The sequence below is a fragment of the Mesorhizobium sp. M0152 genome, from assembly GCF_040322415.1.
GTDB lineage: Bacteria > Pseudomonadota > Alphaproteobacteria > Rhizobiales > Rhizobiaceae > Mesorhizobium.
In genome coordinates this window covers 111980-169253 of record NZ_JAMYTH010000009.1, presented here as the reverse complement: position 1 = coordinate 169253, position 57274 = coordinate 111980, and the positions used below count along the sequence as shown (strand labels likewise).

The 57274-nt window shown below is 62.9% G+C and carries 52 protein-coding genes and 1 pseudogene (2 of these 53 cut by a window edge); 36 read left to right on the top strand and 17 right to left on the bottom strand.

Annotated elements, in window-relative coordinates; all coding sequences use genetic code 11:
- Positions 1 to 850, bottom strand: the 5' portion of a protein-coding gene (locus tag NKJ26_RS12640; RefSeq protein WP_352695488.1) for an AraC family transcriptional regulator. 110 nt of this gene lie to the left of the window's left edge; the window shows 850 of its 960 coding nt (coding positions 1-850); the start codon lies at positions 848 to 850; the stop codon falls past the left edge of the window.
- Between the two features lie 180 nt (positions 851 to 1030).
- Here NKJ26_RS12640 and NKJ26_RS12635 point away from each other — a divergent pair, with 180 nt between their 5' ends.
- From NKJ26_RS12635 to NKJ26_RS12625, 3 genes are read left to right on the top strand one after another with little or no spacing between them, the layout of a single operon-like run.
- Positions 1031 to 3175, top strand: coding sequence for a xanthine dehydrogenase family protein molybdopterin-binding subunit (locus NKJ26_RS12635; protein WP_352695487.1), 2145 nt, complete (start codon positions 1031 to 1033; stop codon positions 3173 to 3175).
- A gap of 13 nt (positions 3176 to 3188) precedes the next feature.
- Positions 3189 to 3641: a (2Fe-2S)-binding protein gene (locus tag NKJ26_RS12630; RefSeq protein ID WP_352695486.1), complete on the top strand. Its 453-nt coding sequence runs from the start codon at positions 3189 to 3191 to the stop codon at positions 3639 to 3641.
- Positions 3638 to 4240 (top strand): hypothetical protein, encoded by a 603-nt coding sequence (locus tag NKJ26_RS12625; RefSeq protein WP_352695485.1) that lies wholly within the window; start codon positions 3638 to 3640, stop codon positions 4238 to 4240. The genes NKJ26_RS12630 and NKJ26_RS12625 overlap by 4 nt, the downstream gene beginning before the upstream one ends.
- Before the next feature lie 219 nt (positions 4241 to 4459).
- Here the strand turns inward: NKJ26_RS12625 and choV are convergent, their stop codons facing one another.
- The 3 genes from choV to NKJ26_RS12610 all read right to left on the bottom strand — a co-directional run bounded on the left by choV (position 4460) and on the right by NKJ26_RS12610 (position 7669).
- Complete coding sequence (gene choV / locus NKJ26_RS12620; RefSeq protein WP_352695484.1) at positions 4460 to 5641, bottom strand: choline ABC transporter ATP-binding protein; 1182 nt, start codon at positions 5639 to 5641, stop codon at positions 4460 to 4462.
- The gene (choW, locus tag NKJ26_RS12615; RefSeq protein ID WP_352695483.1) at positions 5638 to 6492 is read right to left on the bottom strand and encodes a choline ABC transporter permease subunit; all 855 of its coding nucleotides are present in this window, start codon (positions 6490 to 6492) and stop codon (positions 5638 to 5640) included. The genes choV and choW overlap by 4 nt, the downstream gene beginning before the upstream one ends.
- Before the next feature lie 241 nt (positions 6493 to 6733).
- Positions 6734 to 7669, bottom strand: coding sequence for a choline ABC transporter substrate-binding protein (locus NKJ26_RS12610; RefSeq protein ID WP_352600901.1), 936 nt, complete (start codon positions 7667 to 7669; stop codon positions 6734 to 6736).
- 261 nt (positions 7670 to 7930) lie between these two features.
- Between NKJ26_RS12610 and NKJ26_RS12605 the strand changes: the two genes are divergently transcribed.
- The 9 genes and pseudogenes from NKJ26_RS12605 to NKJ26_RS12565 all read left to right on the top strand — a co-directional run bounded on the left by NKJ26_RS12605 (position 7931) and on the right by NKJ26_RS12565 (position 18676).
- Complete coding sequence (locus NKJ26_RS12605; protein WP_352695482.1) at positions 7931 to 8542, top strand: thymidine kinase; 612 nt, start codon at positions 7931 to 7933, stop codon at positions 8540 to 8542.
- Positions 8543 to 8689: 147 nt separating this feature from the next.
- Positions 8690 to 9079 carry a c-type cytochrome gene (locus NKJ26_RS12600; RefSeq protein ID WP_352695481.1) on the top strand — a complete coding sequence of 130 codons (390 nt, stop codon included), beginning with the start codon at positions 8690 to 8692 and terminating at the stop codon, positions 9077 to 9079.
- A gap of 321 nt (positions 9080 to 9400) precedes the next feature.
- A complete protein-coding gene (locus NKJ26_RS12595; protein WP_352600906.1) occupies positions 9401 to 10489 on the top strand; it encodes a hypothetical protein in 1089 nt (362 codons plus the stop codon).
- 39 nt (positions 10490 to 10528) lie between these two features.
- Positions 10529 to 11674 (top strand): hypothetical protein, encoded by a 1146-nt coding sequence (locus NKJ26_RS12590; protein ID WP_352695480.1) that lies wholly within the window; start codon positions 10529 to 10531, stop codon positions 11672 to 11674.
- Positions 11675 to 11698: 24 nt separating this feature from the next.
- Positions 11699 to 13609, top strand: coding sequence for an AAA family ATPase (locus tag NKJ26_RS12585; RefSeq protein ID WP_352695479.1), 1911 nt, complete (start codon positions 11699 to 11701; stop codon positions 13607 to 13609).
- A gap of 69 nt (positions 13610 to 13678) precedes the next feature.
- Positions 13679 to 14088 (top strand): annotated as a pseudogene (locus NKJ26_RS12580) (endonuclease domain-containing protein).
- Between the two features lie 67 nt (positions 14089 to 14155).
- Positions 14156 to 15454, top strand: a complete 1299-nt coding sequence (locus NKJ26_RS12575; protein WP_352695478.1) for a DUF6638 family protein — start codon at positions 14156 to 14158, stop codon at positions 15452 to 15454.
- 104 nt (positions 15455 to 15558) lie between these two features.
- Positions 15559 to 16683 carry a DUF2333 family protein gene (locus NKJ26_RS12570; protein WP_352695477.1) on the top strand — a complete coding sequence of 375 codons (1125 nt, stop codon included), beginning with the start codon at positions 15559 to 15561 and terminating at the stop codon, positions 16681 to 16683.
- A gap of 313 nt (positions 16684 to 16996) precedes the next feature.
- Entirely contained in the window at positions 16997 to 18676 is a 1680-nt protein-coding gene (locus NKJ26_RS12565; protein WP_352600916.1) for a formate--tetrahydrofolate ligase, read from the top strand.
- Between the two features lie 66 nt (positions 18677 to 18742).
- Here the strand turns inward: NKJ26_RS12565 and NKJ26_RS12560 are convergent, their stop codons facing one another.
- Positions 18743 to 19387 carry a cysteine hydrolase family protein gene (locus tag NKJ26_RS12560; protein WP_352695476.1) on the bottom strand — a complete coding sequence of 215 codons (645 nt, stop codon included), beginning with the start codon at positions 19385 to 19387 and terminating at the stop codon, positions 18743 to 18745.
- Positions 19388 to 19514: 127 nt separating this feature from the next.
- Between NKJ26_RS12560 and NKJ26_RS12555 the strand changes: the two genes are divergently transcribed.
- A complete protein-coding gene (locus NKJ26_RS12555) occupies positions 19515 to 20510 on the top strand; it encodes a GlxA family transcriptional regulator (protein WP_352695475.1) in 996 nt (331 codons plus the stop codon).
- Between the two features lie 17 nt (positions 20511 to 20527).
- Here the strand turns inward: NKJ26_RS12555 and NKJ26_RS12550 are convergent, their stop codons facing one another.
- Positions 20528 to 21085: a sugar O-acetyltransferase gene (locus tag NKJ26_RS12550; protein ID WP_352695474.1), complete on the bottom strand. Its 558-nt coding sequence runs from the start codon at positions 21083 to 21085 to the stop codon at positions 20528 to 20530.
- Positions 21086 to 21267: 182 nt separating this feature from the next.
- Here NKJ26_RS12550 and NKJ26_RS12545 point away from each other — a divergent pair, with 182 nt between their 5' ends.
- The 6 genes from NKJ26_RS12545 (at position 21268) to NKJ26_RS12520 (ending at position 29017) form a co-directional block, all read left to right on the top strand.
- Positions 21268 to 21729, top strand: a complete 462-nt coding sequence (locus NKJ26_RS12545; protein WP_352695473.1) for a DUF4126 domain-containing protein — start codon at positions 21268 to 21270, stop codon at positions 21727 to 21729.
- Positions 21726 to 23102: an FAD-containing oxidoreductase gene (locus NKJ26_RS12540; RefSeq protein ID WP_352695472.1), complete on the top strand. Its 1377-nt coding sequence runs from the start codon at positions 21726 to 21728 to the stop codon at positions 23100 to 23102. The genes NKJ26_RS12545 and NKJ26_RS12540 overlap by 4 nt, the downstream gene beginning before the upstream one ends.
- A 224-nt stretch (positions 23103 to 23326) precedes the next feature.
- Positions 23327 to 24502: an MFS transporter gene (locus NKJ26_RS12535; RefSeq protein WP_352695471.1), complete on the top strand. Its 1176-nt coding sequence runs from the start codon at positions 23327 to 23329 to the stop codon at positions 24500 to 24502.
- Between the two features lie 86 nt (positions 24503 to 24588).
- On the top strand, positions 24589 to 25644 hold the full coding sequence (locus NKJ26_RS12530; protein WP_352695470.1) for a M14 family metallopeptidase: 1056 nt from the start codon (positions 24589 to 24591) through the stop codon (positions 25642 to 25644).
- 230 nt (positions 25645 to 25874) lie between these two features.
- A complete protein-coding gene (locus tag NKJ26_RS12525; protein WP_352695469.1) occupies positions 25875 to 28064 on the top strand; it encodes an anthranilate synthase in 2190 nt (729 codons plus the stop codon).
- Positions 28065 to 28069: 5 nt separating this feature from the next.
- Entirely contained in the window at positions 28070 to 29017 is a 948-nt protein-coding gene (locus NKJ26_RS12520) for a cation diffusion facilitator family transporter (RefSeq protein WP_352695468.1), read from the top strand.
- Positions 29018 to 29024: 7 nt separating this feature from the next.
- Here NKJ26_RS12520 and NKJ26_RS12515 read toward each other — a convergent pair whose 3' ends face one another.
- Positions 29025 to 30116, bottom strand: coding sequence for a hypothetical protein (locus tag NKJ26_RS12515; RefSeq protein ID WP_352695467.1), 1092 nt, complete (start codon positions 30114 to 30116; stop codon positions 29025 to 29027).
- Between the two features lie 102 nt (positions 30117 to 30218).
- On the opposite strand from NKJ26_RS12515, the gene NKJ26_RS12510 reads away from it, so the two are divergent.
- From NKJ26_RS12510 to NKJ26_RS12480, 7 genes are all read left to right on the top strand, one after another.
- A complete protein-coding gene (locus NKJ26_RS12510; protein ID WP_352695466.1) occupies positions 30219 to 30656 on the top strand; it encodes a DsrE family protein in 438 nt (145 codons plus the stop codon).
- A gap of 43 nt (positions 30657 to 30699) precedes the next feature.
- A complete protein-coding gene (locus NKJ26_RS12505; RefSeq protein WP_352695465.1) occupies positions 30700 to 31482 on the top strand; it encodes an SDR family NAD(P)-dependent oxidoreductase in 783 nt (260 codons plus the stop codon).
- Positions 31483 to 31539: 57 nt separating this feature from the next.
- Positions 31540 to 31848, top strand: coding sequence for a putative quinol monooxygenase (locus NKJ26_RS12500; protein ID WP_352695464.1), 309 nt, complete (start codon positions 31540 to 31542; stop codon positions 31846 to 31848).
- Positions 31849 to 32015: 167 nt separating this feature from the next.
- On the top strand, positions 32016 to 32258 hold the full coding sequence (locus NKJ26_RS12495) for a type II toxin-antitoxin system Phd/YefM family antitoxin (protein WP_027024409.1): 243 nt from the start codon (positions 32016 to 32018) through the stop codon (positions 32256 to 32258).
- On the top strand, positions 32255 to 32641 hold the full coding sequence (locus tag NKJ26_RS12490) for a type II toxin-antitoxin system VapC family toxin (protein ID WP_352695463.1): 387 nt from the start codon (positions 32255 to 32257) through the stop codon (positions 32639 to 32641). Before NKJ26_RS12495 ends, NKJ26_RS12490 begins: the two co-directional genes overlap by 4 nt.
- Before the next feature lie 99 nt (positions 32642 to 32740).
- Positions 32741 to 33844, top strand: a complete 1104-nt coding sequence (locus NKJ26_RS12485; protein ID WP_352695462.1) for an AbrB family transcriptional regulator — start codon at positions 32741 to 32743, stop codon at positions 33842 to 33844.
- Between the two features lie 171 nt (positions 33845 to 34015).
- The gene (locus tag NKJ26_RS12480) at positions 34016 to 36124 is read left to right on the top strand and encodes a TonB-dependent siderophore receptor (protein WP_352695461.1); all 2109 of its coding nucleotides are present in this window, start codon (positions 34016 to 34018) and stop codon (positions 36122 to 36124) included.
- Between the two features lie 53 nt (positions 36125 to 36177).
- Here NKJ26_RS12480 and NKJ26_RS12475 read toward each other — a convergent pair whose 3' ends face one another.
- The 5 genes from NKJ26_RS12475 to NKJ26_RS12455 all read right to left on the bottom strand — a co-directional run bounded on the left by NKJ26_RS12475 (position 36178) and on the right by NKJ26_RS12455 (position 41943).
- Positions 36178 to 37161, bottom strand: a complete 984-nt coding sequence (locus NKJ26_RS12475) for an ABC transporter ATP-binding protein (protein ID WP_352695460.1) — start codon at positions 37159 to 37161, stop codon at positions 36178 to 36180.
- Entirely contained in the window at positions 37158 to 38177 is a 1020-nt protein-coding gene (locus NKJ26_RS12470) for an ABC transporter ATP-binding protein (protein ID WP_352695459.1), read from the bottom strand. Before NKJ26_RS12470 ends, NKJ26_RS12475 begins: the two co-directional genes overlap by 4 nt.
- The gene (locus NKJ26_RS12465; RefSeq protein WP_352695458.1) at positions 38167 to 39141 is read right to left on the bottom strand and encodes an ABC transporter permease; all 975 of its coding nucleotides are present in this window, start codon (positions 39139 to 39141) and stop codon (positions 38167 to 38169) included. Before NKJ26_RS12465 ends, NKJ26_RS12470 begins: the two co-directional genes overlap by 11 nt.
- Positions 39141 to 40169, bottom strand: coding sequence for an ABC transporter permease (locus tag NKJ26_RS12460; protein WP_352695457.1), 1029 nt, complete (start codon positions 40167 to 40169; stop codon positions 39141 to 39143). Before NKJ26_RS12460 ends, NKJ26_RS12465 begins: the two co-directional genes overlap by 1 nt.
- A 100-nt stretch (positions 40170 to 40269) precedes the next feature.
- Positions 40270 to 41943, bottom strand: coding sequence for an ABC transporter substrate-binding protein (locus NKJ26_RS12455; protein WP_352695456.1), 1674 nt, complete (start codon positions 41941 to 41943; stop codon positions 40270 to 40272).
- 291 nt (positions 41944 to 42234) lie between these two features.
- On the opposite strand from NKJ26_RS12455, the gene NKJ26_RS12450 reads away from it, so the two are divergent.
- Entirely contained in the window at positions 42235 to 42996 is a 762-nt protein-coding gene (locus tag NKJ26_RS12450; protein WP_352600959.1) for a helix-turn-helix transcriptional regulator, read from the top strand.
- A 103-nt stretch (positions 42997 to 43099) separates the two neighbouring features.
- Positions 43100 to 43999, top strand: a complete 900-nt coding sequence (locus NKJ26_RS12445; RefSeq protein WP_352695455.1) for a proline iminopeptidase-family hydrolase — start codon at positions 43100 to 43102, stop codon at positions 43997 to 43999.
- Positions 44000 to 44043: 44 nt separating this feature from the next.
- Here the strand turns inward: NKJ26_RS12445 and NKJ26_RS12440 are convergent, their stop codons facing one another.
- From NKJ26_RS12440 to NKJ26_RS12430, 3 genes are all read right to left on the bottom strand, one after another.
- Entirely contained in the window at positions 44044 to 45126 is a 1083-nt protein-coding gene (locus tag NKJ26_RS12440) for an SIP domain-containing protein (RefSeq protein ID WP_352600963.1), read from the bottom strand.
- Between the two features lie 164 nt (positions 45127 to 45290).
- Entirely contained in the window at positions 45291 to 46067 is a 777-nt protein-coding gene (locus NKJ26_RS12435; protein ID WP_352695454.1) for an esterase family protein, read from the bottom strand.
- A gap of 4 nt (positions 46068 to 46071) precedes the next feature.
- Positions 46072 to 47238, bottom strand: a complete 1167-nt coding sequence (locus tag NKJ26_RS12430; protein WP_352695453.1) for an ATP-grasp domain-containing protein — start codon at positions 47236 to 47238, stop codon at positions 46072 to 46074.
- A gap of 503 nt (positions 47239 to 47741) precedes the next feature.
- Between NKJ26_RS12430 and leuA the strand changes: the two genes are divergently transcribed.
- The 4 genes from leuA (at position 47742) to NKJ26_RS12410 (ending at position 53090) form a co-directional block, all read left to right on the top strand.
- Entirely contained in the window at positions 47742 to 49418 is a 1677-nt protein-coding gene (gene leuA / locus NKJ26_RS12425; protein ID WP_352695505.1) for a 2-isopropylmalate synthase, read from the top strand.
- 263 nt (positions 49419 to 49681) lie between these two features.
- Entirely contained in the window at positions 49682 to 51451 is a 1770-nt protein-coding gene (locus NKJ26_RS12420) for a tetratricopeptide repeat protein (protein ID WP_352695452.1), read from the top strand.
- Positions 51452 to 51567: 116 nt separating this feature from the next.
- Positions 51568 to 52368, top strand: coding sequence for an alpha/beta fold hydrolase (locus tag NKJ26_RS12415; protein ID WP_352695451.1), 801 nt, complete (start codon positions 51568 to 51570; stop codon positions 52366 to 52368).
- Positions 52369 to 52475: 107 nt separating this feature from the next.
- Positions 52476 to 53090: a hypothetical protein gene (locus NKJ26_RS12410; protein ID WP_352600973.1), complete on the top strand. Its 615-nt coding sequence runs from the start codon at positions 52476 to 52478 to the stop codon at positions 53088 to 53090.
- Here the strand turns inward: NKJ26_RS12410 and NKJ26_RS12405 are convergent.
- Entirely contained in the window at positions 53074 to 54003 is a 930-nt protein-coding gene (locus NKJ26_RS12405) for a metallophosphoesterase family protein (RefSeq protein WP_352600975.1), read from the bottom strand. The genes NKJ26_RS12410 and NKJ26_RS12405 overlap by 17 nt on opposite strands.
- Positions 54004 to 54056: 53 nt before the next feature.
- Between NKJ26_RS12405 and NKJ26_RS12400 the strand changes: the two genes are divergently transcribed.
- Positions 54057 to 54554 carry an NUDIX domain-containing protein gene (locus NKJ26_RS12400; protein ID WP_352695450.1) on the top strand — a complete coding sequence of 166 codons (498 nt, stop codon included), beginning with the start codon at positions 54057 to 54059 and terminating at the stop codon, positions 54552 to 54554.
- 14 nt (positions 54555 to 54568) lie between these two features.
- Here the strand turns inward: NKJ26_RS12400 and NKJ26_RS12395 are convergent, their stop codons facing one another.
- Positions 54569 to 55549 (bottom strand): glutathione S-transferase family protein, encoded by a 981-nt coding sequence (locus NKJ26_RS12395; RefSeq protein WP_352695503.1) that lies wholly within the window; start codon positions 55547 to 55549, stop codon positions 54569 to 54571.
- 267 nt (positions 55550 to 55816) lie between these two features.
- Between NKJ26_RS12395 and NKJ26_RS12390 the strand changes: the two genes are divergently transcribed.
- The 3 genes from NKJ26_RS12390 to NKJ26_RS12380 form a co-directional block, all read left to right on the top strand.
- Positions 55817 to 56353 (top strand): GNAT family N-acetyltransferase, encoded by a 537-nt coding sequence (locus NKJ26_RS12390; RefSeq protein ID WP_352695449.1) that lies wholly within the window; start codon positions 55817 to 55819, stop codon positions 56351 to 56353.
- A gap of 61 nt (positions 56354 to 56414) precedes the next feature.
- Complete coding sequence (locus tag NKJ26_RS12385; protein ID WP_352695448.1) at positions 56415 to 57176, top strand: 3-hydroxyacyl-CoA dehydrogenase; 762 nt, start codon at positions 56415 to 56417, stop codon at positions 57174 to 57176.
- 68 nt (positions 57177 to 57244) lie between these two features.
- Positions 57245 to 57274 carry the 5' end (the start) of a HugZ family pyridoxamine 5'-phosphate oxidase gene (locus NKJ26_RS12380; protein ID WP_352695447.1) on the top strand. Its footprint extends 747 nt past the window's final position, so only the first 30 of its 777 coding nucleotides appear in the window; its start codon is at positions 57245 to 57247; its stop codon lies beyond the right edge, outside the window.

Here is a 57274-nt window from a genome sequence, read left to right as displayed (position 1 = left end):
CTACGGTCGCCGCGATTTCACCGATCCTGGCAATTCCGGCGCGCAGTTGGTCTGCGGCAAGATCGAGCCGCCACGCCGCCAGGTAGCGTAACGGCGTCTGGCCGACGACTTCCGAAAACCGGGCGGCGAAGGCCGAGCGCGATAACCCGGCAATGTCGGCCAACGCTTCCACTGTCCAGCGCCGGGCCGGCTCCTCGTGCATTGCCGACAGCGCCCGCCCGATCGCCGGGTCGGCCAGGCCGCTCAGCCAGCCGAGATTTTGCGGGTTCCTGGCACCCCATTCGCGCACGGCCTCGACGAACAGCAGATCCAGCAGTCTGGCGATGGCGATGGCGGAACCGAGTTTCGGATACCGGGTTTCCTCGACGAGGAAATGGCTGGTCAGTTTCATCCATTCCAGAGGCTTACCGGATTGCGCCTCGATATGGACAAGCGCTGGCAGGACCTTCAGGAGCTTGGGAGCCAGCACCCCAGCGAAGGAGAACTGGCCGCAGACCACGTGAGTCTGCTCGCCACCGCCGCCGAAGACGTACGCCGAACCACGCCGGGTGGTCGCATTCGTCAACGCTTGATCCGCCGGAACAGGATTCAATGCCGGATCGCTGCACAGCACATGGCCTGCGCCCAACGGCAGGATGACCAGATCACCGGCCTCGATCCGGATTGCGTTGCCAGCATCTGGCTTTAGCCATGCCGAGCCGCGCTCCACGATGTGGAAATGCGACACTGGACGGCGAAAGCTCAGACTCCATGGCGCCGAAAAATCGTTGGCACAGACGAATTCTGCGCGCATGCGCACGAGGGAAAGAACGTCGGACATTGCATCCGGGGCGCCGCCGATCTTCGGCATCTGTCACCTTTCCGTCATCTTGCGTGGACGCTGAGCAAAGAAATCGAGCGCCTGGGCCATAGATCACGCTTTCGTTTGAGAACTACATTGCCACGCAATCAAGAGCGACAGTGAGGCGAAACGCAAGTGGCAGCGGGCGAGATCGAAGACGTATCCGATAAGATGCGCAGGGTAGGCGTGATGTCGCGCCGTAGCTTTTTTGCGACGGCAGCGGGCGGCCTGCTGTTGTCGGCAGGCACGTTTGGGCAGGACCAGCGAGGCCATCCGGTATCGCTAAGCGCGTGGCTGCGGGTGGCGCCGGACGACACGATCCTCATCATGATTTCGCAGTCGGAGATGGGGCAAGGCATTTCCACGACGCTTCCTGTTGCCTTGGCGGACGAACTCGGCGCGGACTGGTCGAAGGTCAAGACCGAATGGTCCCAATTCGACCCCGCCTATCGCCACCCACAATATGGCTGGATGTTCACCGGCAATTCTGAATCGACTTCGACCTTCTATCCCATCATGCGCACCATGGGCGCTGCCGCCCGCGAGATGCTGGTTCAGGCGACCGCCGTGAAACTCAAGGTCGACGCGACCTCGCTGCAAGTGCGAGACAGCAGAATTATCGACCCGACCTCGGGCCGGTCAGTGGGCTTCGGTGAGATGGCAGAAAATGCTGCCAGGCTGCCGGTACCTGACAAACCTGCGTTGAAACCCGATTCGGACCTGACGATGATCGGCAAGCCGCAGCCGCGGCGCGATATTCCACCCAAAGTCAACGGCAGCGCCATCTTCGGCATCGACGTCAAAGTGCCAGGCATGGCGGTGGCCGCGATTCGGCGAGCCCCTGCGCAGGGCGGCAAACTCGAAAGCTACGACAGGGCAGGGATTCTGGCACGGCCAGGTGTGATCGCCGCCGTCGAGATCGCCTCCGGTCTCGCGGTTGTCGCCGACCGCTACTGGACGGCTAAGCGCGCGCTGGACGAAGGCGGACCTGTCTTCGCAGAGGGGCCGCTGGCAGGCTACGCGACCGGGAGCCAGAGGGCCGACCACATGGCGCGCCTGAAGACAGGGGACTTCACGGTGAAACGCAGCGACGGTGACGCCAGGGCCAGGCTGGCGGTTGCGCCCCGCGTATTCGAGGCGACCTACGAGATTCCCACCCAGGCGCATGCCACCATGGAGCCGATGAACTGCACCGCCCACGTTACGGCAGATAGCTGCGAGTTGTGGGCGCCAACTCAGGGCGTGGAAATCACTCAGGCAATCGTCAAGGAGATGACAGGCTTCAGCGACAGCCAGATCGTCATCAACCGCACCTTTCTCGGCGGCGGCTTCGGACGGCGGCTGCTGGCAGACTTCGTACGGATCGCCGTCCAGGTGGCCAAGGTCGTAAATCGGCCGGTGAAGGTGATCTGGAGTCGCGAAGAGGACTTCGCCTACGACGCCTATCGGCCACCGATGACCCATGCGGTAAGCGCCGCTCTTGGCGCGGATGGCTTGCCGTCGGCCATGGTACACCGCATCGTCTCGCCATCGCACATGCTCTATGTGTTCCCGCGGTCAATGATCAAGGCGCAGCAGCCGTGGGATCGCCCGATAGCCCCGCCATCCGAATACGATGCAATGGCCGTCGAGGGAGTGCTCGATCCGCCTTACGCAATCGCCGACTATCATGTCGAACAGAATTACGTCGAGACGCCGCTGCCGGTATCGGTGTGGCGCACCACAGGCCATGGGCCGAACAATTTCGTTCTGGAAACCTTTCTGGACGAACTAGCACACGCCGCAGGCAAGGATGCGCTGGACTATCGGCTGGCTCTCGCCCGCAACGATTCGCGCGCCGTCGCGGTGTTGAAGACCGTGGCCGCGATGTCGGCTTGGGGGCGACCAACTCCGAAGGGCCAAGGCCGGGGTCTGGCATTGGCCAAGGCGTTTGGCGGTTATGCCGCTCAGGTCGTCGACGTTTCCGTCGATGGAAAGGACATTCACCCACTTCATGTCTGGACCGCGCTCGACTGCGGCAAGACACTAGACCCCGGCATCGCCGCCGCCAACGTCGAAGGCGGCTTGGTCTGGGGTCTTTCGGGGTTGCGCACCGAAGTGACCTTCGAGAAGGGTGCGGTGCAACAGACCAATTTCGACGCATTCGATCCTGTACATCTTTGGGAAACCCCGAAGACCGAGACCCGGTTCGTCGAAAGCGGCGCCAAGATCGGCGGCACGGGAGAACTCGGCCCGGTCCCGACGCATGCCGCATTCTGCAATGCAGTGTTCGCCGCGACCGGCGAGCGCATTCGCGCGCTGCCGCTGTCGCGGCATGGCTATCGGCTGGTTTGAGGAGGAGATCGCGATGATCAAGCTCACCGTTAACGGCAAATCGGTCGAAACTGCCGCCGACCCGGATACGCCGCTGTTGTGGGTGCTGCGCGACGATCTCGGTCTCACCGGCACCAAATATGGCTGTGGTATCGCTGCCTGCGGCGCCTGCACCGTCCATGTCGAGGGCGAAGCCGTGCGCTCCTGCTCCTACCCGCTGTCCGCGGCCGCGGACAGCGCCGTCACGACCATTGAGGGCCTGTCACCGGATAGCTCGCATCCCCTCCAGAAATCGTGGATCGACCAACAGGTGCCGCAATGCGGTTATTGCCAGTCCGGCATGATCATGGCTGCTGCAGCGCTGCTGAAAGAAAAAGCTAAGCCATCCGACGCAGACATCGACGCTGCCATCACCAACATTTGCCGGTGCGGCACATACCAGAGGGTGCGGCAAGCGATCCATCGGGCGGCGGGAGAGCAGGGATGAACCGTCTTGAACTGCTCGGCCCGATGATCGTGTGTTTGGTGGCGATAGGGTTGTGCGCCTCGCTTGTATTGCGGGCCGTGCCCGAAGCAGTCGCAAGCGACGGTCGCAGCGTCTCTCTGGCGGCCTTCGCGCGCATTGACGAGGTGCTGACCAGCCCGCGCTGCCAGAACTGCCATACGCTGAGCGATTTTCCCCGTCAGGGCGATGACCGGCATCCACACCTTTTCAATGTCATGCGCGGCCCGGACGGTCATGGCGCGAGCGGCTTGGCTTGTGCCACCTGCCATGGCCGGGCCAACAACGCGGCGAGCGGAGTACCCGGCGCTGATGACTGGCATTTGGCCCCGCGAGGCATGGGCTGGGAAGGGCTAGCGCCAGCATTGCGATGCGCCCATCTCAAGGACGCGAGCCGCAATGGTGGGCGGGACGGTGCCGCAATCATCGATCATCTCAAGACCGCGCTCGTTGCGTGGGCCTGGCAGGCAGGCGGTGATGCTCGCAAGCGCCCGCGAACGCCGCCACCAGTCCCCTACGACGAGTTCCTGAGGGCCGCCGAACTCTGGGTAAATTCCGGCGCCGCATGCCCGGAGGCGAATTGAGGAACCACCTACTGGAGCAAGTCCACGAAAAGTGTGAAACGGATGGAGCGGTTCGGCACTTCCATGAAACAGTGAACCGCTCATCCAGCCAGGCCAAGTCGCCCGCGTGCAGCGTCTGGAGATGCGTTTCCCGGCTTGGACGGGAGTTTTGAGCCAACGCGTATCACGAACCGCCGGTTCAATCGCCGCACCGTTTCGGGCTAGCTGAGCAAAAGGCGACTACCGCCGCAGCACCGCGCTTAGCACGTCGCGGATGCCGATGGCGCCGACGAAGCGCGACTGGTCGTCGAACAGCGCCACGGGTGCGGTCTGCGAGCGATGCATGGCCAGCATCACGGTTTTCAGCGAGGTGCCGGGATTGGCCCAGAACACTTGCGCGGCCTCCTCCGACTGGCTCTCGACGTCCGCGCAGGATACCCACACCGCCGGCTTGCCGTCGCGCTCGGCCGCCGCCACCAGCCCATGATCGTCGATCTTGAAGCGCGTCGTCTTGCGCCGGTCGAGCCAGACCCAGCCATTGTCGCCGTGTTCCAGGTCACGGCGGTCGCGCATCACGTTCCAGGCGGTGAGCACCGACAGCGGATTCACATTGGCGATGAAGTCGCGGACGTAGTCATTGGCGGGGCGCAGCACGATGTCTTCCGGCGCGCCGGTCTGGACGATGCGGCCGCCCTCCATGATCGTGATGTGGCTGCCGATCTTCAGCGCCTCCTCGAGGTCGTGGCTGACGAAGATGATGGTCTTCTTCAGTTCGGCCTGCAGCTGCAGCAACTCGTCCTGCAGTTTGGTGCGGATCAGCGGATCTAGCGCCGAGAACGGCTCGTCCATCAACAGGATCGGCGCCTCGGTTGCAAAGGCGCGGGCCAGGCCGACGCGCTGCTGCATGCCGCCCGACAGCTCATGGGCGTATTTCTTCGACCACTGGTCGAGATTGACCAGCTTGAGCTGGCGACTGACGCGTTCCTTGCGCTCGGCTTCCGGCACGCCGGCGAGCTCGAGGCCGAGACCGACATTTTCCTCCACCGTGCGCCATGGCAGCAGGCCGAACTGCTGGAACACCATCGCCACCTGCTTCTGGCGCAGGCGCCGCAAGGTCGCTTCGTCGCAAGTGACGACATCGACGGTGCGGTCGCCGTCCTTGACCAGCACCTGGCCGCGCGACACCACATTGAGCCGGTTGACGGCCCTGAGCAGCGTCGATTTGCCGGAACCCGACAGGCCCATCAGCACCGAGATCTCGCCCTCGTGCACGGTGAGGCTGGCGCCGGCGCAGCCGAGCACATTGCCGGTCTTCTCGAGGATTTCGGCGCGGGTGGCCCCTTTGTCGATCATCGCCAACGAACCCGCCTGGTCGGCGCCGAAGACGATGTCGACGTTCCTGAAATCGACGGCGACGGTCATTTCTTGCCTCCAACGCCAATGCGGGTCATGCGGTCGAGCACGATGGCGAGCACGACGATGGCAAGCCCTGCCTCAAGCCCGAGGTCGATCCGGCGTGAGCCAAGCGCCCGGTTGATTTCGGTGCCGAGGCCGCCGGCGCCGATCAGCGCCGCGAACACCACCATCGACAGCGACAGCATGATCGATTGCGTCAGGCCCGCCATGATGGTGGGCAGGGCCGAGGGTAGTTCGACCTTCCACAGCAGCTGGCTTTTTGTGGCGCCGAACGCCTCGCCGGCCTCGATGATCGATTTCGGCACCGAGACGACCCCGAGATGGGTGAGCCTGACCGCGGTCGGGATGACGAAGATGATGGTGACGATGAGGCCGGGCGCGTTGCCGAGGCCAAACAGGGTCAGCACCGGGATCAGGTAGACGAAGGTCGGCAGCGTCTGCATCAGGTCGAGCACCGGCAGCATGAAGCGGTAGACCTTCGGCTTGTGCGCCGCCCAGATGCCGAGCGGCACGCCGATGGCCATTGCCATGGCCGCGGCCGCGACGACCAGCACCAGCGTCTGCACCGTCTGTTTCCAGAGGTTCTGGTTGATGATGAAGATCAGACCAACAAAGACGCCGATGGCGAGCGGTCGCGACCGCTGCAGCAGCCAGGCGACGACGGCGATGACCAGCGCCAGCAGCACCGGCGGCACCATCAGCAGGATGTCGACCACTCCGTCGAGCAGGAAATTCAGGCCGTTCGAAAAGGCCCTGAACACAGTGTCGAAATTATCGATGAGAAAGCCGAAGAACGCCTTTCCCCAGGCGCCGATCGGAATCTTGTGATCGGCCATGAATTTCGAAATCGGATCCATATCGCCCCTCTCATGCAGGAGGCCGCCCTGCCCTCGGCCTCTACTGTCGCAACGTCATCTTCTCACAGCATATGAAAAAGGGCAGCCCTTTCCTAAATGGCTGCCCTTTTTGTTCCCACGGCGCCGCGCGTCTTTTTCAGACGCGCAAAGAACGCTGCGGCATTTCATGTGCGCATGATCCCTTTCCGAAACTCGAAACCGATTTTCGGGATCATACGCCCATGCCGAAATCAAAGCCGGCTTAGCTTCCAAGCGCCGTCTTGATCGCCGCCGCCGCGTCGCCGCCGTCGAAGGTGGTCACGCCGGCAATCCACGGCGTCACCGCGTCCGGATGCTTCTTCAGCCAGTCGGTCGCCACCGTATTGGCGTCGCTGCCCTTCAGGATGGCGTCCATCATCTCGCCTTCCATGTCGAGATTGAACTTTAAATTGGCGATGAACTTGCCGGCATTCGGGCATTCGGTCATGTAGCCTTTGCGCACATTGGTCGAAACGGTGGCGGCGCCGAAGCCGCTATCGCCCATGCCGTCGAGATAGGTGATCTTCATGGCGCCCATAACCGGGTGCGGCGTCCAGCCGAGGAAGGCGATCCACTCGTTGTTCTTCATCGACTGCTCGGCCTGGGTCAGCATGCCGGCCTCAGAAGACTCGACCAGCTCGAAACCCTCGAGGTTGTCCTTCGGGTTCTTGATCATGTCGAGGATGATGCGGTTGCCGTCATTGCCGGCCTCGATGCCGTAGATCTTGCCGTCGAACTTGTCCTTGAACTTGCCGAGATCGGTCAGCGACTTGACGCCGGCGTCCGCCACATAGGTCGGCACGACGATGCCGTAGCCCGCCCCGGAGAGGTTCTCGCTGACGGTCTCGACCGAGCCGTCGGCGGTGTAGTCCTTGATGTCGTTGGTCATCGACGGCATCCAGTTGCCGAGAAACACGTCGAGATCCTTGTTCTTCAGCGACGCATAGGTCACCGGAACCGAAAGCTGGATCACCTGCGGCTCGTAGCCGAGCGCGGTGAGCAGCACGGAGGCAAGCCCTGTCGTGGCCTGGATGTCGGTCCAGCCGACATCGGAGAGACGCACCGCCTTACAGCTCGCCGGATCGCCGGCAAAGGCGGCACTGGTGGACAAAAAAGCCGCCAGGCCGAGGCCGGCGACGAAGGAATTCATGCGCGACATAGATATTCTCCCATTTCGATTCTTGACGGGGCGAAGTTACGGTTTCTCTGCCCGCCTTGTTTCGTCAGCCAAACACCATTCTGGTGTGGTTTCAAGCATTAAGGCAATCACGATCAACGGCGCGGGCTGGCCAATCAGCGACACATCCGACGCTTTCCGGGCCGAGCCCTGACCTGGTCCAGGCCGGCCGTGGCGGCTTTTTCAGGGGAATGCGGCGGCGGCCCCTCCCCGCGGGGCGACAAGTCGGCTTAAAAGAACGGCATGGCCAAGCTCTATTTCCACTACGCGACGATGAACGCCGGCAAGACGACGATGCTTCTGCAGGCGTCGTACAATTATCGCGAGCGCGGCATGACGACGATGCTGTTCGTCGCCGGCCATTACCGCAAGGGCGACACCGGCCTGATCTCGTCGCGCATCGGCCTGGAGACCGAAGCCGAGATGTTCCGCGACGGCGACGACCTGTTCGCCCGCGTCGCCGAGCATCACCAACGCAGTGCCGTGCATTGCGTCTTCGTCGACGAGGCGCAGTTCCTCGAGGAAGAACAAGTATGGCAGCTCGCCCGCATCGCCGACCGGCTTAACATCCCGGTCATGTGCTACGGCCTGCGCACCGATTTCCAGGGCAAGCTGTTTTCCGGCTCGCGCGCGCTGCTCGCCATCGCCGACGATTTGCGCGAGGTGCGCACCATCTGCCGCTGCGGCCGCAAGGCGACGATGGTGGTGCGCCTCGGTCCGGACGGCAAGGTCGCCCGGCAGGGCGAACAGGTGGCGATCGGCAAGGACGTCTATGTCTCGCTCTGCCGCCGCCACTGGGAAGAGGAGATGGGCCGCGCCGCGCCCGACGACTTCATCGGCTTTACCAAGGCCTGACCGGCGCGGCGGTCTTTGCGGCGTTTCACGGAAGCGTCGAACCCACTCTATCTGTTAGTTTTTGCGCTGCTCCGGACGGGAGACCGTTTCACTCTTTTCCTGGATTTGCTCTATAAGGCCGTCAGTCAGAGTTCTCCGGAATCAGCCATGCTTCGAGCCGTTTCGTCAGCCAGCCTCCTTCTTCTTGCCACCTCCGTCGCCACCCATGCCGGTGGCGACCCCGTGCAGGGCAAGCATGTTTTCAACCGGTGCCTGGCCTGCCACGAGGCGACCACCGACCGCGACAAGGTCGGCCCACATTTGATGGGTGTCGTCGGCCGTCCCGCTGGCAGCGCCGAAAGCTTTCTTGGCCATTATTCGGAAGCGATGAAAGGTGCCGGCGCCGCCGGCCTGGTCTGGGACGAGGCGAACCTTGCTCAATATCTCAAGGCGCCCAGGCTGAAGGTGCCCGGCAACAGGATGGCCTTTGGCGGACTGACCAGTGACGACGACATCGCCAACGTCATCGCCTATCTGAAAGCCGATCCCAAACCTTGAGCCGCGAGTTCCGGGTCGGCTTCCGCTTTGCCTGGCGAGGTCGCGATTGCTTCAGTGCTTTGGTCAATTCGAGGCGTCGGTGCCGGCTGGAATTGAATGCATCGCCGTCACTTTTGCCGGCCTGAAAGTTCAATGACAGCTGAGCTACGCTTACCCGCTGCGGTAGTCACGCCACGATCACCTTCACCTGCCTTTCAAGACCATGACGAATTCTTTTGTTTTCAGGGCGGGCCTTGTCTTGCGTCTTTCAATCCCTGGAGGCCCCACATATATTCGCCGCTGTTCGCAACCAGCGACGTGATGCCGAAGCGGGAGGCCCCAATGGCGACATTGCAGAATTTCGATGCTGAAATTGCCAAGACAAAGCAGGTCGTCCAGGACATGCGGACCAAGATCGAGCAGTCCGGGACCGTGCTCGACACGCTTGCCACCGCCGACAAGAAGATCGGCGACGCCAATTTCGACATCGAGAACGCCCGCATCGAGGATGTGCTGAAGCAGCAGAAGGTGATGGAAGGCAACATCGCCGATCTCATCATCGGCCTGGAGGACGCCACCAACGTCTTCGGCGCCGAATTCGAGAGCATGAAGAATTACACCGGCTGGGAAAACTTCGTCGGCGTCTTCTCCAGCCAGCGCAAGCAGCGTCTGCGCACCGACCGCGTGCGCAACATGTCGCTGGCCGGCAATCTGCAGGAATTGCTGGCCAAGTCCGACACCATTGTCGGCATATTGAAGGCGCAGAAAGAGGTCCTCGACCAGCGCTACAAAACCTCAGAGACCAGCCTGTCGCAGGTCATCGAGCGCCGCAAGACCACCATGTCCAACCTGGAGACCGTGCAAAAGCGCATCGAGGAGCTCAATCCGATGCTGCTCGACATCGAAAACAAGATCGCCGCGTCGACCAGCCAGAAGGAGCGCACGCAGCTCGAAGGCGAACGCTCCAAGCTCGCTACCGAATACAACGAGAAACAGGCCAAGGAGCAGGAACTGCTGGCCGAGAGCCAGACGCTCGAGCGCTACACCTCGATGTTCCAGACCTTCGTCGATTCGCTCAACAACCAGATTGCCGCGCAGTCGACGCTGATCAACAAGCTGACCATCGATACCGAGCAGCGCATCGTGCTCTACAAGGCGCTGGAGGATTCCCTGAAGACCGCCGCCCAGCAGGACGTCGCCCACAAGATCAACACGCTGGGCAGCCAGGTCGACAACACAGCCGAGGAAACCATGGCCGGCATAGGCGCCGCCTCGCAGAAGCACATTGGCGATCTCCTGGAAATGCACGAGAAGAATATGGTGGCGACCGCCGACATCCAGCGCCGCAAGAAGTTGGCCGACGATGCTTTCGCCCGCCGCTTCGACGAAGTGCTGAAGAAGCACAATTCGGCCAATTACGTGCAATCGTAATCGCCGCATTCATCGGTGCGACAATCCAGGGCCAATAGCATGACCCCCGAAAACGACGCGGCGGCGCGGTACTTCTCGGCCATAACGGCAGCACTCAGCGGCCTCGAAGTGTTCATGCGCGACGACCGCTCGCCGCTTTATCGCCACGGCATCGTCGCCAAGATCGTCGCCGAATATATCGCCCGGCTCGACAAGTCCTTTTCCTGCTGGCGCAACCGGCTGGGCTTCATGGACACGTTTCGAATTTCGCGCGCGGAAAGCGGCTTCCCGGTGTTCCAGAACCTGCTCGAGCTGGAAAACGACCGTCGCCAGGCGGACAGCCGGCTCGCCAACATCCCGGCAGCGGGCGAATTGCGCGAGGAGATGGCCGACTTCATCCTGCGCCACAAGGAATTCCCCGAGGCTTTGCAGAAGTCGATGGCCGAGCGGCTCTATCTCGAGGACGTCAAAGGCGAGAATACGTTCGGTCCGTTCACGTTGGCGCAAACGGCCAAGGTCTCGGTCAATCCGAAGACGGCGCGGCCCTACTATCTCGTCCATTGGGCGACCTTCGACGGTAGCGCCAACCTGCCGTTGGTCTATATGGTGACGGTGGAGGATTCCTCCGAAGCGATGATCCGCCAGCTCGTCGACAGAAGCGGCAAGCTCAACGACAAGGTCGACATTCCGCTGCCGGTCGACGGCCTGCTCAACCCCGAGCTTGCCCACCGTTTCGACGATTTCACCGAGAAGAATTCCGCCTACACGCTGTCGCCGGCGACGATCGCCGTCAACCTCGACAAGGATTTCGAGCCGCTGCATCCCAAGCAGCTGCGCCGCGTCGTGCTCGGCCCCTTCTATTCGGCTGGCATTACCGACAACAATTCGACGGTGACCGAGGTTCTGGCCAAGGTGCGCAAACCGGAAAATGCGTGGCTGCTGACCTGGACCATCCAGGAAGTCTACTCAAAAGCGGAGAAACCCGGCCGCAAGGGGCTGTTTTCGAGCGAGAAGACGACGCAGGAATTTTTCATCAACACCGACGATCTCGAAGCCGCTCGCCAGGGCGTGTCGAGCTATGAGAACCACGCGCTGATCCCGCACGAAGCGTACCAGGCGCTCTACGCGGCGGGCGAGGCACAGAAGATTTTCGCCGGCTACAAGGTCCACATCCTGTCCAATGGACAGGTCATCTCGGACGTCTGACCGTCACACCACGGAGCAACCTTCATGGATACCGGCCTGACCACCATCCCGGAAGCGGCGATTGAAAAGCACCGCGCCACTGCGCAGAGCTTTATCACCCGCATCGTCGTGCTCGAGGACCCGTCTAGCTCCTCCGGCACGGCACTTGCCGGCACCAACCGCCGCTTCGTCTCGACCGTATCGGTCGGCTCGGTGCGCCGCACGCGCGAGGTCGAGCTGGCGAAGACTGTCGGCGCCGTCCATCCCGACGACCAGTTGCTGACCATCCCGCAGCACACGCTTTTGTTTCGCGCCCGACGCGGCACGGCGCTCGCGCTCGCAATTTCGGAGGTGTTCGCCGAAGGCTCCGACCTCGAAAGCCTGCAGGCCAAGAACACCCGCGCGCCGCTCGAAGGCGACGAGGCAGCGGCCTTCAAGAAACTTCTGTCGGCCTCGGCTTACATATCGGCCTTCAGCCTTGCTTCCTATCTGTTCCAGCTGATCGACAGCGACGGCGAAGCGCCCAACGATATCCCCGAACCGGATTTCCTCTTCGACACGCCGCAGGATGCGGTGAAGTCGATCCTGGCGGGCCTCGACAAGGCGATATCGGGGGCATCCGACGATGCCGATTTGATGACCAGGGCGCGCGCCTTCGCTCGCGTCGCCATCGACGGGCTCTTGGCGCGAAAAGGCCGCTTCGACGGCATCGGTCCGTTCGAGAACGCCCATATCCGCATCGATGCCGACGATTTCACCCTCGACGGCTTCGACGTCGCGCCCGGCAAGCGTTCCAAGCCACTGGTGATGACCTTCAAGAAGCCGGAAGAGGTGGTCGGCAACCACATCGCCAAATACCAGTCGGTCAAGCTTGCAAAGATGCTGATGGCGTACGACTTCGAACGCGAGTTGAACCCGTTCGTCGAGCTTGGCGGCTTCCTGTTCACCTTCATCGGCGACGGCGCGCCCGGCACTGGCAAGACGACGCTGATCCAGATGATCGCCGGCCTCGTCAACAATTACTGCCAGGTCGCCGGCTATCCCTTTGCCTATGAGAATTTCGGCGTCGACCAGATCTCGTCCTACCAGGGCAAGTCGGGCCAGAACTGCCGCCAGTTCGTCAACAATGTCTTGAACCCGCGCGTCATCGGTTTCGGCACAATCGACGATATCGACCAGGTGGCGGCGCGCCGCTCCGACGACCGCGCTTCGGCCGGCCAGCAGGAGATCACCGGTGTGCTGATGGATGCCTTCGCCGGTGCGGCTACCGTGGTGCGCGGCAATTGCTCCTTCGGCATGTTCTCCAACTATCCCGAAAACGTCGACGATGCGCTGCGCCAGCGCGCCGGCGCCCGCTGGCTGGTCGACGGGCCGCAGACCCGTGACGACTACATCGACATCTTCGTGCTGCTTGCCGGCAAGAACCACAAGATCCCGCTCGGCGACCACAAGCTCTACGCCGCCCAGGAGATCCAGCGCGCCGTGACGGAAGCCTATGAGGAGCATGAGAAGCCGCAGGAAGATGGGCTGATGAAGGTCTACGAGCGCTACATGAAGGAAAATGGCGCGCCCAAGTCGATGGCCGACATCGGCACCTATCTGCACCTGATCAAGGATGCCGAGCCACGCTTCACCGGCCGCGCCATCAAGAACGTCACCGACGCCATCAAGATGCGCGCCATGGACATCGAGCTTCCCGACGACTGGTTCGAAAAGCCGGAAGCCTTCATGCACAAGGGCTACGACGAGAAGAAGGCGATGATCGAGGAACTGCGCGGGCCGTTCTCGATGGACATGGTCATGCAAGAGATCAACCGTTACGCCGACAGCGAATTCCGCTATTCCGACAAATCCGACGACTCCGCCGTGGAAAAACTGCTGCGCGACGCCCGTCTGCGCGAGAGGGCGGCGCGCGAGATGGAGGAGATGAAGAAGAAGGGCAGTTGGAATGTGTGAGTGGAGCGCCCTTTCCTTCTCCCCGTTTACGGGGAGAAGGTGCCCGAAGGGCGGATGAGGGGCAGCGCCATGCGTAGTGGAAACGAGCCGAAGGTGGCGAGAGCCCGTGAGCTACGGAAGGTGGAAAACGAAGCCGAGGAAAGGCTTTGGCATGAACTGCGCGGACGGCGATTGAATGGCCGCAAGTTTGTTCGCCAACTGCCGATTGGCCCCTATTTCGCTGACTTCGCTTGTCGTGAAGCCAATCTGGTCGTGGAAGTTGATGGAGCCAGCACGCAAACCGATCCCGTGATCGATACAGGGACGAAACTATGAATAGGAATGGTTGGTCGGTGCTAAGAGTTTGGCACGTTGATGTCCTGACGGGCCGCAAGAGTGTTCTGGATACGATTGTTGCGGCGCTGGATGGTAGGCTCAACCAGAGAATGATCGCTGTCGACGTTAAGTTTTTGCCCTCTTCAACGTCAGGGGAAAGATGATGAGCGTTTGCGCCGCCCCTCATCCGCCCTTCGGGCACCTTCTCCCCGTAAACGGGGAGAAGGAATAATGGTCCGCAAACCCGACCTTCTGCGCGACAATGAACTCATCTATGGCCGGCTGCTGACGGTCGACGAGACGCATCTCATCCAGCGTTACAACAAGGCGCTGGCGGCGTTCGGCCTCACACCCACCAAGCTGAAGAGCTTCCAGATCGACCGTACCGGCTTCTCGCCCGAAGTGGCCGAGGAGTGCGGCGACTACGACTATCTCGATCCCAATGAGGTCAATCGCCGCTTCATTATCCTGACGCCGTCGCAGATCGACCTGCCGGTGGTGCACACCGCCTTCTCCAACACCTCGCAGCTAATGTTCGAGTTCATGTCGAAGAACCAGCGCGCCATCGACGCGCTGACCATCAAGGACGTGATCTACGGCGAGATCGAGGATTCCATTCCCAAGGTCAACGACATCGAGGACCTGCTGTCGATCAACCAGGTCGAGTTCAAGGTGCTGTCGGCCGAGGATGTGCTGGGCAAGGCCGCCGAGCTCGGCAAGCTGGTCGACCGGCTGAGGCAGGAGCCCGACGCCTGGCGCGACAATGCCATGCTGACCCGAATGGTGGAACTGGCGAAAATCTGCGGCGATATCAGAGAGAACGCTCTGGTGCCCGACCAGGTGATCTTCCGCCACAACGCCTACTGGACCAGCCATTTCGGCGGCCTCTACGTGTTCGTCGATCCCGACATGACGACGGTGATCAGCAATCCGGCCGCCCCCGGCTTCCGCCGCTCGCGTCCGTGGCAGGTCAGCTATCTCTCGATCAACGATGCCGACAAGGTATTCAAATTCCTTGCAGCCACCGGTCGCATCGAACTGCCGCGCGCCTCCTGGATCGAGACATCGGGCTATCTCGAGCACCGGGCCGAGATGGTGGTGCGCGCACTGATCCGCGATGCCGAGCCGAACCGCAACCTTACCGACGTCGACAAGGTCTGGCTGCAGACCTGGATCCAGAGCCATGCGGACCTGATCACCAAGGACGGCAATTTTCCTTTCCTCAATGCCGCCAAACGCGAGATCGCCCAGCTTGGCCACCTCAAGATCGAGGATGTCTTTCCGCAGCAACGTTTCCTGGTGATCAGGGCAAAGCCCGACCATCCCGACGCCTGGCTGATCAACCGGCTGATTTCGGATTTCGTGGCGTCGGACTTCGTCTCGCGCTACATCTTCAACAAGCAGGGCTTCTACGACGATTATGACGGCTTCAGCGACGCCTGGCGATCGCATGTTGTGGACGTTCTGAAAACCACATATTTGAAGGATAAGGTGGCGTTCCGCACACGCCTCTACGGCCTGACTGACTAGAACGAAATAAACCGTCATTTCGTTCTAACGTGTTGTTTTGGCGAATAATGTTATCCAAAAAGTCTGCAACTTTTTGGCATCATGCTATGAGGGGTGACACAGCCATGCTCAATCCGATCGTGAACTTCTTCACCCGGATTTTCCAATGGATCGGCCGCGGCATCGGCCTTCTGATCGGCGTCATCCTGTGGCCGTTCCTATGGGCCGGGCGCTGGTATGCGCAACGCGGCTGGATCCTCAAGGCGGTGGTCGGCCTCGCCTTGCTGGTGCTGATCGGCCTTTACGCCAATTTCTTCTACGCCACCCAGTGGTGGAACAATTTCAACCCGAGCTACCCCGACAACTACACGTTCGAGAAGCGCAACGTGTCCGCCGGCGAACAGCTGGCCGCCGGCGCCGGCACGGATACCGCCCGGACCTGCGGCAACTCCGGCATCGCCCAGATCGCCGCCGACCTGACCGATTTCAACGTCAACCAGAATGCCTGGATCTCGTCGATGATCCTCTACAAGCTCGGCCTGTTCGGCATCAACTGGGACAACACGCCGTGGATGGACAACAAGGCCTCGTTCCAGCGCGGCATCAACCAGGCGGTACGGCGCACAGCGACCGAACTCGCCGACAATCTCGGCCGGGTGCGCACGACATCGCAGATCGATGCCGACCTGCAGGATGCGCGCGGCAATCTGCAGTTCGACGAATACACCTGGTATTTCGGCGTGAGTCCGTTCGGCCCGAAGACGCCGACCCCCAGCTACTATCGCGACGCCGTGCGCAAGCTGCGCTCGTTCAACGCCCGGCTGGCCACCTGCCAGGCGACCTTCGATGCCCGCGCCGACAATCTGAAGCAGTACATCGACCGTATCGCCAGCGACATCGGCTCGACCTCGGCCATCCTCAAGGAGCGCGCCGAGAACCACAACAATGGCTGGTTCGACTTCCGCGCCGACGACCGTTACTGGTTCGCCTATGGCCAGCTCTACGCCTATTACGGCCTGATGAAGGGCGCCCAGGCCGACTTCGATGACGTCATCAAGGAAAAGCATTTGCAAAGCCTGTGGGACACGATGGACGCCCAGTTCGTCTCGGCGCTACGCATCCAACCGTTCATCATCGCCAATGGCCGCGAGGACGGCTGGCTGTTGCCGACGCACCTGACGACGATGGGCTTCTACGTGCTCAGGGTGCGCTCCAACATGGTTGAAATCAGCAACGTGCTGATGCAGTAACGCTGTTCCGCCGCAACCTCTTCGATGGCGGATTTGCGCCGTCGCCTCTGTCGCATTCCGTGCATTGTGCGGCTGTTTTGAGACGGCGGAGCGGCGCGTCCTCTGGCTTCTATACGGCGCGGCAAACGGAGCCAGAAAGAACCGCTGACAGGTCGGCCGGTCCGCAGAGGAATTTTCTCTAGAGGAAACATAGTTGCATGAAAGTTGACGCCGCGGCAGCGACAGGGTTAGAACATGCCCTCGCGCCGTTCCAGCCTGCCTGCGAGTGAGATCAACCCGTCCCCTCCACCGTTCAATCCAGAGGAAAGCCGTCATGGCCGAAGTGAAGTCCGACATCGAGATCGCGCGCGGCGCCAGGAAGAAGCAGATCCAGGAGATCGGCCAGAAGATCGGCATCCCGACCGAGCATCTTTTGCCCTATGGCCACGACAAGGCGAAGATCTCCGCCGAGTTCATCAAGTCGGTGAAAGGCAACAAGGACGGCAAGCTGATCCTCGTCACCGCCATCAACCCGACGCCGGCCGGCGAAGGCAAGACGACCACCACGGTCGGCCTCGGCGACGGCCTAAACCGCATCGGCAAGAAGGCGATCGTCTGCATCCGCGAGGCTTCGCTCGGCCCGAATTTCGGCGTCAAGGGCGGTGCGGCCGGCGGCGGCTATGCGCAGGTCGTGCCGATGGAGGACATGAACCTCCATTTCACCGGCGACTTCCACGCCATCACCACCGCGCACAACCTTTTGTCGGCGCTGATCGACAACCACATCTACTGGGGCAATGAACTCGGCATCGACACCCGCCGGGTCGTCTGGCGCCGCGTCATGGACATGAACGACCGCGCGCTGCGCGAGATCATCTGCTCACTCGGCGGCGTCGCCAACGGCTTTCCGCGCGAAGCCGGCTTCGACATCACGGTCGCCTCGGAAGTCATGGCTATCCTGTGCCTGTCGACCGACCTGAAGGATCTTGAAAAACGCCTCGGCGACATCATCGTCGCCTACCGCCGCGACAAGTCGCCGGTCTATGCCCGCGACCTCAAGGCCGACGGCGCCATGGCTGTGCTTTTGAAGGACGCCATGCAGCCCAATCTGGTGCAGACGCTGGAGAACAACCCGGCCTTCGTGCATGGCGGCCCGTTCGCCAACATCGCGCATGGCTGCAACTCGGTCGTCGCCACCACGACGGCATTGAAGCTCGCCGATTATGTCGTCACCGAAGCAGGCTTCGGCGCGGATCTCGGTGCCGAAAAGTTCTTCGACATCAAGTGCCGCAAGGCGGGCCTGAAGCCGGCGGCGGCCGTCATCGTCGCTACCGTGCGCGCCATGAAGATGAATGGCGGCGTCAAGAAGGAAGACCTCGGCAAGGAGAACGTCGAGGCGGTCAAGAAGGGCTGTGCCAATCTCGGCCGCCACATCGAGAACATCAGGCAGTTCGGCGTGCCGGCAGTGGTCGCCATCAACCATTTCTATTCCGACACCGAGGCCGAGATCCAGGCGATGAAGGCCTATGTCGCCTCGATGGGCGAAGACGCGATCCTGTGCAAGCACTGGGCCCAGGGATCGGCCGGCATCGAGGAACTCGCCAACAAGGTGGTGAGGCTGGCCGAATCCGGCGCCTCGCAGTTCGCGCCGCTCTATCCCGATGCCATGCCGCTGTTCGAGAAGATCAACACCATCGTCCAGCGCATCTATCGCGGATCGGAAGCGATCGCCGACAAGTCGGTGCGCGACCAGTTGCACGCCTGGGAACAGGCCGGCTACGGCCACCTGCCGGTCTGCATGGCCAAGACGCAATACTCGTTCTCGACCGACCCGAACCTGCGCGGCGCGCCAACCGGTCATACCGTGCCGGTGCGCGAGGTCAGGCTGTCGGCGGGTGCGGGCTTCGTCGTCATCATCTGTGGCGAGGTCATGACCATGCCGGGCCTGCCCAAGGCGCCATCCTCAGAAAAGATCTTCCTCAACGAGATGGGCCAGATCGAAGGTTTGTTCTAAAAACCCTCAACTCCAAAGTGCAAAAGGGCGCCGCAGCGATGCGGCGCCCTTTTATTTCGCGGACGATTACGCAGCGTTGCGAGCCAGTGCCCACTGATTGGAGCCGAAGATCGTGTCGCGTTCCGGCAACGCGCCGGTCTTCAGGCAGTCGACCCATTCGGCGGTCTTGAGCACGGCGGCGAAGCGCGACTGCAGAATGATCGTCACCACGCGGTGGATTTCCTCGGCCGAGGCATAGCCGGCGCTGTTGGCGTAAGGCACCGAGCCGGTGGCGTCGGACAGGAACTCGACCGAGAACCCCATGTGCACGGCGTGGATGATGGTCGACAGATCGCAATTATGCGTCATGTAGCCGACGACCGCGATCGTATCTATGGTATTTGCGCGCAGCCAGTCCTCGAGATCGGTGCCGGTGAAGGCGGAGGGCAGCGCCTTCTCGACATAGTGGTCGCGGCCACGCCTGGCGATCTCGGGATGCAGTTCGCCGCCATGGCTGCCTTTGGCGAAGATTGGCGACGTCTCGGGTGCCATCTGCTTGATGACAACCACCTTGATGCCGGCGGCGGCAGCGGCATCCATCGCGCGCGCCACATTGACGACGCTATCGCGAAACGGCGGATGCTGGATGGCGAGATTGCCGCCATCATAATCGTTCTGGACATCGACGACGACCAGCGCCCGGCGTGGCATGGTGTTGGCTGGCTCAGACATGGTGTTTTCCTTTCGGGCTTGAATGCGATGCGCTAAAAATAAGCCGGTAGTCGGGTCGCCAAAAGTGGCCCAATTGACATCGTTCGAAAGAATTGGGACAATCTGTTCTTCTCGCTGGAAGACGCCCATGGCCGACCCGATCATTGCTGTCCTCGCCTTCGACGGCATCAGCCCGTTCCATCTCTCCGTGCCATGCCTGGTGTTCGGCGAGGACAGGACGGCGCTCGGCCTGCCCCGCTTCGAGTTCCGCATCTGCGCGGGCATGGCCGGCCCTGTCCATACCGAGGCGGGGCTGACTGTTACCGCGCCGCATGGGTTGGAGGGCCTCGACGACGCCGACATCGTCATCATCCCGAGTTGGCATCATCTCAACGAGCCGCCACAACAGCAGCTGGTGGAGGCCTTGCGCCAGGCACATCGACGCGGCGCGTTGATCGTCGGCCTGTGCCTCGGGACCTTTGCCATTGCCGCCGCCGGGCTGCTTTCCGGTCGCGCCGCGGCGACGCACTGGGCCTATTCCGAGCAGTTGCAAAGACTGCACCCCGACGTCGCGGTCGATGCCTCGGTGCTCTATGTCGACAATGGCGATGTCGTGACATCGGCGGGCGTTGCGGCCGGCCTCGATTGCTGCCTCCACATCGTGCGTGCCCGCTACGGCGCGGAAGCAGCGCTGCGGCTCGCCCGCCAGATCGTCCTTTCGCCGCATCGGCAGGGCGGGCAGGCGCAATTCATAGAACATTCCCTGGCGAAAAGCGCGGATGCCGACCGTTTCACCAGGGCCCTCGACGCGGTTCGCGCGACGCTCGGCGAAGCGCACAACCTGGACAGCGTCGCCGAAGCCGCCGGTCTGACCCGGCGCACTTTCACCCGCCGCTTCCAGAAATCGATCGGCACCAGTTTCGGCGAATGGCTGATCGGCCAGCGCATCGAACTGGCGCAACGGTTGCTGGAAGCGACCGAAAAATCGATGGACATCGTCGCCTACGAGGCCGGCTTCGGCAGCGCCACGTCGCTGCGCCAACATTTCGCTGCAAGGCTCAGGACATCACCGGCGCAGTACCGGCGTGAATTCTCCAGGCGAGCCGATCCGGATGTGCGCGCAGCCCATGCCTTGTCGCATTGATCGTCTGCGAAAGCGCGTCAGCCGCGCTTGACCGCCCGCGCGGGATTGCCGACCACCGTCGTGTTGTCAGGCACATCGCGCGTCACCACGGCGCCGGCGCCGACGATGGCGCCCTCGCCGATGCTGACGCCGGCGAGCATGACGGCGCTGCCGCCGATCCAGGCGTTGGCGCCGATCTCCACCGGCCTGGCGATCTCCAGACCGGCCTGCCGTCCGGCAGCTTCCTTGTGATGCTCAGCGCAATAGATCTGCACATTGGGGCCGAGCAGCGTTCCCTTGCCGATGCGAACGCTTGCCGTATCGAGAATGATGCAGCCGGCATTGAGAAAGACGCCGTCGCCGAGAAAGATGTTGAAGCCATAGGCGCAGTGAAACGGCGCCTCGATGCGGGCGCCCCGGCCCACGCTGCCGAGCAGCGCCTTCAACCCTGGCCCGAGATCGCCGCGCTGCCGCGGCGGCAGCGAATTGTGCTCGAACACGGCGTCGCGCGCCGTAACGCGCAGGGCCTCCAGTTCATCGTCGAGGCATGCGTACCATTCGCCGGCCGCCATCTTTGCGCGCTCGCTTCCAGCCATGACGGGACCTCCGGTGGACGGCATTGCCAAAGCATAATTGCAGTGAATGGAAAGTCCCTGCACCCTGCAACACCGACTTGCAATCCTCATTCGCTTTTTAGGGGTCATGCGCTGGTCAAATGCCGGGCCTATGCTAGCCTGTTCTTGCTGGGCTACCTGGCCCGGGATCGAGGGGATCAATCATGCTTTATGTTCTCGCACTTCTGATCGGCGTCATTGCCGGTCTGCGCGCCATGACCGCGCCGGCAACCGTCGCCTGGGGCGCGTATCTCGGCTGGCTGCCGGTTGCCGGCACCTGGGCCAGCTTCATGAGCCACTGGGCAGCTGTCGGCATCTTCACCATCCTGGCCATCGTCGAACTGGTCACCGACCAGCTACCGTCGACGCCAAGCCGCAAGGTGCCGCAGCAATTTGGCGCCCGTATCCTGCTTGGCGCCTTCAGCGGCGCGGTGATCGGCGCCATCGCCGGTTCCACCATCGGCGGCCTGATCGCCGGCGCCATCGGCGCAGTCATCGGCACGCTCGGCGGTGCGGAAGTACGCGGCCGGCTGGCAGCAAGCTTCGGCAAGGATCCACCCGCCGCCTTTATCGAGGACGCGGTGGCGATCATCGGCGGCTTGCTCATCGTGGCGGCGGTGGCATGACGGCCAAAACCTTCGACGCCATCGTCATCGGCGCCGGACAGGCCGGCCCTTCGCTGGCTGGCCGGTTGAATGACGCCGGCATGAGCGTGGCGCTGATCGAGCGCAAGCTGGTCGGCGGCACCTGCGTCAACACCGGCTGCATGCCGACCAAAGCCATGGTCGCCAGCGCCTATGCGGCGCATCTCGCCCGCCGAGCCGCCGACTATGGCGTCACGCTCGAAGGCCCCGTCGGCGTCAACTACGAGACGATCAAGGCGCGCAAGGACAAGGTGACAATCGACGCCCGCACAGGGCTCGAGACCTGGATCGGCAGCATGGACAAATGCACGCTCTATCGCGGTCATGCGCGTTTCGAATCGGCGAACACGGTGCGCGTCGGCGACGACCTTTTGACCGCCGAAAAGATATTCCTCAACACCGGCGGTCGCGCTTCCGTGCCTGACCTGCCCGGCATCCACGACATCGACTATCTGACCAATTCCTCAATGATGGATCTCGACGTTTTGCCGCGCCATCTCGTCGTCGTAGGCGGCAGCTACATCTCGCTTGAATTCGCGCAGATGTTCCGTCGCTTCGGCTCGCAAGTCACCGTCATCGAAAAAGGCCCGCGCCTAGCCGGCCGCGAGGACGAGGACGTTTCGGCAGCCATCCTGTCGATCCTCGAAAACGAAGGCATTGCGATCCATCTCGGCGCCGACGACATCGCATTTGCCAAGCAAGGCAACGACATCGCCGTGACCTTCTCGGCCGGCAAACCAGCCGCCGTCGGCTCGCACGTGCTGTTGGCTCTGGGACGAGCACCCAACACCGACGACCTTGGCCTCGACAGGGCCGGCGTCGAGGTCGACAAGCGCGGCTTCATCATCGTCGACGACCAATTGCGCACCAGCGTGCCCGGCATCTGGGCGATGGGCGACTGCAACGGCAAGGGCGCTTTCACCCATACCTCCTACAACGACTACGAGATCGTCGCCGCCAACCTGCTCGACGATGATCCGCGCAAGGTCAGCGACCGCATCGAAGCGTACGCGCTCTACATCGACCCACCGCTCGGCCGCTGCGGCATGACCGAGGCCGCAGTGAGAAAGTCCGGCCGCCGCGCGTTGGTCGGCCAGCGCCCGATGACCCGCGTCGGCCGTGCCGTCGAAAAAGGCGAGACGCAAGGCTTCATGAAGATCCTGGTCGATGCCGACACCAGGGAAATCCTCGGCTGCTGCGTGCTCGGCCCCGGCGGCGATGAGGCCGTGCATTGCGTGCTCGACCTGATGTACGCCAAGGCGCCTGTCGACACGCTGGCGCGCGCCATGCACATCCACCCCAATGTCTCGGAACTGCTGCCCACCATCGCCCAGGAGTTGAAGCCGCTGGCCTGAGATCTGGAGCAATTCCAAAAGTGGGAAACGGTTTTCCGTCCGGAGTTGCGTAAGGGCTAAGAGAGATAAGGCAGTTCAACGTTTTACTGAGACGCCGAGCCCGGATGGCGCGCCCTTCCGTCCGCTCCACGCTTTCTGCATTGCTGCCTTGCGGCAATAGAGGTTGTGCCCCGTACGGCTCCTCGGGCAGTCTCCCGATTGAACCGATTCATTCTGGACGCCCCATGCCTTTGCCGATCCTTGCGCTTGCCATTGCGTCCTTCTGCATCGGCACCACCGAATTCGTCATCATGGGCCTGCTGCCGGAGGTAGCAGCCGACCTCGGCGTGTCCATTCCCTCGGCCGGCCAGTTGGTCACTGGCTATGCGCTGGGGGTCGTCTTCGGGGCGCCGATCGTGGCGATGGCGACCGCGCATTTGCCGCGCAAGCCGGTGCTGGTTGGACTGGCCGTGCTGTTCGTCGTCGGCAATCTGTTCTGCGCCATCGCCCCCAACTACTGGCTGCTGATGGCCGCGCGCGTCTTCACCGCCTTTGGCCACGGCGCCTTCTTCGGCATCGGATCCGTCGTCGCCGCCAGCCTGGTGCCGCGCAACAAGCGCGCCAGCGCCATTGCGCTGATGTTCGCCGGACTGACGCTGGCCAATATCCTGGGCGTTCCGGCCGGCACGGCGCTTGGCGAAGCCTTCGGCTGGCGCGCCACCTTCCTGGCCGTCGTCGGCATCGGACTGATCTCGGTCGCTTCGATCGCCTGGCTGGTGCCCTCCGATGTCGCCGAGCCGAGCGGCGGCGGCCTGCGCGGCGAACTGCGCGTCTTGGGCAAGCTGCAGGTCTGGCTGGCGATGCTGATCGCGGCCCTTGCCTCAGCCAGCCTGTTTGCCGTCTTCACCTATATAAAACCCTACCTCACCGACGTCTCCGGCCTGTCCACCGCGGCGGTCACCTGGGTGCTGCTTTTGTTCGGCGCCGGAATGACCATCGGCAACATTATCGGCGGCAGGCTGGCCGACTGGAAACTGATGCCGACGGTCATCGGCACGCTGCTGTTGCTGGCGCTCCTATTCGTCTGCTTCATGCAGTTCGGCGCGATAGCGAGCGTCGCCATCGGCATCGTCTTCCTGTGGGGCCTGCTCGTCTTCGTCGTCGTGCCGCCGCTGCAAATCCGCGTCGTCGAGGCGGCCTCCGAGGGGCCGAACCTCGCCGCCACACTCAACCAGGGCGCCTTCAATGTCGGCAATGCGGGCGGCGCCTGGATCGGCGGCATGGCCCTTTCCCTAGGCGTTTCCTACGCGAATCTGCCATTGGTCGGCGCCGCACTGGCCCTGCTGGCGGTCACCGTCGCGGTCCTGACGCAGGCGCTGGACCGACGCGCGCCCCTCCCGCTTCAAGCTCCGGCGGAGTAATCTGTTGCGCCCATAGCGCGGCGCGCTGGACCAATCGACATCGGCGCCTTCAATGGGCATGTCTTCCGCGCTCGAAGGAGGACGTCATGCAGAAATCGATCGAACGCATCGCCGGCGACAGCGACGGCGTTTCCTACGAATTCCCGCTGTTCCGCTTCGCCGGTGCGGACAAAGCGGCACCATCGGCCTATCTGCAGGCGGCACTCCATGCCGGCGAACTGCCAGGCGTCGTCGCCATCGATGCGCTGATGCCGATGCTTGGCCAGGCTGAAGCCGAAGGCCGCATCAGAGGCGAGATCACCATCGTGCCCTGGGCCAACCCGATCGGCCGCGCGCAATATCATTTCGGCGAGCATCAGGGTCGTTTTCATTTGGGCACCCGCACCAACTTCAACCGCGGCTTTCCGCTGCTCGCCGCGCCCGACGCGGCGCTCTTACCCAACGCCGTTCTTGGCAGTGCCGACCAACGGCTGAAGACCCGGCTGGTGCAGCTTTCGCTCGGCCACGACATCGTGCTCGACCTGCATTGCGACGATGAGGGCCTCGCCTATCTCTACGTCCACACAAGTCTCTGGCCGGCCGTGGCCGATTGCGCTGCCGCCATGGGCGTCGACGCGGTGGTGCTGTGGAGCGAGGATACGGACGGCACCTTCGAAGGCGCCTCGATCATGCCCTACCAGAACGTTCCCGCCGAGATCGCCAAGTTCGATCGTCGTGTCGCCACCACGGTCGAATATCGCGGCATCCTCGATGTCGACGGCGCCCTGGCCGCCGCCGATGCCGAAGGCCTCTACCGGCTGCTGGTGACGCGCGGCGTGGTCGCCGACAGCACCCTGCCCGCGCTTGCCCCCTTCAGCGGCGTCGTGGCTCCACTGGAGAACATCGACATGATGCCGGCGCCCCGGGCGGGTGCGGTCCTCTATGACGTAAAGCCCGGCGATCGCGTCGCGAGGGGCACGCGTCTCGCCACCATCGTGCATGCACCGGGCGAAGCCGACGGCCGCACGGAAGTGTTCGCACCGCAGGACGGCATCGTCCTGACCCGGCGCTCGCGCCGCATCATCCGCGCCGGCGAGGATCTGTTGAAACTGGTCGGCGAAAGGAAGAGCGCTGATGCCAGATCGGGCACGCTGGAGGATTGAGGGCTCACGCCACCATTGAATCCTGTTGCGTGGCCGCTCAATCGCCGCTAAGGGAATCGCCATGAACATGCGTTCGATCAAGACCATTTGGTGGTGGGCCTGCTGACAGCGGCCTGTTCGAGCACGTGCGCGTGAAAAGAGAGGGTGGCCGCAGCGGAATGTCCGGGCGGCCATTTGTTTTTTAAAGCCATTCCCGGGTCCGTTGCCCCAAGGAGCTGATGGAGACGGCAATGACGATGAAGATTCTGGACAACGGCGCTGAAAGTTTCGTGACCGCGGGTGGCATCACCATCACCCGCGAGCGCCACGACCGCTCCTATGCGGGAGCGATCGACAGCTATGTCGACGGCTTGAATTCGCGCCGGGGCGCGGTGTTTTCCTCCAACTATGAATATCCCGGCCGCTACACGCGCTGGGACACCGCCATCATCGATCCGCCGCTGGTGATCTCCGCGCATGGGCGGGCAATGCGCATCGAGGCGCTGAACGGCCGTGGCGAGGTGCTGTTGCCTGTCATCGGCAAGGCTCTCGGCAGCTTGGCCGATGTCACCATTGCCGAGACTTCGAAGAAGCTGATCCGCCTCGATGTGGCCAAACCCGGCCGTATCTTCACCGAGGAGGAGCGTAGCCGCGTTCCATCGGTGTTCACCGTGCTGCGCGCCATCACGGCTTTGTTCAAGACCGGCGAAGACGCCAATCTCGGCCTCTACGGCGCCTTCGGCTACGATCTCGCCTTCCAGTTCGACCCGGTCGACTACAAGCTCGAGCGCAAGCAGAGCCAGCGCGACCTTGTGCTGTTCCTGCCCGACGAGATCCTGGTCGTCGACCACTATTCGGCCAAGGCCTGGACCGACCGCTACGACTACGCCGGCGAGGGTTTCTCGACCGAGGGTCTGCCGCGCGATGAGATCGCCGAGCCGTTCAGGACCGCGGACCGCATCCCGCCGCGCGGCGACCATGAGCCTGGCGAATACGCCGATCTGGTGCGCCAGGCCATGGACAGCTTCAAGCGCGGCGACCTGTTCGAAGTCGTCCCTGGCCAGATGTTCTACGAGCGTTGCGAGACGCAACCGTCGGAGATTTCGCGCAAGCTGAAGTCGATCAATCCCTCGCCCTATTCCTTCTTCATCAATCTCGGCGAAGGCGAGTACCTGATCGGCGCCTCGCCGGAAATGTTCGTCCGCGTCAACGGCCGCCGTGTCGAGACCTGTCCGATCTCGGGCACCATCAAGCGCGGCGACGACGCCATTTCCGACAGCGAGCAGATCCTGAAACTGCTCAATTCGAAGAAGGACGAATCCGAGCTCACAATGTGCTCGGATGTCGACCGTAACGACAAGTCCAGGGTCTGCGAGCCCGGCTCGGTGCGCGTCATCGGCCGCCGCCAGATCGAGATGTATTCGCGCCTGATCCACACCGTGGATCACATCGAGGGCCGCCTGCGCGAAGGCATGGACGCTTTTGACGCCTTCCTGTCGCATGCCTGGGCTGTCACCGTCACCGGTGCGCCGAAACTGTGGGCCATGCGCTTCATCGAGCAGAACGAGAAGAGCCCGCGCGCCTGGTATGGCGGCGCGATCGGCATGGTCAATTTCAACGGTGACATGAATACCGGCCTGACGCTGCGCACCATCCGCATCAAGGACGGCATTGCCGAAGTGCGTGCCGGCGCCACATTGCTGTTCGACAGCATTCCCGAGGAAGAAGAAGCCGAAACCGAACTCAAGGCATCCGCCATGCTCTCCGCCATCCGCGACGCGAAAACGGGCAATTCCGCCAGCACCGAACGCACCACCGCGCGCGTCGGCGATGGCGTCAATATCCTTCTGGTCGATCACGAGGATAGTTTCGTCCACACGCTGGCCAACTATTTCCGCCAGACCGGCGCCAACGTCTCGACCGTCCGCACGCCGGTGCCGGAGGAAGTCTTCGAGCGGCTGAAGCCGGATCTCGTGGTGCTGTCGCCCGGGCCGGGCACGCCGAAGGACTTCGATTGCGCCGCGACCATCAAGAAGGCCCGTGCCCGCGAGCTGCCGATCTTCGGCGTCTGCCTTGGCCTGCAGGCATTGGCCGAGGCCTATGGCGGCGAGCTCAGGCAGCTGCATGTACCCATGCACGGCAAGCCGTCGCGCATCCGGGTCTCCAAGCCGGGCATCATCTTTTCCGGCCTGCCCAAGGAAGTCACCGTCGGCCGCTACCACTCGATCTTCGCCGACCCGGTGCGGCTGCCCGACGATTTCGTGGTCACGGCCGAGACCGAGGATGGCGTCATCATGGCTTTCGAGCACCGCAAGGAGCCGATCGCCGCGGTGCAGTTCCACCCGGAATCGATCATGACGCTCGGCCATAACGCCGGCATGCGCATCATAGAAAACATCGTCGCGCACCTGCCCCGCAAGACCAAGGAAAAGGCTGCCTGACGAAGATGGCCGAACCCGAGAACACGGCGGCGATGGCGGCGAAGGCCGCCGCGAAGCAGAAGGTCGCCAATCTTGCCTTCTGGTCGATCGTTGTCGCCTTTGTCGTGCTCGCGCTGAAACTCGCCGCCTGGTACGTCACCGGCTCCGTCGCCCTCTATTCGGACGCGCTGGAATCCATCGTCAACGTCATTGCCTCGGTGGCCGCGTTCTGGGCAATCCAGGTCAGCTATAAACCGGCCGACCAGGATCACCCGTTCGGCCATCACAAGGCGGAATACTTCTCGGCCGTGCTCGAAGGCGTGCTGATCGTGGTCGCCGCCCTTTTGATCCTCAACGAGGTCTGGCGTTCCTGGCAGGCTCCGGCGCCTCTCGAACAGCCTTGGGAAGGCCTTGCCGTCAACGGCGTCGCCACTGTCATCAATGCCTTCTGGGCGTGGATGCTGATCCGCACCGGCCGGGCCTCGAAATCGCCCGCGCTGGTCGCCGACGGCAACCACATCATGACCGACGTGGTGACTTCGATCGGCGTCTTCGGCGGTCTGGTCGGTGCTATCCTCACCGGTTGGCAGATCCTTGATCCGGCACTTGCCGTCATCGTTGCGCTCAACATCCTGTGGCAGGGTTGGCACGTCATCGGCTCGTCGATGAACGGCCTGATGGACCGCGCCGTCGACACCCAGGAGCACATGCATATTCGCGACACCATCTCGGCAAATTGCAAGGGTGCGCTGGAAGTGCATGACCTGAAGACGCGCATTGCCGGCCGCGCCACCTTCATCGAGTTCCACCTGGTGGTCGATGCCGACATGTCGGTCGGAGCGAGCCATGTCATCTGCGACCGCATCGAGGATGCGCTGAAGGCCGAAATCCCCTCGGTGCGCGTCACCATCCATGTCGAGCCCGACGACGAGGCCAAGCTGCCGAAGGGCACGACGGCGGTGCCCTTCGCGTGAGGTCAGGTCAAGGCGCGCAGGCCGATTGCGGCATCGGCTGCAGCCGGTAGACCTTGTCGTCGGATTTCGTCTTGCCGTCGGCGGCTTTCGAACATAGGTCGACGATCGCCAGGCCGCTGTTGGGGTTGGCCAGCATCATCGTGCCGTCGGCGCCGCGCTTCAGGAAAATCTCCTTCTGCGCGATTCCGCAGGAGAAATCGCTCATCTTCGCGCTTGCCGCGCAACGCCATTGGTCGGCCTCACCCTGGCAGGAATAAGTCTGCGTGACCTTGGCCGACTTCTGCCGCGTGGTGACCGAGACGGCGATGTCGGCGCCATCGGGCCAGTTGGCGGCGTCGCCGCCCGAGGCGAAGGACGCGAGTTCCACCGGCCCGCGGAAAACCCGGATCGACTGCGTTAGCTGGTCGGGATGCGAGCCGAGATGCGAAGCATCATAGTCGCGGCCGTAGCAGAACGCCTGGTCGGGTTTCAGCCGCTCACGCAAAGGCGGGCCAAGCGCCGGATCAAGGGGATCGATGCGCGCGAACTCCGCCTTGCAGGTCGCGGCCGGCATTGGGTCGAGGCGAAAATCGTCGTCCTGCGAGCCGAGCGCCTGCTTGTCGTATTCCGCCGTGCCGAGTTCCTCTTCCGAATCGGCGTCGAGATAGATATCGGGCTGCAGATCCGACAGGATCAGCCGGCCCTTGTCGTCGATCTTCAGCGACGCGAGCGTGCGGTCGCAGTCCATGCCGCAATGGATCGGGCCTGATTTGTCGTCTTCCGACTCGCGATTGCACCAGCCGCCGGCCCATTCCGGCGCCTTGGCCCCGCGTACCGTGGTGGTGACGAAGCCATTGTAGGACGTGTCGGAATTCGCCGTTGGTTCTTCGTTTGGCCGACTGACCGGATCGTGGCCGTAATAGAAGAAGATCCGGGCCACCTTCTGCTTCGGGTGCGCTTTGAGGTGTGCCGCGTCATAGACACGCCCGAAACAGGCGTCCGCCCCGTTCGGGCTGAGTTCTGTGAGCTTGAGCGCACCGTCGGCAGCGGCTGTATCGGCCAGCAGACCGAGCAAGGCGACGCCGAGCACGCCGGGCACCAATATCTTGCTGAACGCCATGTGACCCCCTCCTCGCATCGACAGGACGCAACGTCGTTTTATGCTAGTATTGCGGCCGCTGCCACGCAATTTGCGAGGAGCAGCAAAGCGGAGGAGATACCAATGCGCCGGCGCGATATGTTCCGGGCGGTGCTTGCCGGAACCGGGACGGTCTTTGGTTTGCGGGCGGCGCAAACCGCAAGTGCCGAGCCCGCCAGGCTGAAGGTCGCCTATCATCTGAGCGATCTCGAGAAGGTCAATTTTGTGCTCGGCAACATCAAGAACCACTATGAAGGCACCGGCGGCAATGTCGACATCGCGCTGGTCGTGCATGGTCCGGCCCTTGCCGCTTTCAGGTCGAAAGGCATATCGGCAGCGGTCTCCGGTCGCTTCGCCGGCCTCGTGCAGCAAGGGCTCGAGCCGCAAGCCTGTGCCAATACCATGCAAGGCATGGACATTTCCCTGGCCGACCTGCTCGATGGCTTTCATGCCGCCGACAAGGGTGGCGTCGTCAAGCTCGCCGAACTGCAAAGCCAGGGCTATGCCTATCTCCGGCCGTAGTGCACAGTCTTGATCGTGTTGAAAAATCTCCGGAGAAACAGCAGTGCCAGCCACGACCGCGCTTACCATCCCCGATCTCGCCGGCAAGGCGGTGCTCGTCACCGGCGCCTCGACCGGCATAGGCGCGGCGCTTGCAATTGCCTATGCCGCGCAGAAATGCCGGGTTGGGCTGCACTATAATTCGAGCCGCGAAGCCGCCGAGAAGCTCGGCAAGACCATTGCCGACAATGGCGGCGAGGTCTTCCTCGTCCAAGGTGACTTTTCCGTTGCCGCCGATGTCGAACGCGTCGTCGAGGACAGCGCCCGGTATTTCGGTCGCCTCGACGGGCTGGTCAACAATGCCGGCGGCATGCTCGGTCGCGTGCCCTATGCCGAGCAGACCGAAGCGCATTACGATGCGGTGATGGACCTCAACGCCCGTTCGGTGCTGACCGCCTCGCGCAAGGCGATACCGTGGCTGAAGAAACAGGGCGGCTTCATCGTCAACACCTCGTCGATCGCCGCACGCAATGGTGCCGGCGGCGGCGCCGGCCTCTACGGCTCGGCCAAGGCTTTCGTTTCCAACGTGACGCGCGGCATGGCCAAGGAACTGATCGGCTTCGGCATCCGCGTCAACGCGGTGGCGCCGGGCACTATTCTCACGCCGTTCCACGAACGCTATTCGACCGACGAACAGATGAAGGGAATGGTCGCGACCATTCCGCAGGGGCGCGCCGGCACCGCACAGGATTGCGTCGGCGCCTATCTGTTCCTCTCTTCCGATCTGTTGAGCGGCTACATCACCGGCCAGGTGATCGAGGTGAATGGCGGCCAGTTGATGCCTTGAGCGACGATCTGCATACTGGCGATCTGCATATTCTTGTCGAAGAAGGGAGACAAAGGAATGTACGGACTGATCGGCAAGATGCGGGCGGCGCGCGGCCAGCGCGACGCGGTCATTGACCTGCTTCGCGAAAGCACCGGCGCCCTGCCAGGTTGTCTGAGCTATATCATCGCCCGCGACCCTGCGGATGCCGATGCGATCTGGGTGACCGAAGTGTGGACGGATCAGGCAAGCCACAAGGCTTCGCTGCAACTGCCCGAAGTCCAGGCGGCCATCGCTAAGGCGCGCCCCTTCATCGCCGGCTTCGAGTTCCAGGTAGAGACCCACCCGGTCGGCGGCTTTGGCTTGCCTGACGACAAGACGGGCTGATCGGACGGACGGCTTGATGCCGACGCGGAGTTCGTAGGCTTCACTCGACACGCACAATCCGATTACAAGCTTCGCCAGTTCACCGCGTTCCCAAATCGCGCACGTGCTTGCAATGCTCGAGAGATGGACTAAGTTCTGTGAACTAAGTCCATTTGGAGCGACCTGCGATGCAGACCGTGAACATTCACAATGCGAAGACCAACCTTTCACGTCTCGTTGACCGAGCCGCCAAGGGCGAGCCGTTCATCATCGCCAAAGCCGGCAAACCATTGGTCAAAGTCGTAGCTATCGATCAGCCGGCCCAACAGGCACGACGGATCGGCTTCATGGCCGGCCAGTTTTCCGTCCCCGACGACTTCGACCGAATGGGCGGTGAAGAAATCGGGCAATTGTTCGGTGCCAACGGGTGAAACTGTTACTCGACACCCATTTGTTGCTGTGGGCGGCTGCCGAGCCGGATCGGCTGCCGCCTGCGGCTCTCGCCGAAATTGAAAATCCGCTCAACGAATTGCTCTTCAGTGCCGCCAGCCTTTGGGAGATCGCAATCAAGCGAGGACTTGGGCGGGACGATTTCCAGGTCGATCCCCGTTTGCTGCGGCGAGGACTATTTGACAATGGCTATCACGAGTTACCGATCACCAGTGAACACGCAGTCACAGTTGACGGACTTCCGACGGTCCACAAGGATCCCTTCGACCGAATCCTGGTCGCCCAGTCGATCGTGGAGGGCATCACCTTGCTGACGATGGACGATCTTGTCGCCTGCTATCCTGGTCCTATACGAAAGTTCTGACCGGGACACCCAGCAGCAAACTGCGGCAACCGCGCGTTACAGCTTCCTTTTCGGCGTAACGGGGTTCGCATCGCCCCGTTTCGTGTCTAAGAGCAAAAAATGGATTCCTCGGCCGAGCTGCCACCCCCGGACCTGCCCGTTGTCGAACGCATGGCGCGGGTGCGCAAATTATGGCAATGGCTGGTCCTGCTGGTCATATCGGCGCTGTTTGCCGGCGCGCTGGAATTCGCCGCACTGCCGGCGGCGCTGCTGATCGGGCCGATGCTGGCGGCCATCATCGCCGGAGCCAACGGCGCCACGGTGCGGGTGCCGCGCCTTCTGTTCGGCTCCGCCCAGGCGATTGTCGGCTGCCTCGTCGCCGCTTCGATCTCTGCCGACATCTTTCCCGTCTTCTACCAGGAATGGCCGCTGTTCCTTGGCGTGGTCATTGCCACCGTCGCCGCTTCCAGCCTGCTCGGCTGGCTGATCAGCCGCTGGCGCATCCTGCCCGGCACCACCGCCGTCTGGGGCTCCTCGCCCGGAGCGGCCACCGCCATGGTGCTGATGGCCGGCGCTTTCGGCGCAGACCAGCGGCTCGTCGCCTTCATGCAGTACCTGCGCGTCATTTTCGTTTCGGTGACGGCAGCTCTCGTCGCCAAGATGTGGGTCGACACGTCAGGCATCGAAGTTCCGCCCATCGTCTGGTTTCCGCCGATCGACCGCCAAGCCTTCGCCGCCACCATCGGCATCGCGCTCGCCGGCGGCCTCGTGGGGAAGCTTTGCCGGTTGCCGTCGCCCTTCTTTCTCGGCACCTTCATCTTTGGCGGTCTCATCCATCTCGGCCTTGGCGTGGAGATGCAATTGCCGCCCTGGCTGCTGGCAGCCAGCTACGCCCTGGTCGGCTGGTCGATCGGGCTGAATTTCACCCGGCCGATCCTGCGCCATGCGACGCGCGCTCTGCCGCAGATCATCGCCTCGATCGTGGCGCTGATCGCGTTTTGCGGCGGCATGGCCTTCACGATCAGCCATCTCCTGGGTATCGATCCGCTGACCGCCTACCTGGCGACCAGCCCAGGCGGCATGGACAGCGTCGCCATCATCGCCGCCGCCGCGCAGAACGTCGACATCTCCTTCGTCATGGCGTTGCAATCGGCACGCTTCCTCGTCGTGCTGCTGGTTGGCCCGAGCGTCGCACGCCTGGTGGCGAGATCGATCAAGGAATAGATAAAGTCGCCGCCCCGGAGTTGGCAATCGACCGGCCGAAACCTGCTGGCGTTGCCGCAGTGCGACAGCACTCGGCACTTTGAGCACTGATTGCCAAAAAATACTTGACTCACATACTCATATTTGAGAGCGCGGGGACGCAATCCTTTATGAGAAAATGGAGACGAGTTGATGCGAAAGCGGCCGACGACATGGTGCCTGGGAATTTCATTGCTGGGCGGTACGGCGATGCTCGGCCAACTCAGTGCTCATGCCCAGGACAGCGGAACCGCTACGGTGCTCGACACGGTCGAGGTGACCGCGCAGAGCAACGAGATCCTGGTGCAGGATGGCTATGTCGCCAAGAAGGACCGCATCGGCACCAAAACGGACACGCCGATCGTCAGGATCCCGCAGGCGATTTCGGTGGTGACGCAAAAGCAGATCGAGGACCAGAAACCGCGCACGCTGAATGAGACGCTCGGCTATACCGCAAGCGCCAATCCCAACAGCTTCGGCTTCGACACGCGCTATGATGCCTTCTTCCTGCGCGGCTTCCAGGCTTTCTACAACGGCCTGTTCCGCGATGGGCTGCGCCAGTACAACGGACCGTCGGCCTGGTTCAAGACCGAGCCCTACGGCATCGAGGGCGTCACCATCCTCAAAGGCCCGGCATCCTCGCTTTACGGCGTCAGCGGCCCTGGCGGCATCGTCAACGTCGTCACCAAGCGCCCCAAGGATGAGCCGTTCCGCGAGATCGAACTGCTGGCCGGCGACCACAACCGGTTTCAGGCTGCGCTCGACGCTTCCGGGCCTGTCAACGCGGACGGCAGCATTCTATATCGATTCACGAGCCTTGGTCGCCTGAGCGAGACCGATCTGCCCGGCTATCCCGACGACAAGCTTTACCTGGCGCCGGCCGTCACCTTCAAGCCTGACGAGGATACCAAGCTCACCATCCTCGGCGAATATTCCAAGTCCGTCGCCGGCGGCACGGCGGCTTTCTACAATTCGAGCTATGGCGTGCTATCGAATGTCTATGAGGGCGATCCGGCCTGGAATGATTTCGACCAGAGCCAAGGCCGCATCGGCTACGAGTTCGAGCACCGTTTCAACGATGTGCTGACGGTTCGCCAGAACCTGCGCTACAACGCTGTCGATAGCGACATCGAGTACAGCGGCCATTACTCGACCGGTGCCGACCAGCCGCTGGAGCGCTACTGGGGCCACTACACCGAAAACATGAAGAACTTCGTCGTCGACAACATGGCGCAGTTCGAATTCGACACCGGCGCGGTCAAGCACACCGCGGTCGGCGGCATCGATTATGCCTGGTCGGACTACGATGCCGGCAGCGGCCTGTCCTACGTTTCCATCGACGACATCAAGGCAATGCCGGTTCCTCACTCCGGCGGACAGGAGATGAACCAGCTCGGCGTCTATCTGCATGACCAGATGGAGTGGAACGACTTCACCCTGTTCACCAGCGGCCGGTACGACTGGGTCGACACCACCTCCACCGCCGCCGATTTCAGCACCTCGAAGCAGAAGGACAGCGCCTTTTCCGGCCGGCTCGGCCTGTCCTACCAGACCGAGTGGGGGATCACCCCCTACGTCAACTATTCGACCTCGTTCTCGCCAAATATCGGCTTCGTCTACGATGATGTCAGCAGCAGTGTCGGCCGCATCGCCCGCCCGACCATCGCCACACAGAAGGAGATCGGCGTCAAATACGAGATCCCGAATTACAATGCGACCGTCAGCGCCGCGCTGTTCGACATCGACCAGAAGGACGGCGTCGTCTTCGATGCCTCGACCGGCATCAACAAGCAGCGTCAGCTCGACCTGAATTCGCGCGGCGTCGAACTGGAAGCCAATGCATCGCTCGACAACGGCTTCAGTTTCATCGGGTCGTATACATACTTGCGGGTCCGGATCGAACGCGGCGCCGAAGGAACCGCGGGCAAGGAACTGTCGGCGACGCCGAACCACATCCTGTCGCTATGGGGCCACTATCAGTTCGAGAACGGCACGCTCGAAGGACTGGGCCTGGGCACCGGCGTGCGCGTTGCCGGCGCGAGCTATGGCGACGACGCCAATACCTTCAAGAACAGCGCGCGCGCCTTTGTCGACGCTTCGCTCTCCTATGATTTCGGCTACCGCAATCCGAAGCTCGAAGGCGTCAGGCTGCAGGTCAACGCCAAGAACTTGTTCAACAACCGGAAGAGTATCTGCTCGGCCGGCTATTGCTATCGCGACGAAGGCCGCTCGCTGTTCGCCAGCCTGCGCTATCGTTTCTAATGGACAGCTTGGAGCATGATCCCAAAAACCGGTGCCACTTTCGGGATCACGCCCTAGCTCGCCCTTGGCTGATGGCAGGCAACGAAATGGCCTTTGTCGACGAGCGAAAGCACGGGGCGCTCGTGGCGGCAGACCGACGTCGCCGCCACGCAGCGCGTGTGGAAACGGCAGCCCGACGGCGGATCGAGAGGGCTCGGCAGATCGCCCTTGAGCACGATCCGCCGGCTCGGCCGGTTGTCGACGTCGGGAACCGGCACCGCCGAGCGAAGTGCAGCCGTGTAATGATGCCGCGGCGCTGAGAAGACGGCGTCGACCGGCCCCGTCTCGACGATCGAACCCATATACATCACCGCCACCCGCGACGCGAACTGCCTGACCACCGATAGGTCGTGGGCGATGAACACGTAGGTCAGCTTGAATTCGTCGCGCAGATCGCAAAGCAGGTTGATGATCTGCGCCTGGATCGACACGTCCAGCGCCGACACTGGTTCGTCGGCAACAATCAGCTGCGGCCGCAGCGCAAGGGCACGCGCGATGCCGATGCGCTGGCGCTGTCCACCCGAGAATTCGTGCGGGAAACGCTCCGCATGCTCAGGAAGAAGTTCGACCCGGACCAGAAGATCCTCGACCCGGTCCGTCATTTCCGAGCGCGACAGCTTCTCATGCACGCGAAATGGGTCCGCCAGAAGGTCGCCGACGCGGCGCCGAGGGTTGAGCGAGGCAGCGGGATCCTGGAACACCATCTGCATCTGGCGGCGTATTGGCCGCAGCTGCCGTTGCGAGGCCTTGGTGATGTCGCGGCCTCCGAATTCCAGCGCCCCGGAGGTGATTTCGGTGAGCCGGACGAGACAGCGTCCCAGGGTCGATTTTCCGCAGCCCGATTCACCGACGATGCCCAGCGTCTCGCCGGGGAAGATATCGAGCGAGACCTGCTCGACGGCATGGACGATCCGCCGCTGAAAGGGCGAGCGCCCCACCGGATAATGTTTCGACAGATCGCTTGTTCGCACCAGCGGTTGCGGCCTGGATTCGGTCATGCCGGCACGGCCTTGGCAGCCAGCGTCCGGCGCAGATCCTGGCGGCCGACCTCGGGAAGAAAACAGGCCGACCGGTGCCCCTTCGCTCCGCCAAGCGACGGCTGCGCAACGCAGGCTTCATGCCGGAACACGCATCGCGGCCCGAAGGCGCAGCCATGCGGCATCTGGCTCAGCTTCGGCGGGCTGCCGGGAATGGCCGTCAGCCGCGCCGGGCGCGGACCGTGCATCGGCGGGATCGAGCCGAACAGGCCCCACGCATAGGGATGAAGCGGCTGGCGGAAAAGCTCGCCCTTGGCGCCTTCCTCGACCACGCGTCCGGCATACATAACCAGCACGCGGTCGGCCACGTCGGCAACCACACCAAGGTCGTGTGTGACCAGGACCACGGCAGATCCGAACTCATCGCGCAATCGGCCGATCAGCTCCAGGATCTGCGCCTGCACCGTCACATCGAGCGCCGTGGTCGGCTCGTCGGCGATCAGCAGCGCCGGATTGCACGACAGCGCCATGGCGATCACGGCGCGCTGACGCATGCCGCCGGATAGCTGGTGCGGATAGCGGTCGACGGCACTGCCGAGGCTCGGCAATCCGACCGCATCGAGCAAATCCACCGCCCGCTTGCGCGCGGCGGCGCGCGACACTCGCTCATGCGCGCGGATCTGCTCGATGATCTGGTCGCCGATCGTGTGGACCGGCGTCAGCGCCGTCATCGGATCCTGGAAGATCATCCCGATCTGCCGCCCGCGGACGGCATCGAGCGCCCGGCGCTTGAGCCCCAGTAACTCCTGGCCGAGAAAACGGACCGACCCGGTGACGACCGCGTTGGGACTGCTGATCAGCCCCAGCATGGCGAGCAAGGTCTGGCTCTTGCCCGAGCCGCTTTCGCCGACGACGCCGAGGATCTCGCGCTGCTTGAGCGAGAACGAGACGCCGCTGACGGCAGGCACCACACCGCCCTCCGTGCGGAACGAGACGCACAGGTTTTCGACGACCAGAAGCGGCGCATCAGTGAGCATCTCGAACCCTCGGATCGATCAAGACAAAGGCGACATCGACGATGAAATTGGCCATGACCACAAAAAACGAGGCATAGATGACCGTCGCCAGGATCATCGGCAAATCGAGCGTCTGCAAGGCCCCATAGGTGAGCTTGCCGACCCCTTGCAAGCCGAAGACAACTTCCGTCAGCAAGGCGCCGCCGCCGACCAGGGCGCCGAAATCGAGCCCGAACATGGTGACGAAGGCGACGAGCGAGGTTCTCAAGCCATGACGCAGCAGCACACGGCGCTCGCCGATGCCCTTGGCGCGCGCGGTGCGGATGAAATCCTCCTGCATGGTCTCTATGATCGAGGCCCGCAGCACGCGGCCGTAAAGCCCGATGTAGAGCGTGGCGAGCGTGAACCAGGGAATGATCAACGCCTTGAACCAGCCCCACGGATCGTCGGTAAAGGCGATGTAGCCGAGCGGCGGCACCCAGGAGAACAGAAAGCTGTCATGCCAGCGGCTCTGGGTGACCAGGTTGGCGACTTCGCCCAGCCAGAAGACCGGGATCGACACACCGATCAGGCTGAGGATCATCAGCGTCCGGTCGAGCCACGTGCCGCGCGTCGCCCCGGCGACAACGCCGACAATCAATCCGCCGATGACCCAAAAGACCGCGGCACCGAACACCAGCGACAGGGTGACCGGGATAGCTTGGAGCACCGTCGGGACGACCTTCTGGCCGCGATTGACGAAGGAGGTAAGATCGCGGCTGACAAAGAGCCGCTTCATCATCAGCGCGTATTGGACAGGCATCGGCTGGTCGAGGCCGAAATCGTGCCGCACCTGGGCCAGCGTCTCCTGCGATGCGTTGCGCCCGGCAATGCGCGCCGACGGGTCGGCGCCCGGCGTGGCGAAGAAGATCAGGAAGGCGACGATGCTGATGCCGAACATCACCAGCGCCATTTGGCCGAGCCTGGAAACGAGCGCCGCCAGCATCAGACGACCCTGATCGAGGATTTCGGGTCGAGCGCGTCGCGCACCCCATCGCCCAATATGTTCAGCGCCAGCACGCAGATGACGATCGCCAGCCCTGGCGCCAGCGCGACGATCGGGCGCGAATAGAGAAGCCCTTGCCCGTCCTGGATGATGGTGCCCCAGCTCGCGTCGGGCGGCTGCACGCCGATGGACAGGAAGGACAGCGAAGACTCGGTCATCATGTTGAGCGCCAGGATAAGCGGCACGAAGACGATGACCCGGGTGATCACATTGGGCAGGATGTCATGGATCAGAATGCGCCAGGGCGACGCGCCGATGCCAATCGCGGCCGTGACGAACTCGGCCTGCATCAGCGACAGGACATGGCCGCGGATCGGCCGGGCGACATAGGGCACGTAGACAATGCCGATGATGAAGATCGGCAGCCACAGACTGCCGGAACGGATTTCGATCGGCCCGATGGCGATGCTTTGCGTGATCAGCACGATCGACAGTGAAATCGCCAGCAGGAAGATTGGAAACGCCCACAGCACGTCGAGAATGCGCGACAGCAATGTATCAACCAGACCACCGAAAAAGCCGGAGATCACGCCGAGCAATGTCGCCAGGCCAAGACATATCAGCGCCGCGGCGCCAGCGATCAGCAGCGAATTGCGCCCGCCATAAAGCAGGCGCGCGGCGACGTCGCGGCCCTGATTGTCGGCGCCTAGCATATAAGGCCCGAAATCCCATGTCGGTCCGAGCGGCGTGAAGCCCAGGCCGAGGCCTTCCGTCGACGCTTCCAGCACCTGCCTGGTCTGGCCGTCGACGATGATCTCGCCATTGAGATTGGTGGCAAACGCATCGGTCCGCGCCACATGGCGGGCGTAGAGGGGTGCGGCCAGCGAGGCGGCGGCGATCAGCACCAGCACGGCGAACGCCGTGATGGCTGCCCGATCGGCTCTGAGTTTGCGCCACGCCGTGCGCCACGGCCCCTCGGCGCCCCGGCGGCTTCGAACCGGCGCTTGCACGCCACTCAACTTGTCCATGATGGCTATGAATTTCAGATCAGCGGGAAAAGCAACCGCGGCGGAGGATATTGCATCGCTCCGCCGCGCATCGGATTGGGCCTGGTTGTTCAACCCCGGATCACTCAACCCACGACTGGCTCATGATCCAGTAGAATTGCGGGCTGAAGACGAAATTCTTCAGCCGCGGCGAGATCAGGTCGACGCGCTTGGGCGTGAACAGGACGGCCACGGGCGCTGCGTCGGTCACCGCCTTGTCGACGGCGGTCCACAATTGCGCACCCTTGGCCGGGTCCGTGACGGCCGCGGCCTGGGCCTCGCCCATCTTCTGGTCGATCGATTTGTCGCAGAAGCCGGAGATGTTGACCGAGGCATCCGAGCCCGGCGTGAACGAGGCGCAGCTGAACAGCACCTGCAGGAAATCCGATGGCGCGGGATAATCCTGGAACCACTGCGAGATGGAAATCTGCACCTTGTTGTTGGTGTTCTGAATGTAGGTGAACTGGATGTTCTGCGAGATGGGCTTGACCGAGGTCTTGTAGCCGAGCCCGTTCAGCACGTCCTGCAGGTAAACGCCGATCGATTTCGATACTTCGGTGTCCTCGGTGATGATCGTCACCTCCTGGCCGGCCGTGCCGGAGGCGGCGACCAGCGCCTTGGCTTTCTCCAGGTCGGGAGCCGACCACTTCTCGCCGGGGTTAGCCGTGAACGGGCAATAGGGCGCGTAGGACGGGAAGTCCGGCGGCAGGATTTGGCACGACGGCTGCGCCAGATTGCTGCCGCCGAACAGCTTGACTATGGCCGCCCGGTCTATGGCGTAGTTGACGGCTTGCCGCACACGGATGTCGTTGAAGGGCGCGAGATTTGTGTTCATCGGCGCATACCACATCGCCGTCAGCGGATGCACGGACACCTGCTTGGCGTATTTCGTACCCAGTTCCGCCAACCGGTCGGCCGGCGGCGGATCAAACATCCAATCGGCCTGGCCGTTCTCGACGGCGGTGACCGCCGCCTCGTCGGTGAGCCCGAAGCCATAATCTATCTCGTCAGGATATCCGGCCGGCTGCGCCTCCTTGCTCCATTCCTTGAAATGCGGATTGCGCACCATTTTGAGCAGACTGTTGGGATCGTAGCTGGCGATCATGTAGGGCCCTGTGCCGGGAACGGGCACGGTGCCCGAATCCTTGAGCGGCGCCTCGGCCGGCAGGATCGCCGCGTGCGGGATCGAGATCTTCTGGAGGAAGTCGGGATCAGGCGCCATCAGGTTGAAGGTGACGGTGCTTGCCGCCTCATCGGCAATGACGCCGCCATCGAGCGTGCAGGCCGCCGGTGCCTTGAGGCATTTGTCGGCACCGACGATGCCGTTGTAGAGCGTGCCCGTGGTCGGGCCGCTGATCTTGAACATGCGCTGGAACGAGGCCACGACATCGGCCGTCGTCAGGTCCGATCCGTCGGCGAACTTGATGCCCTTGCGCAGCTTGAAGACGTATTTCTTGCCGCCGTCTTCCGGCTTGGGCAGGCTCTCGGCCAAATCCGCCACCACGTCGAAGCCGGTCTTGTCGCCGGTTTTGCGGAAGGTCACCAGCCCGTCATAGAGCACGTAGTTGATCTGGAAATATTGCAGCGTGTAGTTGATGTGCGGATCGATCGTGCCGGCGGCTGCGTTGGCGAGAAGCTTGAGGGTTCCGCCAGCCTTGCCCTCCTGGGCGAAAGCGCCTGTCGTGGGCGCCGCCAGCATGAGGCCGGCCAGGCCGGCACCGGCCAACATTGCACTGAAAACCTTCCGGGATCGCATCGCCTTGCTCCTTGGGGGAAGTGGGTGATAGCAGCCGCGACGCACGCCAGGTGGCGTATGCCGGGCCGTTATCCATCACACATAGCCTATGGCGCACGAAACCCGCTGGGATAGCTGTGAATTAAGATAGTTTTGGCTCTCCAGGCGCTTCGCGGATAACAAGCGTGATCGCAAATTGCTTATTTGTTGGGCATTTTGCCGATATGCCCGTTTGACAAACATTGGCCGGCGAGTAAGCTTTTGCTCATGCAAGGTTTGTCCGGCGATTGCGAAAGTGAATTCCACACGGGGATGGCTGTTGACGCCGCGATGGCGGCAGCGATGCGCGTGCTTGCGCCCGCCGGTTTCACCTCGCTGATCTACGATTATACGCCGGTCCCGGTCAGCCATGACGGCGAACTGATCACGCCTTCGCTGATGGCGCTCGACAATGTCCCGTCCGGCATGCAGGACCTATGGTGCAAGGGCGGCTACTATCAACTGGATCCGGTGCAGGAGGCGGCCCTCGCGGTGTCGCGGCCGTTTCTTTGGTCGCACAAGGGCAGCCAGGGCGCGGTCATGCGGCGCGTCCTGCAGCGCAAGCATGATCCCGTGGTGGGCTATCTCCTGGACACCAAGATGACATGCGGCGTGACGGTGCCCATCCGCTTCCACGACGGCGATCTCGCCACCTTCACCGCCATCCGCCTCGATCCGGAGCCGGGCTTTGAAGCCGAGGCGCAGAGTATGTTGCCGGGCATCGGTGACCTCGGCCATCTCTTCCATGACTGCGTCTATGCCGGTTTCGACCAGCGCACCAGGACAAGCCAGTATTTCCATCTGACACCGCGGGAACGCCAGTGCCTGAGCCTGGCGGCCTGCGGGCTGACGGCCAAGCAGATCGCTCATGAAATCTGCCGCAGCGTGCCGACAGCGACGCTGCATCTCAATGCCGCAAGCCGCAAGCTTGGCGCCCGCAACCGTTTCCATGCGATCGCTTTGGCGGCCCATTACCGCTTGCTCGGGCCGATCAGCCAGGGCCAGAACCCGCCCCGCCGGATCAGTCAAAACTAACGTTATTGCTAGCTGGTCGCCTGCCGGTCCGCCTCTATACCTTCTGCCGCGAACAATGTCGCGGGCCGCTGGTCAGCGGTCCCTGCCAGGCGGAGGAACACGGATGGACGATCTTTCGGTTTCGGAAGGCTTTAGCGCCTACGGACCATACAGGACCTGGTACCGCATGACGGGAGATCTGGGTTCTGGCCGGCTGCCGCTGGTCGTTGCCCATGGCGGTCCCGGCTGCACCCATGACTATGTCGACAGCTTCAAGGACCTTGCCGGCTACGGCCGCGCGGTGATCCACTACGACCAGATCGGCAATGGCCGATCCACCCACTTGCCGGACAAGGGCGGCGACTTCTGGACAGTCGAATTCTTCCTTGGTGAACTCGATGCACTGCTCGCCCATCTCGGCGTCCAGCAGCGCTACGCCCTGCTCGGGCAATCCTGGGGCGGCATGCTCGCCGCCGAACACGCGGTGCTCCGGCCGCCGGGTCTCAAGGCGCTGGTGCTCGCCAATTCGCTCGCCTCGATGAAGCTGTGGGTCGAAGGCGCGGGGCAGTTGCGCGCACAACTGCCGGCCGAGGTGCGGCAAGCGCTCGACAGCCACGAAGCCGCCGGAACGACGGATCATCCCGACTATCTCGCTGCGACCCGCGCGTTCTACGACCGTCACGTCTGCCGCGTCGTGCCCTGGCCGGCGGAAGTGGCGCGCACCTTCGCCGCCATCGACGCCGATCCCACCGTCTATCACACGATGAACGGGCCCAATGAATTCCACGTCGTCGGCACCATGCGAGATTGGACCATCATCGACCGGTTGCCGCTGATCGAAGCGCCGACGCTGGTTTTTCGCGGCCTCTTCGATGAAGCCACTTCAGCCTGCGTCCAGCCCTTCCTGGATCGTATCCCTATCGTCGAAGGCCATGTCTTCGCGCTATCGAGCCACATGCCGCATGTCGAGGAAAGGCAGGACTGCATGGCCGTCACCGAGGCGTTTCTGGCGCGGCATGACTGACTGCCCATACGCGCGGCAGCGCAACATCGACAGGAGGAGATCGGCTAGGCATCCTCGCCGCCCCCGTTCTCGCCTTGTGCGCCCCGGCGCCAATAGGCCGTGACCAGATGCCTGTCGCGCGCCAGGCCCCACTCCTTGCGCACGATCTTGCGGATGTCGCGGAAGTCGGCGAACTCGCATCCGGCCCAGACATAGAGCCCTTCGGCAAGCGCCATGTGGCTGCGCTCGCGCAGGGCGGCCGATAGCAGGCCAGCCGTGCCGGCCTCGCGGCGTAGCCGGTAAAGCCAGGTGACGTCGATGTTGTCCCGTTGCGGCAACGCGATCCGGTCATCGGGACCATCGACCTCGATAAGTGCCTCGGCGCGGGTTGATGGCGCAAGATGGTCGAGAATCCTGCCAATGGCCGGCAGCGCGGTGTCGTCGCCGAGCAGAAGCAGGGTGCGTGCGTCCGGAGCGTCCCCGCCGCCCGGTCCGATCATGCCGATAATGTCTCCCATCCGTGCGTTCTGCGCGAACGTGGCGGCAGGCGTATCCTGGCCGGGATGCAGGACGAAATCGACGTCGAGCCAGCCGCTTGCGGCATGCACCGCGCGGATCGTGTAGACCCGCACGGTAAGCGCATCCTCACCGGAAGGCCACACAAGCATGCCGTCGGCGCCGATAGAGGGCCAGACCGGCCGCCGGCCACGCGGCGGCAACAGCAGCCGCATATGGAGTCCGCCATGACTAAACCGGTCGAGATTCTTGCCGGCAAAGCGTAGGCGCTGCATGTGCGGAGAAATCCGTGTCGACGACACCACCGTGATCTCTCGGAAGAAGACTGGCGCTCCGGCATCGCTGCCGTCGCCTTGCCAACGCAGTCCGCTTGCCGTGCCGAGATGCTCGGCAACATGGCCGGCAACCGTCATCTTCATGTAGGAAAGGCAGGTTTCGTCCGCGGCTGCGACGCGGATCAGCATGCCGTCTCCCTCCAGCGTGGCGCTCAACGAGCCGTAATGCAGGCGAAGCTCCCATCGGTCGGCGAAGCCGGTCTCGATCTCGAATTCCCCGTGCTCGGCACGCAGCCGGTCCATCGCCGCCTTGATCGCCCCGTCGCGGATCCGGGTTTGCGCGTTCAATTGGTCCATCGCTCAAGTCCTTCGTAGCTGTTCCCGGCAAGGCGCCCTGTCCTTGCCGTCAGCGGAATGCCACAGCCGCTTCGGTGTTTCCACCGAAACTTGAGTATATAAATCATAATTATTGTACCCGAATCTGTTGAGATCCAGGTCAGGCCGGCGGAATACCGACTGCCTCAGTCCAGCCTGTGCATCAGGTCGTCATCCAGCCAGCGGCCGAAGAAATAGACCAGCTGCTTGTGCCACCACGGCCAGTCATGGCTGACATCGCCACCCCAATAATCGACCCAGGCTGGAATGGACCTGTCGCGCAGGATTTGTTCCAGCTGGCGCGTCTCGACCAGCATCCGTTCTTCCCAGGCGCCCTGCCCGCAGCAGAAGATCAGCCTGAGTGTCTTCAGCCGGGCAAGCAGTTTGGGGTCGACGATGCCGGGCAGGTAGTCGAGCGGCGAATTGTAGAAGATATCGCCTTCAAGCGCCCTGCCGAAGAAGTCGCGGGCCGAATAGACGCCTGACAGAGCGATGACGCCGCTGGCGAGTTCGGGGAAGCGGAAAACGAAGTTCGAGGAATGATAGGCGCCCATCGAGCAGCCCGAGAACAACGGCTTCAGCTTGCGTTGCCCATTGGAGGCTGCCGCAGTGGACAGGAACTCCGGCAGCGCCTCCTCGCGCACATAGCGGAAGTAGGCCTCGTGGCAGCCGATGCGATGCGCAGCATCGGCATACTTGTCGAAGAAGGATTCCGAATCGATGCCGTCGACCGTGAACAGCTGGATACGGCCGGTGTCGATGAACTCTGCCAGCGCGCCCACCCCGCCTGAATCCTCGAACTGGTAGAACCGCCCTTGCGAGGTCGGGAACACCACCACCGGCCGGCCGGCATGGCCGTAGCGCTTGTATTCCATGTCGCGGCCGAGATTGCGGGCGAAGTTCTTGTGATAGGAGATGTTCATAGCCTCACGCCCTTTCCGCGTGGATGTAGGCGACCGCCTCGCGCAACGCCGCCGCATCCTTCGAGCGCATCTGGTATGCGTAATTTCCCATGGCGCGGCTGAAAACCTCTTCGATTGCCTGATGGTGAACGATCTTGTCGCCATGCGCGGCCAGCACGTCCTCATGGCTGTGCAAATAATGGAGGCGCCGCTTGCGGCTGGCATAAGCGGTGAAATACTTGCCCTCATAAGGACCGCCGGCGGCATCTTTCACCACCATCTCGGCCCATGCCGCGTAGACGTCGATGTCGAAAGTATAGTTGATGGCATCGGTCATCCAGGCGCCGGGCGGCCGCATGTTGACCTCCAGCGCAATGACGCGGTCGTCTTTCGTCTCGAACAGCTCGATGTGGAAGAAGCGCTCACGCACGTCGAACGCCTTCAGGATCTTGCGGCCGGCTTCCTCGACCGCCGGGCTGATCCTGGGAAAGCAGGTGTAGCTCATGTGGCGGTCCTTGTTGACCACGTCCATCACGCTCTGGTCGTAGCGGTGGCTGGCCGCCAGCACCACCTCGCCATCGCGGTTGACCAGCCCGTCGAACGTCACCACCAACCCTTCGATGAACTGCTCCATCACGAAGGTAACGTCCTCGGGTTTGTCCCGGAAGAACTGGTCGAGCTCCTTGGCGTTGGAGATCTTGAAGGTGTTCGAGGCGCCTGAGCCGCTGTCGGGCTTGACCACGACGGGATAGCCGACGCGGCGGATAAAGGTCATGGCGCCGGCTCGGTCGGAGCATTTGCGCTGCGCGATGGTCTCGACGCCGCTCTTACGGAAGAACGCGCGCATGCGGCTCTTGCGCTTCAGGTTTTTCACGAAGTCGAGCTTGGTGCCATAGATGTTGAAGTCGGTGCGGATATTAGCTTCCAGTTCCAGCCAGTGCTCGTTGAGCGATTCGAAACGGTCGATGCGGCCCCATTTATGGATGAAATGGCCGATCGCCCGGAACACCGGATCGTAGTCTTCCATGTCGGCGACACGGTAATATTCCGAAAGAGCCGCCTTCAGCTTGGGATCCAGCGTATTATAGGGAGCATCGCCGATGCCGAGAACAGTGGCCCCGGCCTTCTTGAGCCGGTCGCAGAAATCGGCGCCGTTGGCGGGGAAGTGCGGCGAGAAGAACACGAAATTCATGGACGATCCCCTCCCGGCGGCATCTCGTCGGCTGCCAAGTCTGGCGCATTTGCGCCGCGTCGGGAAGAGCACCCGCATTAGGGATGATATTCGACATATGCCGGGCCGCTTGCCTCTCCTGGGGCGCTCCTGTATGAGAACAGCCATGAATACGCGCGCCACCACCGCTTCCCGTCAGGCCGGCTTTGCCGGCGAGACCGTGCGTGCGCTGACCTCGACGCTCCTTCTTCTCGGCCTTATCGGCGATCGCCGGGTTCGCTGAAGGAGCGCCCGGCGGTCGAACCGCCGCGCAAGCGCACGCTCCTTGGCCAGTCTCAAAATTGGCAAGTCTCACCAAGCGAACGAAAATCTGTTAAAGGCGCCGCTCGCCACCAATCCGTCCGGGACGGATCCGACGGCCGCCGGGAGAAACGACGATGAACGCACGAGAAGAAATCCGTTCCCATGCCGCGGTAGCCGGCAAGGACGCGGCAAAGGCCGTTCCTGAGATGGCAAGCCGGGGCATGCCGGACGCAGCCCGCAAGTACCAGCCCTACCCGACCGTCGGCCTCTCCGACCGCACCTGGCCCTCGAAGATCATCGACAAGGCGCCGATCTGGTGCTCGGTCGACCTGCGCGACGGCAACCAAGCGTTGATCGATCCGATGGGTCATGAGCGCAAGGCGCGCATGTTCGCCTTGCTGCTCGACATGGGTTTCAAGGAGATCGAGATCGGTTTCCCCTCGGCCTCGCAGACGGATTTCGACTTCGCCCGCTGGTGCATCGAGGAAGGCGGCGTGCCGAGCGACGTCTCGCTGCAGGTGCTGGTCCAGTGCCGGCCCGAACTGATCGCCCGCACCTTCGAGGCGCTGAAGGGCGCCACCAACCCGATCGTGCATTTCTACAACTCGACCAGCGAATTGCAGCGCCGCGTCGTTTTCGAGAAGGATGTCGGCGGCATCAAGCGCATCGCCACCGACGCGGCCAAGATGATCACCGACATGGCCGCTAAGGCCGGCGGCGGCTATCGTTTCGAATATTCGCCGGAAAGCTTTACCGGCACCGAACTCGAAGTGGCGCTGGAGATCTGCAACGCCGTCACCGAGATCGTCAGGCCGACGGCCGACAACAAGCTGATCGTCAACCTGCCGTCGACGGTCGAGATGTCGACGCCCAACATCTATGCCGACCGCATCGAATGGATGTGCCGCAATCTCGACAACCGTGAAAACCTGATTGTCTCCTTGCATCCGCACAATGACCGCGGCACCGGCGTCGCCACCACCGAGTTGGGCTTGATGGCCGGCGCAGACCGGGTCGAAGGCACGCTGTTCGGCAATGGCGAGCGCACCGGCAATGTCGACATCGTCACGCTGGCGCTCAACATGTACACGCAAGGCGTCGATCCGGGGATTGACTGCTCCGACATCAACCGGATGAAGGACGTCTACGAATATTCCAACCAGTTGAAGATCCCCGAGCGCCACCCCTATGTCGGCGAGCTCGTCTACACCGCTTTTTCCGGTTCCCACCAGGATGCCATCAACAAGGGCATGAAGGCGCTTAGGAAGGCCAACACAAGCCTGTGGGAAGTGCCCTACCTGCCGATCGATCCGGCCGATGTCGGACGCAGCTACGAAGCGATCATCCGCATCAACTCGCAGTCGGGCAAGGGCGGCATCGCCTATGTGCTGCAGGCCGATTACGGCCTCAACCTGCCGCGCAATTTGCAGATCGAGTTCAGCCAGGCGATCCAGGCGATCACCGACGCCGAGGGCAAGGAAGTGCCGGTCAGGCGCATCTATGAGCGCTTCCTCGAGACCTATGTCGACCAGCCGGGGGCGCGCCTGAAGTTCCTCGACCACCACACCTATCCGGACACCGAGGTCAAGGGCCGGCGCGTGGTCGAGGCGGTCATCCTCGACAATGGCAAGGAAACGACGATATCAGGTACCGGCACCGGTCCGATCGACGGCTTCGTCGATGCGCTGTCGCGTCATGTCGGCGTGGCGATGTCGGTGCTCGACTACTCCGAACATTCGATGCAGCGCGGCTCGAATGCGTCCGCCATTTCCTATGTCGAGATGGAATATCCCGGTGGCAAGCTGTTCGGCGCCGGCATCAACACCAACATCGTCGCCGCTTCGTTGGAAGCGGTGACGTCGGCCGCCAACCGCATCATTGGTCGCAAGACGCGGTAATCCGCCATTCCAGGCGCGAGAGACGAGACTGCTCTCGCGCCGAATCTTCGAGCCCGATCAAGGCTTTGACTCTTGTACGATAGATGACAGTGGCGAGGCCTTCCTGCAGCACGTCCATCGCGTGGCGTGCGTCCCCGCGCCATTAACCACCGCAAAAATATCCGGTGGGGTACGCGATCGCATAATGCGTGTATACTTGTATGGCGGTGCGAGCGTTATATTATCCGTACCTTAACCTGTGCCGACTTCGAGAGGATCGACACTTGCAGCATGCCACGCCTGCCGCCCCCGCAGTGCGCGAGACACTGGAGCGACTGCTTGCCAGCGAAACGTTCGGGAGATCCGAGCGGGCGCGTAAATTGCTTCGCTATCTGGTTGAGCGCGAGCAGGCTGGCGAAGCCAACATGCTCAAGGGTTTTTCCATTGCCATGGATGTCTTCGGCAAGGACGGCGATTTCGACCCGTCGACGGATGCCGTGGTGCGCGTGCAGGCGGGCAGACTGCGCGATCTGCTGCAGCAGTATTTCGCCAATGAAGGCATCGCCGAGCCCGTTCGCATCGCCATCCCGCGCGGTGGCTACGTGCCGGCCTATGAGCTCAATGCAATCCGCTTGCCTCAACCTGCGAAAGCTATCGAGAATACGGCAGCGGCTCCATCCGAACGATCCGAGGCTGCCGACAACGCCGTTCCGGCTGCCGCTTTCGTGGCACCGCCCGCCGTGCCGATGCCCTCGGTGGCCCGCCATCTCCGGTTCTTCTGGATGGCGATCGCCGTCGTCATCGCCATGCTCGGCGTTCTGATCCTGCGTCAGGGCAGCCATGCCCTGCTGGCGGGGGGCGACATGTCGGCAACGATCGAGACTGCCGGCCTGACGAGTACCGTCGCACCGTCGCCGACGAGCGAGGCCTTGCCGCTCGTCTACATCGCCGTCAAGGCCGGTGGACCGGAAGCCAACCGCGTCGCCACATCGCTGCGCGCCGGCCTGAGCGGCTTCGATACCATCGACTTCATCGGCCGCGATACCGTCAACAAGGTCGATCCGGTCACCGACGCAACGAGCTTCATCTTCGATATCCTGCCTGGACCGGACGCCGGCGATATCACGATCGAGTTGCAGAGCGTGGCCTCCGGACGGGTGCTTTTGTCGCGTAATCTGACCGCTGACGACAGCGCGCCGACCGCCATAGAGGATCGTATCGCCAGCGTCCTGAGTTCGGCCATGCCCGCCTCCGGCACGATCTACAGCTACATCGAACAGAGCGGCATTCAGACCGCCCTGACGCGGTGTCTGCTGCTCAACGACAAATATTATCTCGACCAGAATGCCAAGACGCATGAGGCCGCCTATCGCTGTCTCGAAGCCCTTGCCAATGAAGGCGCCAAGTCATCGCTGGTCTATTCCGAGCTCGCCTCATTGCACCTCGAGGCTGTGAACGACCACTACGCCTATCCACCGGATGCCACGATCGAGAAGGCGATAACGTTCGCCCACCGGGCCGTTCAGATGGGACCGACCAGCCCTTATGCGCATCGCTCCTATGGCTACATCAATTCGCGTCTTGGCAATGCCGGGGAGGCGCTGCGCTGGATGCGCAAGGCCTATGAACTCAATCCCTACGATCTCGCCATGGCCGCCGCCTATGGCTATGGGTTGATCTTCGCTGGCCGGTACGCCGAGGGCACGCCCCTCCTGGCCCATGCGGTGGATGCCTCCAGCGGTCATCCGACATGGTGGGATTTTGGACTTTTCGCCGGCGAATTCATGCTGGGCGACATGAACAAGGCTGCGATAGCCAGCTCCTCTCTGAGGACGACCGCAACGAAATCGCACTATCTCGCTGCCCGGCTGATCGGCGCCAGGATCGCCGGCCAAGACCATCAGGTGCGCCGGTTGATCGATGAACTGACAACCGAATTTCCGAAATTCGCCGCGGATCCGCGCACGACCTTCATCGACAGAAAATATCCCGCCGATCTGACGGAGCGGCTGGTCGGCGCCTTGCGCGCCGCCGGCCTCGGCAACGCGAGTTAGCGGCACGAGCCGAAGCCAATCGCGAAGATTTTACTGGCCATCGCTCTGGACAAGGAGCATTTCAGCCACATTTGCAACGTGCCGTCCTGCCATTTCAGTTAAAGCCTTCAGTTTTCATGACCCCATCGCTTCATGCCGCCGAACAAGGTGTTGGTTCGAAGGCCACAATCCTGCTGCATGGTTTCGGCGGCTGTCACGATGTTTGGCGCGAGGTGATCTCGTCGCTGCCGCCTGTGCACACGCTTGCCTATGATTTGCCGGGGCATGGTCTGTCGCTCGGCTTCCCAAATGCCGGCCCGGCCAAACTCGCGGCAAGGACCGTTCTCGCCGATCTCTCCACGCGCGGGCTGAAGCGCTTTCATCTCGTGGGCCACTCCATGGGCGGGGCGGTCGCGGTGCTGATGGCGCTGGCCGAACCCGAAAAAGTGGCATCGCTGACGCTTCTGGCGCCCGGCGGCTTCGGTCCGGAAATCAACGGCCCACTGTTACGACGCTATGCCAACGCCCAGGATCCATCAGAGATCCGGGCGTGCCTCGCCGCCATGTCGGGCCCAGGGGCACGGCCCTTCGATCCCACCGTGGACGCGCTATGGGAAATGCGCGGCCGACCCGGCCAGTTGGAGAAACTCGTCGAGATCGCCGAGGCCATCACGAGCAACGATCAGCAGGGCGTCATTCCACGCGAACAGCTCGACAGGCTGGAGATGCCGGTGATGGTGGCGTGGGGAAGTGAAGACACGGTGCTGCCCTTTGCCCAGGCCGATCATCTGCCGGCGCATTTCCATGTCCATCACGTGCTCGGTGCCGGTCATATGCTGATCGAGGAAGCCCCCGATCTGGTCGCCAGGATCATTCAACGCAATATGAGCCGCCGCGCCAGGCGGCGGCGCCTGAAATTCGCGGCGGCCGCCAGCTGACTTTTCGCGTCCAATCTCTTCCGAACGCCTCGACCGCTCGATCTCGCCAGTGCATTTTGCCGGCGGCTGTGTTAACTCCATGTTAACCAAACCGCGAGGCAACGCCGATGAAGGACACAGGCGAGCAGGTCGACCAGTCGAACAAGCTGTCCGACGCTATCCGTGATGTGAAGAATGCCTTCGCCGACCGCGACGATGTCGTCGTCGACATGCGCGAGGCGCATCGCATGCGCCTCGATCTTTTGGCGGCCGAACTCGAGCCCATCTTCGCCGATGTTCCGGCCGACATGGACAACTTCGACTTCGTCGTCTCCACGGGGCTACAACCGCGCCTGTGGATCGATGCCGTCAGCCATGTCGCGATGGGACGCGACCGCCGCACCTATCGTTTCCTCAAGGACACCCGCATCGGCCGCGTTGTGCTTGCCGAATCGACGGAGATGAAGCTGGTCGCCGATTCCGTGACGCGCTATGTCGCCGAGCGTATCATCGAGCGTCAGAGGATGATGGAAGGCGGGGTCGAGCTCGCGGTGGCCGGCATGAAACGCGCCGAGGTGGCGGAAGCCGAGCCGCCACTGCGCTCGACGGCCCGCCGCAACGGCTGGTCGGCCTTCCTGTCCGGCCTCGGCCTCGTCGCCGCCGGCGCCCTTGTCGGCCTGGCGGTGTCGATCGCGCTCTTCTGGGATCGCATCGTGGCGATGGGGCTCAGCCTGCGGCCATAGCGGCGCTTGCTTCCACGCCGAGTTCCAGTGTCTGCAGGTCCGAAGGCGGTATCGAAGGACCGGTGAGCCCGCGCCGCGTCAGGCGGATGCGCCAGTCTCCCTTTTCGCCGTCGATCTCGAAGAGATTGTATTGCGCCGGCGGATTTTTGCCGCCCGGCGCCTGGCCGGCGGCGGCGACGCCGACCACCGGAACCTTGGCGCCTCGCGGGCCGATCTGGAACAGCGACGGCAGATGTGAATGGCCATGCAGGACGAGCTCCGCGCCATGCCGGCGAATGATTTTGTGGAAGCGGGCGATACCGAACAGCCGCTTGTGCTGCGGGACGGCGCCCCGCACCGGCGGATGATGGATCATGATCGCACGGAACAGACCTTGCTTCGCCGTCGCATCGAGCATTTTGCGGAGCCGCTCGGCCTGGCCTTCCATGAAGAAGCCATTGGCCATGAAGGGTGCCGTGGCACGCGCCGTCGAGACGCCGATCAGCGCGACATTGCCGCGCACGCGCAGATAGGGGAATGCATTGCGGTCGACCGGCGTGTTGATGCCGTCGCCGCTCATCCAGGCCGCCCAGGACCGGCAGACCTTGTCGAAAGCGCCCGGCACATAGGCATCGTGATTTCCTGGAACGACCGACACGTCGTGCGGCGACCCCAGCGTCTCGAGCCAGTGCCTGGCCATCTCGATTTCGCCGTCGAGCGCCAGGTTGACGAGATCGCCGGTAACGGCAAGGTGATCGGGGCCTTGCGCCTTGATGTCTCCAACGATGGTGTCGATGACCGCGTCATGCATGTAGCGGCGGCGGTTGCGCTGCCAGTTGACGTAGCCGAGCACGCGCTTGGAGGCGAGATCGCGATAGGATACATCGGGGAGCGGCCCCAGATGGACATCGGAAATATGCGCGAGCCTGAACATGCATCCTTCATAGGCGACAGGCGCCCCGCTTTCCACCCAAGGTTTCGCTACCGATGACGACAGGTCCGCAAGACGCTTTCCGCCAAACCGGCTGGCCTGGCCTCAGGGCCAGGCTGTTCCATCTCTATTTCGTGCTGCGGCGGCCGATGACGCTCGGCGTGCGCGGCCTCGTCCACGATACCGCGTCCAATTCCGTCTTCCTCATCCGCCACACCTATGTCCCGGGCTGGCAGCTCCCCGGTGGTGGGGTCGAGGTTGGCGAGACCATGGTTGAGGCGCTGGCGCGCGAACTGGCCGAGGAAGGTAACATCGCGCTGACTGACCCGCCGATGCTGAAATCAACACATTTCAACCGCCGCTCCAGCCGGCGCGACCACGTCGGCTTCTACCTGATCGAGCAGTTCAGCCAGACCGCGCCGAAGCTGCCCGACCGCGAGATCGCCGAGGCCGGCTTCTTCCCGATCGACCGCCTGCCGGAAGGCACGACACCGGCGACGCTGCGCCGGATCGCGGAGGTCTTTCATGGCGAACCGGCATCGCCCTATTGGTAGATCATACCGCCGCCTCACCGGAACCGTGCCCGGTCGTGCGGCGCGCCATAATCCAGTTCCGGGCCGACCGGGACGATCCGCGTCGGATTGATCGTCTCGTGGCTGCCGTAATAATGCGCCTTGATGTGATGGAGGTTCACTGTCGCGGCGACGCCAGGCAACTGGTAGAGGTCGCGCAGATAGTTCGACAGGTTCGGATAATCGGCGATGCGGCGCAGATTGCACTTGAAATGGCCGACATAGACCGGGTCGAAGCGCACCAGAGTGGTGAACAGCCGCCAGTCGGCCTCGGTAATGCGGCCGCCAATAAGATAGCGCTGGCGCGACAGCCGATCCTCCAGCGCATCGAGCGCCGAGAACAGGTCGCCGAACGCCTCCTCATAGGCGGCTTGCGTGGTGGCGAAGCCGGCGCGGTAGACGCCGTTGTTGACGGCGGGATAGACCAGCGCATTGGTCGCATCGATCTCGCCGCGCAATGCCTGCGGATAGAAATCGAGGCCGGCGTCACCCCACTCATCGAAGGCTGAATTGAGCATCCGGATGATCTCGGAGGATTCATTGGAGACGATGGTCTGCTCCTTCTTGTCCCAAAGCACCGGCACGGTCACCCGGCCGGAATAGGTGGGATCCGCCCCGGTGTAGATCTGATGCAGGAAGTCGAGGCCGTAAAGCGTGTCGCCGGTGGCGTCGTCCCCGGCCAGGAACGTCCAGCCATTGGCGCCCATGAAATGATGTACCACCGACACCGAGATGATGCGGTCCAGTCTTTTCAGCGCGCGAAAGATCAGCGTCCGGTGCGCCCACGGACAGGCGAGCGACACATAGAGGTGATAGCGGCCAGGCTCCGCCTTGAAGCCGCGGCTGCGGCCTTCGGCGGGCGAGCCATCGTGGGTGACCCAGTCGCGCCATTGCGACTGGTCCCGCACGAACTTGCCACCGCTATCCTTGGTGTCGTACCAGCGGTCCTGCCATTTGCCCTCGACCAGCAATCCCATGGAATACCCTTTCGCGTTTGCCTTCATGTAGAACGCGAGGGGGCAAGGCGGAAATCATCTCAGGTTGAACAGATCGTCAATCGTTGGTGCCGGCGAACGGGTCGATTGCGGCGGCCTAAAATTGATGCTAGCGGACAATCCGCATGTTCGACTTTGCTTTGATCCGGTTCGACCGACGACGAAAGGGCGCCCGCGCTTGATGAAGCGCTGACTGGCGAATGCTGCCGTTTGCAGCAAACCTTTCCTCCTCTACCGGAACGCAAAACCATGAGCCTTGCCGACGTGAAATACCTGCCGGAAACTCCGGCGCATGATCCTGAGATCGAAGCCATCAATGACGAGGCTTTCGGGCCCGGCCGGTTCGTGCTGGCCGCCTACAAAATCCGCGAGGCCGGGGGCCATGAGCGCGCGCTGTCCTTTGTCGCCGTCGATGCTGATATCGTCGTTGCTTCGGTACGCATGACCCGCGTTGCCGCCGGCGCCGGCCGCGCGCTGATGCTTGGGCCGCTTGCGGTGCGGCCGGCCTTCAAGAATCTCGGCATCGGTCGCCGGCTGGTGGCGATCGCGCTGGAGGCGGCCGCCAAGGCCGGCGCGCCCGCCGTCATGCTGGTCGGTGACGAGCCTTATTATGGCCCGCTCGGCTTCAAGAGGATCCCGCGCGGCCAGATTTCGATGCCGCGCCCCGTCGACCTCGACCGGTTGCTGTCGCACGAGATCACGCCGGGCGCGGTCGCCCGGCTCTCGGGCGAGGTCGGCCACGCCGACCAGGCCAGGGTTGCCGAGCACATTTCCGCCATGGCTTGACCTTGTGGGCCGATCTGGCGCCTGATCCATCCCCTGTCCCCGAGATCAAAAGGACGACGCCATGAATCCGAACGGCCAGATCGCGATCGTCACCGGCGGCGGCTCCGGCCTAGGCGAGGCGACGGCGCGCGCACTTGCCCCCAAGGGGACCCGCGTCGCCATCTTCGATGTCGTCGTCGACCGCGCGTCCAAGGTCGCGGCCGAAATCGGCGGCATTGCCGTTCAATGCGACGTCAGCAGCGGCGACAGTGGCACGGCTGCCCTCGCCGAGGTCGCGGCCAAGCTCGGCGAGCCGCGTATCCTGGTCAATTGCGCCGGCATCGCCATTGGCGTGAAGACGATCGGCAAGGACGGCCCTCATCCCCTCGATCAGTACCGCAAGGTGATCGAGGTCAATCTGATCGGAACATTCAACATGATCCGCCTTGTCGCAGACCGTGCCGCGAAGCTCGAGCCGCTGGAAGGCGGCGAACGCGGCGTCATCGTCAACACTGCATCGGTCGCTGCCTATGACGGTCAGATCGGACAGGCTGCTTATTCGGCCTCCAAGGGTGGCGTCGTCGGCATGACGCTGCCGGTGGCGCGCGATCTCGCCCGCTCCGGCATCCGCGTCTGCACCATCGCGCCCGGCATCTTCAGGACGCCGATGATGGCGGGCATGCCACAGGAGGTGCAGGATTCGCTGGGTGCCGCAGTACCTTTCCCGTCCCGTCTCGGTGAGCCTTCCGAATATGCCGCCCTGGCGGTCCACATCGTCGAGAACCAGATGCTGAACGGCGAGACCATTCGCCTCGACGGCGCCATCCGCATGGCGCCGAAGTAGTCCTTGCCAAGCGTGGCACCATCGTTCGATAAGTGGAATAGCGACATCAACTTAGCGGAACGAGAACCTTGGGCGAACAAAGGAAGGACGTGATCCGC

Coding starts and splice junctions, on each gene's coding strand:
- NKJ26_RS12415 (WP_352695451.1), top strand. CDS start 51,568: ATGACCCCATCGCTTCATGCCGCCGAACAAGGTGTTGGTTCGAAGGCC.
- NKJ26_RS12450 (WP_352600959.1), top strand. CDS start 42,235: ATGGCTGTTGACGCCGCGATGGCGGCAGCGATGCGCGTGCTTGCGCCC.
- NKJ26_RS12630 (WP_352695486.1), top strand. CDS start 3,189: ATGATCAAGCTCACCGTTAACGGCAAATCGGTCGAAACTGCCGCCGAC.
- NKJ26_RS12545 (WP_352695473.1), top strand. CDS start 21,268: ATGCTTTATGTTCTCGCACTTCTGATCGGCGTCATTGCCGGTCTGCGC.
- NKJ26_RS12510 (WP_352695466.1), top strand. CDS start 30,219: ATGCGCCGGCGCGATATGTTCCGGGCGGTGCTTGCCGGAACCGGGACG.
- NKJ26_RS12530 (WP_352695470.1), top strand. CDS start 24,589: ATGCAGAAATCGATCGAACGCATCGCCGGCGACAGCGACGGCGTTTCC.
- NKJ26_RS12605 (WP_352695482.1), top strand. CDS start 7,931: ATGGCCAAGCTCTATTTCCACTACGCGACGATGAACGCCGGCAAGACG.
- NKJ26_RS12485 (WP_352695462.1), top strand. CDS start 32,741: ATGGATTCCTCGGCCGAGCTGCCACCCCCGGACCTGCCCGTTGTCGAA.
- NKJ26_RS12535 (WP_352695471.1), top strand. CDS start 23,327: ATGCCTTTGCCGATCCTTGCGCTTGCCATTGCGTCCTTCTGCATCGGC.
- NKJ26_RS12400 (WP_352695450.1), top strand. CDS start 54,057: ATGACGACAGGTCCGCAAGACGCTTTCCGCCAAACCGGCTGGCCTGGC.
- NKJ26_RS12470 (WP_352695459.1), bottom strand. CDS start 38,177: ATGCTCACTGATGCGCCGCTTCTGGTCGTCGAAAACCTGTGCGTCTCG.
- NKJ26_RS12430 (WP_352695453.1), bottom strand. CDS start 47,238: ATGAATTTCGTGTTCTTCTCGCCGCACTTCCCCGCCAACGGCGCCGAT.
- NKJ26_RS12550 (WP_352695474.1), bottom strand. CDS start 21,085: ATGGCTGGAAGCGAGCGCGCAAAGATGGCGGCCGGCGAATGGTACGCA.
- NKJ26_RS12595 (WP_352600906.1), top strand. CDS start 9,401: ATGGCGACATTGCAGAATTTCGATGCTGAAATTGCCAAGACAAAGCAG.
- NKJ26_RS12445 (WP_352695455.1), top strand. CDS start 43,100: ATGGACGATCTTTCGGTTTCGGAAGGCTTTAGCGCCTACGGACCATAC.
- NKJ26_RS12525 (WP_352695469.1), top strand. CDS start 25,875: ATGACGATGAAGATTCTGGACAACGGCGCTGAAAGTTTCGTGACCGCG.
- NKJ26_RS12500 (WP_352695464.1), top strand. CDS start 31,540: ATGTACGGACTGATCGGCAAGATGCGGGCGGCGCGCGGCCAGCGCGAC.
- NKJ26_RS12590 (WP_352695480.1), top strand. CDS start 10,529: ATGACCCCCGAAAACGACGCGGCGGCGCGGTACTTCTCGGCCATAACG.
- NKJ26_RS12455 (WP_352695456.1), bottom strand. CDS start 41,943: ATGCGATCCCGGAAGGTTTTCAGTGCAATGTTGGCCGGTGCCGGCCTG.
- NKJ26_RS12585 (WP_352695479.1), top strand. CDS start 11,699: ATGGATACCGGCCTGACCACCATCCCGGAAGCGGCGATTGAAAAGCAC.
- NKJ26_RS12600 (WP_352695481.1), top strand. CDS start 8,690: ATGCTTCGAGCCGTTTCGTCAGCCAGCCTCCTTCTTCTTGCCACCTCC.
- NKJ26_RS12540 (WP_352695472.1), top strand. CDS start 21,726: ATGACGGCCAAAACCTTCGACGCCATCGTCATCGGCGCCGGACAGGCC.
- NKJ26_RS12555 (WP_352695475.1), top strand. CDS start 19,515: ATGGCCGACCCGATCATTGCTGTCCTCGCCTTCGACGGCATCAGCCCG.
- NKJ26_RS12565 (WP_352600916.1), top strand. CDS start 16,997: ATGGCCGAAGTGAAGTCCGACATCGAGATCGCGCGCGGCGCCAGGAAG.
- choV (WP_352695484.1), bottom strand. CDS start 5,641: ATGACCGTCGCCGTCGATTTCAGGAACGTCGACATCGTCTTCGGCGCC.
- NKJ26_RS12610 (WP_352600901.1), bottom strand. CDS start 7,669: ATGTCGCGCATGAATTCCTTCGTCGCCGGCCTCGGCCTGGCGGCTTTT.
- NKJ26_RS12560 (WP_352695476.1), bottom strand. CDS start 19,387: ATGTCTGAGCCAGCCAACACCATGCCACGCCGGGCGCTGGTCGTCGTC.
- NKJ26_RS12520 (WP_352695468.1), top strand. CDS start 28,070: ATGGCCGAACCCGAGAACACGGCGGCGATGGCGGCGAAGGCCGCCGCG.
- NKJ26_RS12395 (WP_352695503.1), bottom strand. CDS start 55,549: ATGGGATTGCTGGTCGAGGGCAAATGGCAGGACCGCTGGTACGACACC.
- choW (WP_352695483.1), bottom strand. CDS start 6,492: ATGGATCCGATTTCGAAATTCATGGCCGATCACAAGATTCCGATCGGC.
- NKJ26_RS12405 (WP_352600975.1), bottom strand. CDS start 54,003: ATGTTCAGGCTCGCGCATATTTCCGATGTCCATCTGGGGCCGCTCCCC.
- NKJ26_RS12390 (WP_352695449.1), top strand. CDS start 55,817: ATGAGCCTTGCCGACGTGAAATACCTGCCGGAAACTCCGGCGCATGAT.
- NKJ26_RS12440 (WP_352600963.1), bottom strand. CDS start 45,126: ATGGACCAATTGAACGCGCAAACCCGGATCCGCGACGGGGCGATCAAG.
- NKJ26_RS12465 (WP_352695458.1), bottom strand. CDS start 39,141: ATGCTGGCGGCGCTCGTTTCCAGGCTCGGCCAAATGGCGCTGGTGATG.
- NKJ26_RS12570 (WP_352695477.1), top strand. CDS start 15,559: ATGCTCAATCCGATCGTGAACTTCTTCACCCGGATTTTCCAATGGATC.
- NKJ26_RS12495 (WP_027024409.1), top strand. CDS start 32,016: ATGCAGACCGTGAACATTCACAATGCGAAGACCAACCTTTCACGTCTC.
- NKJ26_RS12410 (WP_352600973.1), top strand. CDS start 52,476: ATGAAGGACACAGGCGAGCAGGTCGACCAGTCGAACAAGCTGTCCGAC.
- NKJ26_RS12515 (WP_352695467.1), bottom strand. CDS start 30,116: ATGGCGTTCAGCAAGATATTGGTGCCCGGCGTGCTCGGCGTCGCCTTG.
- leuA (WP_352695505.1), top strand. CDS start 47,742: ATGCCGGACGCAGCCCGCAAGTACCAGCCCTACCCGACCGTCGGCCTC.
- NKJ26_RS12625 (WP_352695485.1), top strand. CDS start 3,638: ATGAACCGTCTTGAACTGCTCGGCCCGATGATCGTGTGTTTGGTGGCG.
- NKJ26_RS12460 (WP_352695457.1), bottom strand. CDS start 40,169: ATGGACAAGTTGAGTGGCGTGCAAGCGCCGGTTCGAAGCCGCCGGGGC.
- NKJ26_RS12435 (WP_352695454.1), bottom strand. CDS start 46,067: ATGAACATCTCCTATCACAAGAACTTCGCCCGCAATCTCGGCCGCGAC.
- NKJ26_RS12635 (WP_352695487.1), top strand. CDS start 1,031: ATGTCGCGCCGTAGCTTTTTTGCGACGGCAGCGGGCGGCCTGCTGTTG.
- NKJ26_RS12480 (WP_352695461.1), top strand. CDS start 34,016: ATGCGAAAGCGGCCGACGACATGGTGCCTGGGAATTTCATTGCTGGGC.
- NKJ26_RS12385 (WP_352695448.1), top strand. CDS start 56,415: ATGAATCCGAACGGCCAGATCGCGATCGTCACCGGCGGCGGCTCCGGC.
- NKJ26_RS12475 (WP_352695460.1), bottom strand. CDS start 37,161: ATGACCGAATCCAGGCCGCAACCGCTGGTGCGAACAAGCGATCTGTCG.
- NKJ26_RS12575 (WP_352695478.1), top strand. CDS start 14,156: ATGGTCCGCAAACCCGACCTTCTGCGCGACAATGAACTCATCTATGGC.